This window comes from Sphingobium xenophagum (genome assembly GCF_031457465.1).
Taxonomy (GTDB): Bacteria; Pseudomonadota; Alphaproteobacteria; order Sphingomonadales; family Sphingomonadaceae; genus Sphingobium; species Sphingobium xenophagum_A.
The window spans coordinates 1-57,671 of the sequence record NZ_JAVDWV010000014.1 but is presented as its reverse complement, the minus strand read 5'-3'; the positions used below and the strand labels follow the sequence as shown (position 1 = coordinate 57,671).

Here is a 57,671-nt window from a genome sequence, read left to right as displayed (position 1 = left end):
TCGGCGCATCGGTGCTGGCCAATCTGGAGCGGCAGGGCTTTGCCGGGGCCATTCATCTGGTCAACCCAAAGCGGATAGAGATTGGCGGGCGGCCCTGCGTCGCGTCGGTCGATGACTTGCCCGAAGGCGTCGATGCTGCGATTCTGGCGATCCCGCGCGTCGGCGTGCTGGATGCGATGCGCGGCTTGGCCCGGCGCGGGGCGGGCGCGGCGGTGATCTTCTCGGCCGGTTTTGCCGAAGACGGCCCGCAGGGGCTTGCCGATCAGGAGGAAATCGCCCGCATCGCGCGTGAGGCGGGGATGGTGGTGGAAGGCCCCAATTGCCTCGGCCTCGTCAATTTCCGCGACAATGTCTCGCTGACCTTCATCGACATGCCGCCAGCGCGCGCGCAGGGCGACCGGCGCGTCGGCATCGTGTCGCAATCGGGCGCGATGGCCGCGGTGCTGGCGACGACGATGATCCATCGCGACGTACCGCTCAACTGCTATATCTCCACCGGCAATGAAGCGGCGAGCGGGATCGAGGATTATCTCGCCTATCTGGTCGACCAGCCCGACACCGCCGTCATCGGCATGATCGCCGAACATATTCGCGACCCGGCCCGTTTCCTCGCCGCCGCGCGCGCGGCGCGGACGGCGGGCAAGCAGGTCGTGCTGCTCCATCCGGGCCGCAGCGCGGCGGGTGCGGCGAGCGCCGCCACCCATACCGGCGCGATGGCGGGCGATCATGCCGTCATGGCGGTGCATGTCGAACGCGCCGGGGTGATCCTGGTCGACTCGCTCGAAGAATTGGGGGACGTGGTCGAAATATTGGCGCGCAACGCAGCGATCGGTACGGGCGGCACTGGCGTCATTGCGGAATCGGGCGCGTTCAAGGCGATGATGCTCGACCTGTCGGAAGCGGTCGAGCTGGACCTGCCCGCGCTGAGCGATGCCGACAGCCCGGCCTTGCGCGCGGCCCTGCCCGATTTCGTGCCGGTCACCAATCCGCTGGACGTCACCGCGCAAGGGCTGGTCGATCCGGGCCTCTATGGCCGCACCTTGTCCGCTTTGGTGAACGATGACCGCATCGGCACGATTTTGGTGACGCTGATCCAGACCGCGCCCGCGACATCGCACATCAAATTCGCCGCCGTGCTCGATGCCCTCGCCACCTTGCGTCCGACCAAGCCGATCATCATCGGCGGGGTCGATGAAGGCGGCGGCGTGCTGGATGCGGACATTGCGGCATTGCGCGACGCGGGCGCGACCTATCTCCCCACCGCCGAGCGCGCCGTCCGCGCGCTGGCGCGGATCAGCGGCGCGGCTGCGCGTGATTTCGCGGCTGGACCGCTCAACGCCGAACCGGTCGCCGATCTGGCACAGCTAGGCAGCACTATCCCCGAATATCGGTCCAAAGAGATTATGGGCGCGCGCGGTATCGCCTTCCCGGCTTTCGCGCTGGCGCAGACGCTGGAAGAGGCGGTGCTGGCAGCGGATCGCCTCGGCTATCCGGTTGTGCTGAAGGCGCAATCGCCCGAACTGCCGCACAAGAGCGATGCGGGCGGCGTGATCGTCGGCCTCAAGAACCGCGAGGAACTGGCCGATGGCTGGGCGCGGCTCGCCGCCAATCTGGCGGCCTCGCGCCCCGACCTGTCGCTCGACGGCGTGCTGGTCGAGGGGATGGCGGACAAGGGCGTCGAACTGATCGTCGGCGCGCGCAACGACCCGCATTGGGGCGCGACCATCCTGGTCGGCTTTGGCGGCGTCGCGGCCGAACTGCTCCACGATGTCTGCCTGCTCCCGCCCGACCTGCCGCGCGCGGCGATCATCACGCGCATTCGCAAACTGCGCATGGCCCCCTTGCTCGACGGCTTTCGTGGCGCGCCGGTCATGGACATCGAAGCGGTCGCCGATGTCGTGCAGCGGCTCGGCCAGATGGTCGCGGCGACCCCGCAAATCCGCGAGGTCGATCTCAACCCGGTGATTGTCTATCCGCAGGGCAAGGGGGCGTTGGCGCTCGACGCGCTCATCTCGCTCTGACACAGACGACGCACCGGCGATTTGACTTGGCAAATTGTTTCGCTAGCATACAATGGCGGAACAAGTGCCGGAGAGAAAGTCCCCCATGTCGAGCATAACCCTGCCTGCGGATGATCCGCGCAGCATCCTGGCAGACCGGCCGATGCGCCTGCCGCAGGTGGTGGCGATATTCATCTGCTTTCTGCTCAACGCGCTCGACGGGTTCGACGTGCTGGCGGTGACATTCGCAGCGCCGGGCATCGCCAAGGATTGGGGCGTCGGCCCAAGCGCGATCGGTATCATCGTATCGACCGGCCTGGTCGGTATGGTGATCGGGTCGCTGACCTTGGGACAATTGGCCGACCGCATCGGGCGGCGGCGGCAGATTTTGCTGTGCCTGGTCATCATGACATTCGGCATGCTTGCCTCCGCCTTCGCGACCGGGGTGGTGATGCTGAGCATATTGCGCATCCTGACGGGCCTTGGGCTGGGCGCGATGCTGGCGGCGATCAATGCCATGTCGGCCGAGTTCGCCAATCGCCGCCGTCGCGACCTGGCGGTCAGCATCATGGCGGCGGGCTATCCGGTCGGCGGCATCATCGGCGGCTGGGGCGCGGCGCAATTGCTGCGCACGGACGGCTGGGAAGCGATCTTCCTGTTCGGCGCGGGCGCGACGGCGCTGATGATACCGCTCGTCCTGATCTTCCTGCCCGAATCCATCGGCTGGCTGGCAACGCGCGGCGCACCCGATGCGCTGGCCAAGATCAACGTCATCCTGCGTCGCCTGGGCCAACCGCAAGCGGCGCAACTGGTCGCGCTGAACCTGCCCAAGGCGTCGATGCGCGCGCTGTTCCTCGATCGCTACCGTGTCATCACGATCGCGCTGATCATCGTCTACGGCTTGCACATGATGACCTTCTACTATGCGCTGGGCTGGGCACCCTCGCTGGTGGTCGATCTGGGGTTCGATCCTTCGCGCGCCAGCATAGTGTCGGTCTTCATGAATATGGGTGGAGCGATCGGCGGGCTGACGCTGGGGTTCCTGTCGCCCTGGCTCGGCCTGCGGCGGTTGTTGCTGCTGGCCATGGCGGGCGCGGGTATTGCGGTCGCCGTGTTCGGCGTGGTGCCCGGCGACTTCCTCTGGCTGCAGATTGCCGCCTTCGTGCTGGGCTTCCTTGCTAATGGGTCGGTCGTGGGCCTCTATGCGCTGATCGCCAATGTCTTCCCCACCACCTTGCGCGCGACGGGCACGGGCGCGGTCATCGGCTTCGGGCGCTTCGGCGCAGCGCTTGGCCCGTTCCTCGCGGGGCAATTGCTGGCCGCCGGGGCCGGGCGCGGGTTGACCTCGCTGCTGCTGGGGCTGGGATCGCTGGGGGCTGCCGCCGTGCTGCTGGCAGTGCAGATGCGCAACGCGGACGAGAATGGCTAGGGTAGGGCGCGCTTAGCCCCGGCGGACCGTCACTTCGGCCCCGGCCATGCCTCGCGTCAGGGCGAAGGGTTTGTCGACGCTCACCCGCGCTTCGACCACGCCGCTCATGGCGAGGCAGCAGGCGCCCAGTCTTTGCGCGAACATCTCGATCAACGGGATATGCACCAGCGCCAGATCTTCGGCGGCCTGCGCCACCTTGCGATAATCGACCGTCTCGCCGATCGCCTCGACCTGGCCCACGGCCAGCGTCAGTTCGACCGAAATGACCAGCGGTTGCCGCCGTCCGATCTCGTCGGGGTTGATGCCGATATCGGCCAGCAGCGGAAGGTCGCGCACGCGGACCTTGGTCGTGCAGATACTGTCGCTCATGTCCTCGCCCTTTCCGCCGCCAATACCGTATTGTGCAACAGGCAGGCGATGGTCATCGGACCCACGCCACCTGGCACGGGCGTCACCGCCCTGGCATGGTCCAGTTCCTGCGTCGCGCAATCGCCGACGATCTGCGATGATCCGTCCGCCTGCGCGATGCGATTGATGCCGACGTCGATCACGATCGCGCCGGGCTTCACCCAATAGCCGCGCACCAGATGCGGCGCGCCCGCGGCTGCAACGATGATGTCCGCCTTGCGCGCGATATCGGGCAAATGCAGCGTTTCGATATGGGTGACGGTGACCGTCGCCTCCCGCTCCAGCAGCAGCATGGCGACCGGCTTGCCGACGATATTGGATTTGCCGATGACCACCGCATTGAGCCCGCGATAATCATCGATCACGCTGTCGAGCAGGCGCATGATGCCGAGCGGCGTGCAGGGCACCAGCCCGCCCGTGCCAGTGGACAGCCGCCCGACATTGACCGGATGGAACCCGTCCACATCCTTGGCGGGATCGATTCGGTCCAATACCAGCGCTGCGTCGATATGGGGGGGCAGGGGCAGTTGGATCAAAATGCCATGAATGGCCGGATCGCTGTTTAGCAGGTCGATCAAAGTCAGCAGGGCGTCCTGTGGATGATCGACCGGCAACCGATGTTCGACCGACCGGATGCCGACCCGCGCGCATTCGCTGATCTTGCGGCGGACATAGACCTGGCTCGCCGGATCGTCGCCGACCAGCACCACCGCCAGCGCGGGCGGCTGGCCGCTATCCGCGACCATCGCCGCGACGCGCGCCGCCGTTTCGTCCGACAGGGCGCGCGCCATGGCGCGCCCGTCGATGATCTGCGCCATGGGCCTTTAGGCCTTGAAGACGACGGTGCGTGCGCCGTTGCGGAACACCCGGCCCTGCAGATGATGCTGCACGGCGGTCGCCAGCACGCGCCGTTCGATATCGCGGCCCTTGCGCACCAGATCATCGGGCGTGTCGGCATGGTTGATGGCCTCGACATCCTGATGGATGATCGGCCCTTCATCCAGGTCGGCGGTGACATAATGGGCGGTGGCGCCGATCATCTTGACGCCGCGCGCATGCGCCTGGTGATAGGGCTTGGCACCCTTGAAACCGGGCAGGAAGCTGTGATGGATGTTGATGCAGCGGCCCGACAGGAAGCCCGCCAGATCGTCGCTCAATATCTGCATATAGCGCGCCAGCACGATGAGGTCGGCGCCGGTTTCCTCGACGATCGCCTTGATCTGCGCTTCCTGCTGCGGCTTGGTATCCTTGGTGATCGGCAGATGGTGGAACGGCACGTCGCCGATCAGCGATATGGTCAGCGCCTCGCGCGGATGGTTGCACACGATGCCGACCACATCCATGTTCAATTCGCCGATGCGCCAGCGATAGAGCAGGTCGCCCAGGCAATGGTCGAACTTGCTGACCATTAACAGCACCTTCTGCCGCTCGTTGCGGCGGCGCAGGTTCCATTCCATGCCGCGCTCGTTCGCCAGTCCGGCAAAGGCCGCCCGCAGCGTTTCGACGGCACCGGGGGCGATTTCAAATTCCACCCGCATGAAGAAGCGATCGGTCAGCTTGTCGTTGAACTGCTGCGCGTCGGTGATGTTGCCGCCCTGCTGGGTCAACAGGGTGGCGACATCGGCGACCAGACCCGGCCGGTCGTCGCATTGCAGGGTCAGGGTGCAGATTTCACTCACATCGCTTCTCCGGTAATCATGCGCGCTCAGTGGCGGGCCGTATAATCATTGATCCATTCGACGGTCTTGGTCAGGCCGCCAAAGGGGTAGAAGTGCAGGCGCACCTTGCCATGCTGGTCGCCAAGGCCGCTGGCAAGCGCATCGACCAGCTTGTCGGGACCGGCGGTGCCGATCAGCTTGGTGATCGAAATGCCATATTTGGTCAGCACCGATGCCGATGCCCCCACGCCGCATCGGGCGGCAAAGCGCATCAGCGTCTTGATGCCCGCTGGCCCTGGAATGCCGATCCGCACCGGCGCGTCGATGCCGCGCTGGCGAAGGTCCGACAGCCAGCTTAGCACCGGGGCGGCATCGAAGCTGAACTGGGTGACGATCAACGGGGCCATGCCGCGCTGTTCGATTTCCGCGCATTTTTCGATCAGCACGGCGAAACATTGGTCGGGCGTCATATTGGGGTGCCCCTCCGGGTGGCCGCCAACGCCGATCGCCTTGATCCCGGCGCGCTCGAACGCGCCGGTGCGAATGAGGGCCATGCTGTCCGAATAGGGGCCGGCCGCTTCGGGCGGATCGCCCGCGATCACGAAGCAGCGCTGGACGCCCGCTTCGCGCACGACCGCAGCCAGATAGGTTTCGAAATCATCGCCCGATTCCAGCCGCCGCGCGGAAAAATGGGGCATGGGTTCGAACCCCAGCGATCGCACCAGCTTCGCCGCAGCAATGCGCGCTTCCAGCGACTCGCCGGGCAGGAAGGTGACGGCCACCGGCGTTTCGGCCGCCATGGTCGGCGCGGCCTCGCGCAGCGCGTCGATGTCCTTTGCGGTGATCTCCAGCGAATAGCCATCGGTCATGCCCTTGGGCGGCAGATCCCAGTTCGGATGGATCGACGGCAGGGTCATCATTCTCTCCCATGATGGTGTTCGGGCTGGGCCACGCGGCTTTCCTCGATGCATTTTCCTCTAGCGCAGTTGCCTACATTCGTATAGATGAAATTTTCATGAGTGCGAAATCAACCGATCAGGACGGTGCTGCTAGCCCCCTCATCATCCTTCCGGGGCTGATGTGCGATTCGCGCATGTTCGGCGCGACGCTCGGCGCTTTCCCGGACAGCCGCGCGATCGACGGCTATTATGGCGGTGCGGACCGGATCGAGACGATGGCCGACTATGCGTTGGCGCATATGCCCGCCCGCGCGGCGCTGCTGGGCCATTCCATGGGCGCGCGCATCGCGCTCGAAGTTGTGCGCAAGGCCCCTGAACGGGTCGAGCGGCTGGCGCTGGTCGATACCGGCGTCCACACGCCCAAGCCTGGCGAGCGCGAAGGTCGCTATGCGCTGCGCGACCTCGGCCGGACGCAGGGCATGGCCGCGCTGGTGGCGCAATGGCTGCCGCCGATGCTCGGCTTTGCGGGGCTGCGCAACGAAGCGCTGATGGATAGCCTCTATGCCATGACTGTTTCGGCAGGCTTGCCAGTCTATGAGGCGCAGATCGAAGCCTTGCTCAACCGCCCGTCGGTCGATGCGCTGCTGCCGACCATCGCCTGCCCGACCTTCGCCATGGTCGGGCGGCAGGATCAATGGTCGCCGGTCGCCCAGCATGAGGCGATCGTCACCGCCATTCCCGGCGCGCAACTGCGCGTCGTCGAAGGGGCGGGGCATATGCTGCCCGCCGAAGCGCCCGAAGCCTTCAACCAGATATTGCGGGAATGGCTGTCATGGCCGCCTGCATGAATGACGATTTCAGTATGTTTTCCGTGTCTAAGGAGAGAATGGAATGAGTGGTAAATCCCTGCAGCAATTGCTCGACGAAAAGGGCGATATCGTCGAATTCCTGCGTAACCAGCAGGTTGGTCCCAACGTCTATCCGGGCGTTCCGGGCGAATATAGCAACTGGCGCGACGAACAGCGTAGCTGGGCGGAAAGCTCGGTCCTGTTCAACCAGAGCTTCCACATGGTCGACCTGCTCGTCACCGGCCCCGGTGCGTTCGACATGCTGTCCTACCTCGCCCCCAACAGCTTCAAGGGCTTCGTGCCGAACCGCGCCAAGCAGTTCGCCCCCGTCACGCCCGAAGGCTATGTGATCGGCGACGTCATTCTCTTCTATCTGGAAGAAGAAAAGTTCGAGCTGGTCGGCCGCGCGCCGTCGATCGAATGGGTCGAATATTGGGCCTCGACCGGCAAGTGGGACGTCAAGGTCGAGCGCGACGAGCGCACCGCCGCCCGCCCGCTCGACCAACAAGGCTATCGCCGCAACTATCGCTTCCAGTTGCAGGGGCCAAACGCCATGCAGGTGCTGGAAAAGGCGATGGGCGAAACCCCGCCGGACCTCAAATTCTTCCACATGGCGCCGATCATGATCGCCGGCGTCGAAGTGCGCGCGCTGCGTCACGGCATGGCGGGCCAGCCTGGCTACGAGCTGTTTGGTCCCTGGAAGGATTATGACACCGTCCGCAACGCGCTCATCGAAGCGGGCAAGGATCATGGCCTCACCCTGTGCGGTGGCCGTACCTATTCGTCCAACACGCTGGAATCCGGCTGGATTCCCTCGCCGCTGCCCGCCACCTACACCGGCGAAGGCTCCAAGGCGTTCCGTGAATGGGCGAGCGAGAACAGCTATGAAGGCAAATGTTCGCTCGGCGGCAGCTTCGTCTCCGACAATATCGAGGATTATTACCTCAACCCCTGGGAGCTGGGCTATGGCATCATGGTCAAGTTCGACCATGACTTCATCGGCCGCGAAGCGCTGGAGAAGATCAAGGATCAGCCCCACCGCCGCAAGGTGACGCTGGCGCTCGACAATGAGGATATCGTTCGCGTCATGAGCTCGATGCTCCAGACCGGCGACAAGGCCAAGTTCCTCGAATTCCCCAGCGCCGTCTATTGCATGCATCCCTATGATGCGGTGCTCAAGGACGGCAAGACGGTCGGCCTGTCCACCTGGATCGGCTACACCATCAACGCCGGTCGCTTCCTGGCGCTGGCGATGGTCGATGCCGAATTTGCCGAACCCGGCACCGAAGTCACCCTGCTGTGGGGCGAACCCGATGGCGGCACGTCGAAGCCGACCGTCGAACGCCACGTCCAGACCGAAATCAAGGCGATCGTTTCCTCGGTCCCCTATTCGGAAGCCGCGCGCGACAATTATGCCGACGGCTGGCGCACCAAGAACGCTTGATCGCTTTTCCTGAGCGGGAAGCAACGGGGGATGCCGCAAGGCGTCCCCCGTTTTCGTTCGAGCGTTGCTGCGCATGTCCCTCTGCGCTAAACTGCACCCATATTATGATTAGTGTCCTACTGTCTGGAGGCCCGCCATGGCGACCGTTCGTAAGTCCATTACGCTAACCGTTCAGCAGGATGCCTGGCTTGCCGCACAGATTGAGGCGGGCAGCTACACCAATGATAGCGAGGCCATTCGCGACCTCATCCGCCGCGCGCAGGAACGCAGCGTCGAAGTCGAAACGATCTGCCAGGCCTTGATTGAGGGTGAACAAAGCGGCGCGGCCGAACCCTTTGATTTTTCCGCGTTCAAACGGCGTAAATCTGTCCAGCATGGCTGAATATCGCCTCAGTCCGCGCGCGCAGCGCGATCTGGAAGGCATATTTGATTATACGGTGGCCAAATGGGGCCTCCCTCAGGCCCTACACTATACCGATCTCATCGAAGCCGCCTGCGCCGAATTGGCCGCAGCACCGCAACACGGCCAAAATTGCGCCAACCTTCGCGCCGGTTACCGGCGATACAGCGTTGAACGGCATATCCTCTATTTTCGACCGACAAGCTACGGTATCGCCATCATCCGAATCCTGCACCACCGCATGGACGCAATCCGCCATTTATAGGGTTAACTGAACCGTCGTCGGAGGGCGACCATTTGCGGGCAACGCGCAGGTCTGCGATGATGCCTCGATGCGGTCATTGTTATCACTACTAATAAGTGCCCTTGCGTTTGCGTCTTGCGGCTCCAAGCCGGTCCAAATAGCTGCGGATCGCTGCTGGTCTGTGTCTGTGGGAGACCGGGTTGAAGGGACAGCGATCCTTTTTGCCAATTCGGATGATGGTTGCATCGAGTGTGGAGCATCAGTGTCGGGCGGCCGAAATTGCGGCGGCGTGGGATTTGCGACCGCCAATGGCGACGTAAAACAAATTTATAATCGCATAGTCGACTCTGTGCCCGCTGATGATCTTGGTTTCGTAAGCTCGATTGTATTCCTATCGGGAGATGTCATCACCAACAGAGCAACTGGAAAGCCGATGATACGCGCAACTCAGTTGCGCTTCAAAGAGGCCGGAGGCAGCTAATTCCACTTCCCTACCGAAAGCGGACTGCCTCCCATCCACCCATAACCGCCATATCGCCCCGTCATCCCCGCGCGGGCGGCTGCACTATTTCCCCCCCTTCCAATGTAGGATTTCCTCTGATCTATCCTCATGAATGGATCAGCTTCCCGTAACGCGCCCCATGCCCGCCCTGGCCATCCTGAGCCGATGCCGCGTCACTGGCGCGTCGCCGTCGCGTCATTGTGACCCAATAGTGACTTCAGCCTTACCTGGGCGGTACGTTGCCGGGACTATTGACGCACCATTGGGCCTTTTTGCCCGACGACATCGTGAACTTCGCGCTGTGACGCATGTGTCGCTAAACCGGCGGCGCTTCGGCGGCGGTGAAGAGCGCGACCGCCTGTTCCAGCCGGGCGACGGCGCGGGTTTCGAGGTCCGGGGTGAAGCGGGGCAGGGGGATGGCGACCGCGAATGCGCCGACCGCGACGCCATCGACCACCGCCGCCATGCCCAGGCCACAGATGCCCGGCGTATATTCCTCGCGCGTGCGCCCCACGCCCGACGCGCGGATCGCCGCCAGCTCGGTCCGCAACGCCTGTTCGTCGGTCACGCTTTGCGGCGTGAACGGCTCCAGTGGCACCTGCGCGAAATAGGCGTCGATCTCGTCGTCGCCCAGGCTCGCCAGCAACGCCTTGCCCGCCGCCAAGCTGTGCATCGGAATGCGCGTGCCCACGCTGATCGAATAGCGCAGCGACTGTTCCGCCGTTTCGGTCACGATCGCCACCAATTGCCACCCATCGCGCACGAAGAAGGAGGCGGTTTCGTTGGTCTGCGTCCGCAGCGACCGGACCAGCGGCCGTACCTTGTCCGCCAGCGACAGCGCGACGCGCGGCGACCCCAGCCGCGCCAGTGCCGGGCCGGGCAGATAGCGCCGCCCCTCCCGCGCCAGATAGTGCCGCTCCACCAATGTCGCGAGCAGATAGGACAGGCTGCTCACCGGAATGGCGAGGCCCGCCGCAATCTCCTGCGCCACCACGCCCGCCGGGCGCGCCACGACATATTCGATGATGTCGATGGTCCGCATCGCCGATTTGACAGTGGATGGCGTGGTGGCATTCATGATGGGCGCCCTCCGTTAAAAGGTCAGGCTACCGCGCCGTTCGGCAAAGCGCCATCCCGCTGCGGTCAGCACGAAGCGGTCGTGGAAAGATCCGACCTTGGGCGCGCCTTCGCTCGTGAACAGCAGCATCGCGCTTTCCCCAACGGCTTGCGTCGGGCTGATCACGTCGATCACGACGTTGGAACAGACATGCCGGGTCGTCCGTGCTGGTCGGGCGAGGAAGGCGGCGAGGATCGCCGCACGTCCCTGCGTCCAGTCCTCCGGCGCGGTCGGCCGTGCCATCCGTCCATCGTCGGCATAGAGGTCAGCCACGCCCTGCCAATCGGCCGCGTCGTTGAGATTGGCGTAGCGAGCAATCAGCCTGGCGCAATCCGCCTCGATCGCGCGGCGCTCCTCCTCGCTCACAGCCGCGCGTCCGCAAGGTCCGCACCGGCGCGGAGCGAACGCAGTTTCTTCCACGTCACCGCCGGGTCGATCTTGCCATATCCGGCAAAGGTGCCGAACCCGCAATCAGTGCTGGCGATCACTCGATCCTTGCCGACGATCCCGGCAAAGCGTTCGATTCGCTGGGCAATCAGTTCGGGATGTTCGACATAGTTGGAGCAGGTATCGATCAGGCCGGGGGCCAGGATCTTGTGATCGGGGATGGTGGCATCGCGCCACACCGCCCATTCATGCTCGTGGCATGGATTGGCGGCTTCGAACAGGACGGTGGCCGGGCGCGCGGGCAGGATGATGTCGATCACCTTTTCCAGCGGAATGTCATGATCATGCGGGCCTTCATAATTGCCCCAGCAGATATGCATCCGCATCCGTTCGGGCGGAATATTGGCGGTGGCGGCGTTGAGCGCATCGACATTGGCGGACGCGATCTTGAGGAATTCCTCGTCGCTGGCGTCCTGATAGCCAGTGTGGCGCGACATCGCCAGATCGGGGCAATCCAATTGCAGGTCGAACCCGGCCGCCACGATCGTCTCATATTCCTCGCGCATCGCATCGACCAGATCGGCCAGATAGGCTTCGTGGCTGGGATAATGGCGATTGACCTGGAAGGCGGTGATGAGGCCGGGCGAGGCCGCGTTCATGAAGGCGCGCACGCCCTCGCCATGGGGCGCGAGGGCCGTCTTGAACCGACGAATATCGTCATGCAGCGGTTCCAGCGTGACCAGTCGCACCGGGCCGATGCAGGAGGCGCGGGTAAATTCCTGGCTGCCCATGATCCCAGCCAGCTTCTGCCGCAATTCGGGCAGCGGGGCGAGGTCGGCGGCGGGCCTGCGGTCGATATGGCCGCCAAAGCCGGTCAGCCGCTCGATCATATAGGTGGAATAGCCGACCTTACCCAATTCACCGTCGCTGACGATGGTGACACCGGCGTCGATCTGGGCGGTTACCGCGTCTGTAACGGCGGCCTGGACTTGCGTGTCGAAGGCTTGCGCATCATAAGGTTCGCCCTTGTCGCGGGCCAGCAACAGTGGGGTCAGGGCGTCGCCGCGCGGCAGGCTGCCGACATGGGTCGTGGCTATGGGCATGAAAATCCTCCTCCGGTTGAAGGACATTCTGCCACAAATTCATGGATGTGGATATATCGCAAACATGAAAATACGTGCCGGGGCGAACCCCGGTGCGTTTCAGGACGATCGGGCTGCTCAGCCCTCGGTCGGTGCCTTCGCCTTGGTCAGGTCATAAGCACCCAGACCCGGCTTGTAGCTCTTTTCGTCGATGAACTGGCGGATGCCTTCCTTGCGGCCTTCGCTCTTGTCATGGAAATTGGCCGCTTCCTGCATACGGACCAGATAATCCTCCGCCTCGTCATAGGTCATGGTGCTGACGCGGCGTACCGCATCCTTGGCGAATTTGAGCGCGACGGGGTTCTTGGCCAGCAGCTTGTTGGCAACCTCGCGGGTGCGCGCCTTGAGCTGGTCGAGCGGCACGCTTTCATTGACCAGCCGCATCGCCGACGCCTGCTTGCCGTCGATCAGGTCGCCGGTCAGCGTCAGCCACATGGCGTCGCGCATCGGCAGCAGGTCGACCACCACCTTGGTCACGCCGCCGCCGGGCAGGATGCCCCAGTTGATTTCGGACAGGCCAAACTGCGCTTCATCAGCGCAGATGGCGAGGTCGCAGGCAAAGAGCGGGCCGAAGCCGCCGCCAAAGCACCAGCCATTGACCATGGCGATGGTGGGCTTTTGATACCAGCGCAGACGACGGAACCAGCCATAGCTTTCGCGCTGCGACTTGCGCACGCCGCGCAACCCTTGCGCTTCGGTTTCGCGGAAATATTCCTTCAGGTCCATGCCCGCCGACCAGGCCGTGCCTTCGCCGCTCAGCACCAGCACGCCGACATCGTCACGAAATTCCAGCTCGTCCAAAACCTCCATCATGCGGCGGTTCAGCGTCGGGCTCATCGCATTGCGCTTGGCGGGGCGATTGAAATTCACCCAGGCGATGCCGTCCTCGACCGCAAAGGAAACGACGTCTTCTTGGTTTTCCATGATCCTGCTCCCGATAGAATGTATGCTTGGGATACAGTAAGCCGGGGGAGGGTTGCAAGTGAATAATGCATCGCCCCTTTGCGCCCGCACCAAGGCGGATGATCTATGGCGATCGAATATGCTAGGTCGCGCTGCATGAGCAGGACAGACGCACAGGCCAAGGGCGAAGAGACCGACGGCGCGGGGACGCGGCGGGGCCAGATATTGGCGATCGCCGCGCAACTCTTTGCGCGCAAGGGCTATCGCGGCACGTCGATGCGCGACATTGGCGAGGCCGCGGGCGTGCTGGGCGGCTCGCTCTACCATCATATCAAGTCGAAGGATGCGCTGTTCGTCGAGCTGCATCACGCCGCGCTCGACGGCGCGGAAGCGCATATTGCAAAGGCGGTGGCCCAAGAATGTGATCCTTGGGCGCGGCTGGAAGCGGCCTGTGCCGCGCTGCTGGAAGTTCAGCTCGATCCCGATTCGCTCACCATGCCGATGATGAATGATTTTCGCGAAGTGCCAGAATCCGTGCGCGCCGCTCTGGTCGAGCGGCGCGATCGGTTCGAACGCATGTTCCGTGACCTCGTCGCCGCGCTGCCCCTACCGGCCGAGATCGACCCGTCACTCTACCGCAACCTGCTACTGTCGCAGCTCAACAGCGTTGCGGACTGGTATCGGCCGGGGCGGCTGACGCCGCGTGACATTGCCGCGCAAATCGCGCGTGTCTTCCGCCACGACTGAACCAGGCCAGGATTATTGCGGCGCGTTCGCCTGACGCGCTAGCATGCCGTGCATCCCGATCCACCGTACGAAGGCTTCGAACCAGCCCGTGCTGGTGGTATCCTTCTGATACATGCCAAAGCCATGGCCGCCGCGTTCGTAGAGATGGAATTCGGCCGGGCGCTTGGCGGTGCGCCAATCGTCGATCAGGGCGATGCCGCCATTGGCGAAGAAGGGATCATCGGCGGCCAGGGCCACGAACAGCGGCGGGGCATCAGCGGGGACAGTCATGGAGGATAGTGGCCCATAGATATTGCCGATAAAGGCGGGCTTGGCATCCTGACCCGCAAGCGCCGTCGCCATGGTCAGCATGGCTCCGGCGGAAAAGCCGACCATACCGATCCGATCGGCATCGACGCCCCATTCGGCCTTTCGTTGACGGATCAGGGAGAAGGCGGCGCGGGCATCGGCGATCTGGGGCGAGAGGTCGCCGAAATTGGGGTCGGGGGCAGGGCGGGGTGGTCGAGCGCCAGGAGAAAACATCTCCTGCATCGACTTTTCAAAGGCGGGCATATCCGCTGGTGTCTGGCGCAGGCGATATTTCAGGACGAAAGCGGCAACGCCGCGATCGGCCAGCGCCTTGGCAACATCCCACCCTTCATTATTCATCGACAGGGTTCGAAATCCGCCGCCCGGTGCCACGACGATGGCCGCGCCGGTCGCCTTGGCGGGATCGGGCAGGAAGGGTGTGAGGGTTGCGACCGTGACGTTGCGGGCGAACAGGCTGCCATATTGGCTGTGCCAGGATTCCTTGGCGGTGGCACCGGGGAGGGCAGGCGTTCCAAGTTCAATGGCAGTCGGCTGGGCGGGGATGGCGATCGGCATCATCTTGTCGTCCTGGGCCTGGACCGCGATCGGCGCTGTGATGAGCCAGGTGGCTGCTCCGATCATTGTGGCGAAACCAAATATGCGTTTCATCTGCATCTCTCCTTTGCCTTTTATCTATTTAACTGTCCCAAATGGCCGCCTGTCATTTTGGCAGGTCGACCATGTCGCGGACGGTGTAGCCGACGGTCTGGACCGAGCTGCCAGTGCCGGGCTGGCCGCCGCCGATGCTCAACTGATAGTCGCCGGGGATGAGCGCGCGCACGCCATCCCGCGTGACGAAGCTCAAGTCGCGGGGCGACAGGGTGAAGGCGACCTCCTTCCCTTCGCCCGGCTTGAGCGAAACGCGGGCAAAACCACGCAGGGCTGTGCGGGGCGCGCCATCGAAGCCGGGGGGCGTCACGTAAAGCTGGACGACATCATCGCCCGCCCTTGCGCCGCTATTGGTGACAACCGTCCGCACGGTCAGTCCGTCCTTGGCAATGGCGTCGGTCGCGCCCAATGTGGGCGCTGCATAGCTGAATTGTGTATAGCTGAGGCCATAACCGAACGGATAGACCGGCGTGCCCTTGAAATAGCGATAGGTGCGCCCGTCCATGCCATAGTCGGTAAAGGGCGGGAGATCATCGACGCTCTTGTAGAAAGTGACGGGCAGGCGTCCGGCAGGATTGGTCTTCCCCGACAGGACATTGGCAACCGCCAGCCCGCCGGATTGGCCGGGATACCAGGCCTCGACGATGGCCGAGGCATGATCCTTGGCCCAGGATAGATCGACCGCGCTGCCGTTCATGACGACCACGACGAGCGGCTTACCGAGCGCCTTGGCCTTTTCCAGAAAGGCGCGCTGATCGCGGGGCAGGTCGAGGGACGTCTTGTCGCCGCCGATAAAGCCCTCGATCTTGACCGGCATCTCCTCGCCTTCGATATCGGCGGTCAAGCCGACGACGGCGACGATGACGTCAGCGTCCTTGGCTCCGGCCGTCAGATCGCGATCGACATTGTCGGATATGCGCTTCCAGAAAATGGTGGGGCTGGGGGCGATGCTGCTCTCGCCCTGCAATCGGATGGCGTATCGCTGACCCTTGGTCATGCGGACGTCCGTGAGATCGAGCGGTTCTGCCCAGCGCGAATAGTCTTCGGCAGTGACTACGGGCTTGCCGTCGAGTGAGATGGTTCCTTTGACGCCGGTTAGCGCGACACGGTACAGCCCTGTCTCCGGCGCAACGAGATGCCCGGTCCAGATGACCTTATAGCGTTTCGATACCTGCTGAAATTCGCCTGCGCGTGAGACAAGACTGCTTTCCACGCGGGACAGCACGGGCCTTGCTTCGAAACCATCATCGCCGCTGGCGTTGAAATATTCGGCCTTCAAGCCCGGCTTGCCGTCCGGGGTCAGCAACGCTGTGCCGGGAACGGGATCGCCATCGGTAATGGAGGGACCAAAGGGGATGAGGGTGACGGCGGAGCCGGGCATTGCCTGTCTGATGCCGTCGGCCACCGAGATGGGCGGGGCGCTTCGTGGCGAGGAATAATTGCCGCGCAGGACACGGGTAGCGTCGGCCAAGGGGCCAGTCAGGGCAATTTTTGTCCCGGCCTTTAACGGGAGGATACCGTCATTTTTGAGCAGGACCATGCTTTTTTCGGCGGAGGTCAGGGCAAGCGCCTGATGTTCGGCCGTCCCAATCCGCTTGACCGGCATGGCGTTGGGCTTGCGGGTCGAAAGGCCAGGAAGGTCGCCATTACGATAACGCGCCGAAAACAGGCGAACGAGTGCGGTGTCGATGTCGCTCATGCCGATATAGCCGCGTGCAAGCGAGTCCTTGTAGCGATCGCCCAGGCCCGTCTGGCCGCTAAGCGTCGCATTATTACACTCGCTATCGACGCCTTGGCGCAGCGCGACCGCGACGCCGGTGGCAGCGTCTGGCGCAAATTTATGGTGGTCGTAGATATCGACGACGGCGTCGCAATCGGATACGACATAGCCGGTAAAGCCCCATGCATCGCGCAGATAGTCCTGCAACAACATGGGGCTGCCGCAGGCGGGTTGGCCATCGACCCGGTTATAGGCGCACATGATCGACCCGGCCTTGCCCTCGACAATGGCGGCGCGGAAGGCGGGCAGGTAGCTGTCTTCGAGATCCCGCTTGGTGGCAAAGATATTATCGGTGTGCCGGCTTGGTTCGGGCCCGCTATGGACCGCGAAATGCTTGGGTGTGGCGACGATGTCGGGCAGATCGGGATTGTCGCCCTGCATCCCCTGAATGAAGGCAACGCCGATCCGGGCGGTCAGGAAGGGGTCTTCGCCGTAGGTTTCCTGGCCGCGGCCCCAACGCGGATCGCGGAAGAGATTGATGTTGGGCGACCAGGTGTTGAGGCCCGTGCCGATCTTGCCGAGATGCCCGGTCTGGCGACCGAGGGTATGGAGTGCCTGCACCTCCGTACTGATGGCACCCGCAACCGTCTTGATCAGCGGCGCATCGAAGGTGGCGGCAAGGCCGATGGGTTCTGGAAAATTGGTGGTCGGAACCGCGCCGATCGCGCCATGCAGCGATTCCGTCCACCAATTATAGGCTGGGATTTTCAGTCTGGGGATGGCGGGTGCCGTGTTAAGCAACTGCTCCACCTTTTCGTCCAGCGTCAACTGATCAACGATCGCCCGTGCCTTGACCTCTGCCTCTTTCAAGCTGTCATTGGCCATCGCGGCGCTGTGGGTACAAAGGCTGGACAGCATCATCATGCTGGCTGTGCGCAGTAGGAAAGACGACTTCATCCCGATATCTCCCTGAATGCGTCGTTGCGACGTCGTATTCATTGCTGGGGACTATCCCCGGACGGCCCTGGCCAAGCATCGTGTCGGCCCATGAGCGAGGCCGGGAAAGCCATCGCTTTCCCGGCCAGTAGAGTTCAGTGCGCAGCGCTCTTCGGGGCGGCACCGCCTATGATCGGATTGATCGTGCGGATGCTGCCATCTTCATTATGATGGAGTTCGGTAACCTTGACGTTACGCAGACGGGTCTGCCCCGACAATTGAGTGTCAGCATAGAAAAGCCACCAGCGCCCATCCCATTCGGCGATGGAGTGATGCGTGGTCCAGCCTTCGACCGGCTCCAAAATGCGACCCTTGTAGGTGAAGGGGCCATAGGGCGAATCGCCGACGGCATAGACGAGATAGTGCGTGTCGCCGGTCGAATAGCTGAAATAATATTTGCCCTTATATTTGTGCATCCATGATGCTTCGAAGAAGCGGCGGTCATGGTCGCCGCCCAGCAGGGGCTTGCCCTGTTCATCGACGATCTGCAAAGGCCGGGGCGTTTCGGCAAATTCAAGCATATCGTCGGTCATCTTCGCCACGCGCGGCAATAGCGCGGGCTTGTCATCCTGCTCCAGGTCGGTCTTGGAACCATTGGGGTCATATTTGCCATTTGCATAGCGTTGCAACTGGCCACCCCAGATGCCCCCGAAATACATATAGCTGGTACCATCATCATCCGTGAAAACGGCAGGGTCGATCGAATAGCTGCCCTTGATCGGCTGCGGCTGTGCCTTGAACGGGCCCATCGGGTCTTTCGACGTGGCGACACCGATGCGGAACACGCCTTCCTTGTCCTTGGCGGGGAAATAGAGATAATAAGTGCCATTCTTGCGCGCGGCGTCGGGTGCCCACATCTGGCGATCCGCCCACGGCACATCCTTGACGTCCAGCGCCACTGGCCCGACCGTTACCTGCCCGCCAATCTTGTCCATCGACAGCACGCGATAGTCGCGCATTTCGAAATGGCTGCCCAGATCATCCTCGGCGGTTGGTCCGTCAATATCGTGGCTGGGGTAAACATAGATTTTGCCGTCCCAGACATGGGCGGACGGGTCGGCGGTATAGATGTCCTTGACCAGCGGCTGGGACAGATATTTCGAAGCGTCTGCGGCATTGGCGGCTGGCGCTTGCGCATTGTCCGCGCTTTGCTGGCACCCGGCGGTCAACAGGGCCATCGCCAAGGGCAGGGTTCCGAGCAATATCCGTCGCGTCCGGGGCATCAGTCTCTCCTTCATGTTTCGATCATGAATAGCGCTATCATAAGCGCATGGCAATCAGCCTATTGGATATTGTGCCCATCTATAATCGCTGCGATATAAGGCGTGAAAATTGCAGCCCGAATGATGGTAGCGCAATCAAGGGAGAGAGACATGAAGCGTTTACGAGCCTCCTGTGTCGGGATTGCACTGCTGCTGAGCAGCACGGCGGCCATCGCGCAGACGCCGAGCGAACCCGCCTTGCAGTTGAACGAAAAGGGCTATTTCGAAGGCCCGGCGGTCAATGTGCTGGCCTTTTCCAACTGGTATGACGGCCTGTTTGCGGACGCGAAGATCAGCGGCATCGAAATCATCCAGCAGGGTGTGCGCAGTGCGACCAATGGCGACGTGCGCTTGTCGGCGACGCCCGGACAATGGGATGCGATCGGCGCGCTGGTGGATCGCAAGGTGGATGCCAAGACCGGTGTCATTGAAACCACGCTGCGTTATGCCGCCCATGACTGGCAATATGTCATTCGCGCTGAGCGGCGCGGGGGCGCGGTCGAACTGAGCATCATTCTCGACAAGCCCGTGCCGCAGGCCTTGGCGGGCAAGGCCGGGTTCAACCTGGAATTGCTGCCGTCGGCCTATTTCCACCATGCCTATATGGCGGACGAGCGTACCGGCACCTTCCCGATCTATCCTGCAAGCGCCATGGAGCGGACGGCGGAGCGCAATGCGGCCAGCGGGCGGAGCGAGGGGCCGGGGGCCGAGCCATTGCCGATGGCCAGTGGCCGCCGCTTCGTCCTGGCACCGGAAGACCCCGCGCGCCGGATCAGCGTGAGCAGCGATCAGCCGATCGCGCTCTATGATGGGCGCAATCAGGCGCAAAATGGCTGGTTCGTGTTGCGATCGATCCTGCCCGCAAACAAGACCGGTATGGTGTTGCAGTGGACGGTGAAGCCGCAGGCCGACCCCGATTGGCTGCGCACGCCCGTCATCGCGCATTCGCAGCTCGGCTATGCGCCCGATGGTCCCAAGATCGCCACGGTGGAACTGGACCGCAACGACAAGCGGCGGCCTCCGATCAAATTGCTGCGCCTGGATGCCAACGGTGCGGCGGTGCCGGTGGCGACCGGCCCGATAAAGCCCTGGGGCGAATATCTGCGCTATCATTATCTGCAACTGGATTTCAGCGCCGTTAAGCAACCGGGCCTCTATATGCTCGAATATGGCGATGTCCGCACCGCGCCGTTTCGGATCGCGCAGGATGTCTATGCCGATGCCTGGCACCCGACCAACGATGTCTATTTCCCGGTCGCGATGGACCATATGTCGGTCAACGAAGCCTATCGCAGCTGGCATGGCGATTCCCATCGCGACGATGCGCGTCAGGCACCGCTGAACCATGAGCATATCGACCTGTACCGGCAGGGACCAACGACCGATACGCGCTTCAAGCCGGGCGAGCATATTCCGGGCCTCAATGTCGGCGGCTGGTATGATGCCGGCGATTTCGATATCCGCACCCAGTCCCAATATCAGGTGGTGCGCTCGCTTGCCGATGCGACGGAGCGCTATCGGCTGGATCGCGATACGGTAAGCGTCGATCAGGCGCGGCGGCATGTCGAAATCCATGTGCCCGACGGAAAGCCCGACATGGTGCAGCAGGTGGCGCATGGCACCCTGCAATTGCTGGCGCAGTTCGATGCTGTCGGACATGCCATTCATGGCATCGTGGAGCCGGATGTCGCCCAATATACGCATTTGGGCGATGCGGTGAACAAGACCGATGGGCTGCCCTATGATCCGGTGTTGAAACCGGGCGAGGTTCGCAATGGACGGAGCGGAACGCCGGACGATCGCTGGGCCTTCACCAGCAAGTCATCGGCGCTCAACTATGGATCGATCGCCGGGTTGGCGGCGGCCGTGCGCGTGTTACGCGGGCAGGATGATGCGCTGGCGCAACGCGCGCTGGAAACCGCCGAGCGTGTCTGGCAGCAGGAACAGGGGCAGGCGCCTGATCTGTTCAGCCATGGCAACACCACGGGCGGGCCATTGGATAGCGAAATGTTCGCGGCGGCGGTGGAATTGCTGCGCACCACGCGCAAGCCAGTCTATGCCGCGAAGGTACAGGCGCTTTGGCCGACGATCGAAAAGAGTTTCGATTTTAATGCGCAAACCGCCGTGGCGGCCATTCCTTTCATGCCCGCCTCCTACCGCACTGCGATGGTCCCGGCAGTGCAGCGCTGGCAGGCGAAAAGTTTGGAGATAGCGCGCGCCAACCCTTTTGCCGTTCCAATCACGACTGGCGGTTGGGCTGGGTCCGGGACGGTTTTAAGCTATGCGTTGACGGCCGAAGCGCTGCATCGGGCCTTTCCCGACATCGTCGGTCGCGATGCCGTGTTCCATGGCATGGCGTTCCTGACCGGCCACCATCCTGCGTCCGATATTTCCTTCGTGTCGGGTGTCGGCACGGTGTCGAAGGAAGTCGCCTATGGCAATAACCGGGCGGACTTTTCCTTCATCGCAGGCGGCGTCGTGCCCGGCATATTGGTGATCAAGCCCGATTTCCCCGAAAATCACGAGGATTGGCCCTATTTCTGGGGCCAGAATGAATATGTTATTCCCGAAGGCGCGGCGTGGATCGAACTGGCCAATGCGGCCAATCATCTGAGCAAGGGGACGAAGTAAGCGATAACGGATTGCCGCCGGTCAGACCGGCGGCAATCCGTGCGCGACGATCTTGTTGATCAGATCCCGGTGGCGGGGCAGCCCGGCGCATAATTTGTCGGTCAGTGCGGCATTTTCGCGGCGGGCGCGGTCAGCCAGGCGATGATCCCGGCTGAGCGAGGCGGGATCGACTTCGGTCCGATAGCCCATGCCGTAGAGCACATATTGATAGCTGGCGGCCGGGAAGACTTCCTCCGCCCGGTCAAACTCATCGTGGAACCAGGGGGACTGGTAGCGCCAGAGCAGCAGCAATTCCTTCAAGCGATCCGGGATGGTTTCGTCGCGCACATTGTCGCGCCAGAAATCGCTGTCGGTGCGCTGGGTCAGCACATAATGGAGCTTGAGAAAGTCGATGATGCGGCCCCAGCGATAGTGGGTCGTCGCGTTGAAGCGCGAGGCAATAATGTCCATTACCTCGCGGCAGGCGGGCATTTGTTCGGCGATGATCTTGGCCGACAATTCGATCAGCACGATCGCTGAGGCTTCGAGCGGTTCGAGGAATCCAGCGGCGAGGCCCACGGCCACGCAATTGCCTTTCCAGAAGGTTTCGCGATGGCCGGACCGGATCTTGATCTTGCGCGCGTTCAGCCCATCGGCCGCCGGGCCGATATAGGCGCGCAGTTCGCGCTCGGCCTCTTCGTCCGAAATATGGCTGCTGGAAAAGACATGGCCGACGCCGCGGCGCGTCTGAATGCCGATGTCCCAGATCCAGCCTGAGGTCTGCGCTGTGGAGATGGTGTGGGATGCCATCGGGCTGTCCGGCCTCTCATAGGGCACTTGCATGGCCAGCGCGGTGTCGCAGAACAGGACGTCGTTGCAGTCCTTGAACGGCACATTCATTGCGCCTTCGATCAGCAGCGCCTTAAAGCCGGTGCAATCGACGAACAGGTCGCCCTCAATCTCGCCTGCTTGCGCGGTCTGGATCGCGCGAATGTCGCCATTGTCGTGCATCAGCACCTGTTCGACATCCGCCAAAACGTGCCGCACGCCCAGCGTTTCGCAGCAATGCCGTTGGATGAAGGGCGCGAATTTGCCCGCGTCCAGATGATAGGCATAATTGGCGAGAGCATCATATTCGGCGGTGGCAATGGTCTTGGGGGCAAGGCCTTCGTCACAGATGCGACCCTGCGCACTGACGCTGTCGCAGAAACTTTCGCCTTGATTGCTGGCCAGCCAATGCGGGGCGAGATTCACCTGCCCGAAATTCTGGGGTAGCATCAGGGGGTGATAATAGCCGTCATCGACCGCGCCGGTGGTCCAGCGGTCGAAGCGTGCGCCCTGTTTAAAAGCAGCGTCGCATTCGCGGAAGAAATCGGATTCCGATACACCCATGCGCGATAGCGTGGTACGGAGCGTGGGCCATGTGCCCTCTCCCACGCCGATGATCGGCGTGTTGGGGGATTCGACCAGAATGACACTGAAACCCTGGCCAATGCGGGTGCGATGGCGGGCCGCGATGATGCCAGCGGTCAGCCAGCCGGCCGTCCCGCCGCCGACGATTACGATGTTGCGGACAGGATGAACCATAAGAGAGAAATCACCGTGAAAAAGGAGGGGATGTCAATCGACATCCCCTCCAGGGCGAGAACCGTTAGAAGCGGTAGCGAACTCCCGCCGTGAACCGCCGACCATAACCGTAAACGTCCAGCAACTGGTTGCTGTAACGACCATGGGTGCTGTACGTTTCGTTAGTGATGTTGAGTGCTTCGCCGAACACGCTGAACTGATCGTTCAGCCGGATATTGGTACTAAGGTCGATCTGAAGTGCCGAGTTCACGAACGTCGGTTCAGCACCAAAGGCCGAATTGTTCTGCGCCTGACCGAACTGGAGCAGATATTTGTCGCGCCAGTTGACTGCCGTCCGGAATTCAAAGCCATTCTTGTCATAGAAGGCCACGAGGTTTGCGGAATTGGCAAGCCCGGTGACGGCGAACCCGCTTTGCGACAGGTCGGTACGATCATAAGGCTTGTTCGTTTCGACAAAAGTGGCGTTGGCGTTGAAACCGAAACCGCTGTCGCCGAACACATGCTGCCAGGCAAACTCTACGCCCTTGACCGTCGCTTCGGGACCATTGACGCGCGCCGACACAGTAAAGATCGCCGGTTGGCCAGTGGTCGGGTCAATGACATTGTTGATGGTCTGGCGCTGCGTGCCCGCAACGATGAAGTTCGACACATCTTTGAGGAACAGATTTACCGCAGCATAGGAGTTACGTTGGTAATACCATTCCAACCCCAGGTCGAAATTGTCGGCCAGATAGGGCTTGAGGAACGGATTATTGCCCGTTGCTGTCAATGCACCGACACGCTGGCCTGCGCCAACATTCAGCACGGGGCCAAGATAGTCTAGCCTCGGCCGAGTCAGCGTCCGCGAGGCGTCAAAGCGCAAATGCAGATTGTCCGTCAGTTCCAGCTTCATGTCCAGCGCGGGCAGGAAGTAGGAATAGCTGCTGCTGGCAGTGACGGCTTGCGAATCGGAGAAGTTGACCGTCAGCAGTGTCGGATCGGCTGCGCTACCGACGATAGAAGTTGGCACGCGGCCGATCCCTGTTGAAATAACCTTCGTTATTTCCTCACGCGCACCGGCGTTGAACCGGAACGGCATACCGGCAATTTCAGTGTTGAAGTTTACGCTGACCCAAGCGGACCAGCTCTTTTCAAGGATATTCTGGACGCTGCCGGGATCCAGCGCGAGATCAATGGTGCCGTTGAAATTCTCACAGCAGCCCTGATTATAACCTGGCGTATTTGGTCCCTGCCACAGGCCTTCCAGATATTTGGAATAGCTGCGTGCATCATAGTTCAGCAGGACGGGGGGCAGATTGCCGGAGAAGCCGGGGATCCAGCCCTTGGTGTTGATTGTGCCCTGGATCAGGCTCGCGGGAATCGGAACACCACTGGTTCGGCCGGATGGCGCGCCATAGCCTGCATAGGCCTGCCAATAATTATTGGCGAAGGTGTTGCGATTCTCCAGCGAGAATTCATCCTCCATGTAGCGCGCGCCAAGCTTGATGGTCAGGTCATCCTGCTTCCAGGTCGCACCGAGGCGGAATTGCTTGATTTCGTCGCTGTTCTTCTGGGCCATCCGCACGGTGACATGGGAGCCCAGAATGGCCTGATCGGTCCACAGAGCCTGATTGCCTGCGGGTCCATAAGTGGTCAATTCCGGGAAGGTCTTGTTGCTGTTGCCGGTGACACGAACACCCAGCGTCGTGCCGAGAAGACCGCCATAACCAATATCGGCGCCTTCGCTGCTGACATGGCCGTCAGGATTCAAGCGGCTCTTCGAATAGCTGACGTCAGCGTCAATTTGCAGATTTTCGGTCGCATCCCATTTGAGGTTCGCACCGATCTGGTTGGTTTCCAGGATATTTTTGTCGGTCCCGGCGGTAAAGTCGGTGGGCGAACCTGCCTGGAGGAAATTGATGGCAGTGCCGTTTCCATCCAGTTCGACATTCCGCATGTCACCCTGATTGAACCAGATGCCAAAACCATCAATGCTGGTAACGACCTTCTGACGCGAATAATTGTCGTCGATCGTCAAAAGAACATTGTCGGACGGCTGCCACTGAAAGGCGATGCGGCCGTCGATACGTTCATCCTTGGTGTAGCGCTGATCGGCACCATATTGCTGTTGATACCAGCCAGGAATATCGCCGGGCACTGCAAGTTGGGCGTCGGTACAGGCAGCGGTCAACTGACATTCGCGGAACAGACCACCCTGCCAGCCCGAAACATAGACGCGGTTTGCCTGCGTGTCGCGGCGGGTATAAACCGCGTTGACCAATATCCCCATCGTGTCGTCTGCAAAGGTCGTGCTGAACAGGCCACCAACGGTCGGCGTCAGCTTCCCGGCTTCATCCTGAACCGAACCAGCGGCCGTAAAGGCCATGCGGGTGCCCATTTTGTCGAACGGCTTGGGATAGGAAATGTCGAGCGTCGCACCGATCGAACTGCTGGAAAGCGACACTTCGGGCGTTTTATACACGGCCAACTGGCCAACGAAATCCGCGCCGACCGTCGTGAAGTCGACGGAGCGACCACCGGACGCTGTTGACAGGCGGCGGCCGTCGATCAGGGTCTCGTTGAAATCGCCACCAAAGCCGCGAACCGAGATGCCCTGCGGTTCGCCGCGCGCGCCGGACCGCTGGATCGAGACGCCAGGCAGGCGCTGTAACGAAGCTGCGACGTTGGAGTCAGGGAATTTGCCGATATCTTCCGACGAGATAACATCGACGACGCCGGACGCATTGCGCTTGATATCCAGATTGCGTTGCAGCGATCCCCGAATGCCGGTGACGATGATGTCCGCTTCACTGGTGGTGTTTGTGACCGAGGCCTGATCGGCCTCTTGCGCCATAGCCGGAAAGGCCATTGCCAGGGCCAGGCCGCTGGCTGTCGCTGCCAGGCTCTTGCGGTTGCGCTTCGCCAAACGAGCGCGATCGAGTTCTGTCTTCATGTTCCTCCCCTTACTTCCACTTAACTCTCGCCCGACCGGCGCGACACTATTGTCGCGTACGATCACAGTTTAAGGCTTTGGGAGGAGGTGCCGTTGCACGAACGGATTTGATCCTCGCCTGAGCCTTTTCTTTTCTATGCACAAATGGTAGCGCTATCGAAACGGGCAATCAAGCGAAATGTATGTGTAAATATCGCCCCGTGAGATTAGGCTGTCCGAGACGAAAAATGCGTCCGGACAAAGCCGTGGCGGTATGAAAACGGACCGCAGAAGGAGAGGGTATGGAATCGCTTCAGTTGCTCAACAATGTGACCCATGCGGGGGTGCGCGTGCGGATGGCGGACAAGGGCCCCGGCCCGTTCGTGCGAATCGTTTCGAGCGAAGTACCGACTGCTGCCGCCGCCTGCCCGATCCTGTTGTCTAAACATGCCGAAACGGGGCGTTTTTACCTGGGGGTGTTGACCGGGTTCAAGCCGGAGGAGCATCTGCTCGATTCGCCTGACGGCCGCCCTGCTTTTCGGCCGTTGGAGGCCGACCGGGAGGGCTTCTTTACCGCCCAAGAGAATATTGCCTTTGATCCCGATCATCCCCGTTTCGCGTCAGGCGAGGGCGATCCCCTGTTCGATGCGGAAGGCCAGCCAACCCCGCAATTGCGCGCTGTCCAGAATGCGCTGAGCCGGTTGGTCACGGGATCGGACGCCACCGAAGACCTGATTGCTGCCTTGCTTTCCGCCCGGCTGATCGAACCGATCGACATCGCGCTGAGCTTTGATGACGGGGAGAAATTACGGCTGGATGGCCTGTACACTGTCAGTCTTGATGGTCTGGACGATCTTGATGATGCAGCGGCGCTCACCCTGTTTCGTGCGGGTCACCTGCGCCTGGCCTACGCCATCGCTGGTTCCCTGCATCATATAAGCCTTATGGCGCGACGCCGGAATGACCGGCTGGGGCGTTTTGGCTGATCCATGACGAGTCTTGCCGCTCCGATCATCGAACGAACCGCCACTGACATCAACGGGCCAGAAGCCTTGCGGCGCATCGCGGAAGAGTGCCTTCCGGTGGTGATTCGCGGTCTTTGCAGAGGCTGGCCGGCGGTGCGCGCAAGTGCCGAGGGCAATGACGCCGCCATAGCCTATATGGCGAGCTTCGACACGCCGTTGATGGCCGAATATTTTGCTGCCGCGCCGCATTTGTGTGGGCGCTATCATTATGGAGACGGACCGGGCGGATTCAACTTTTCCCGCGAAACCATCAGTGTTCGGGATGCCCTGGCGCGCATTGCCGCCAATGCACGCGATCATGGCGAGACCGGCTATCTTGGCTCGCTTCCCGCCGACCGCCATTTCCCCGGTTTTGCAGAAGCGAATATCTGTGCGCATCTGCCGCATGATGTGCGGCCGCGCATCTGGCTGGGCAATGCGTCGACGGTCGCCTGTCATTATGACAGCTATGACAATCTGGCGTGCGTAGCCGCCGGTCGACGCCGCTTCACGCTATACCCGCCCGATGCGATCGGCGACCTCTATGTTGGTCCTATCGACCATACTTTGTCGGGCCAGCCGATATCCATGGCGGCGGGCGCGGCGCTGGATGATCCGCGCTATCCGCGCTTTGCCGCAGCGCGGGCCAAAGCCGTGACTGTCGAACTGGCACCGGGCGATGCGCTCTACCTGCCGAAACTATGGTGGCATCAGGTCGAAGCGCTCGATCCCTTCAATATGCTGGTGAACTATTGGTGGGATGGTTTCAGCGCAGGGCCGGACGCCCCCCATACCACTATGCTGCTGGCCATGATCGCCATAGCGGAACGGCCTGCCGCCGAACGCGCGGCCTGGCGCGCCTATTTCGACCATTATGTGTTTCGTCCGGCCGGGCACCCCCTGGCCCATATGCCCGACGCGCAACATGGCGTGCTGGGGCCGCTCAGTCAGGGCAATTACGGACGGATACGTGCGTTGGTGATGCGCCTGCTGCGCGGACAATGACGATTATCTCATAAACGATGGAGCGGTTGGCATGCGGTTCAAAATAAAGATGGCGCTAGCATTGGTGATGGCGGGTGCATCATTTCCTGCGCTGGCGCAGGTGCCGACGGGAGCGCCGCCCGTTGTCGCGGGCGCAAAGCCAGTCAAGATCGAGCGGATAAAGGTGCATGCCCCTTCGATCGCGGGGAATCTGGAAGGTGAAGCGGCGGACCGCGATGTGCTCGTTATCCTGCCGCCCAGCTATGGCCGGGAGCCGTCGCGTCGTTATCCCGTCGTTTATGCACTGCATGGCTATTCGATAGGGGCTGAGGAATGGGCAAAGGAAATCCACGTGCCGGACACCGTGGAGGGGGCCTTTGCCAATGGTGCGCGGGAGATGATCCTGGTTCTACCCGATTCCAAGACGGTGCATAATGGATCAATGTATTCCAGTTCGGTCACGACGGGCGATTTCGAAACCTTCGTATCGCGCGACCTGGTTGGCTATATTGATCGCCATTATCGGACGATCGCGCAACGCGAAAGCCGGGGGCTGGCAGGGCATAGCATGGGCGGCTACGGCACCAGCCGCATTGGCATGAAACATGCCGATATGTTCGGTGCGCTCTATATGATGAGTCCATGTTGTCTGTCGCCGCGCGATCCGGCGCAGATTGACCCTGCGATATTCAAACAGCTTGAGGCGATACAATCGCCTACCGACTCGGCCGGATTATCCTTTCCGTTGCGCGCGCAATTGGCGACCGCAGCCGCCTGGTCACCCAATCCCAGAAAACCGCCCCTCTATCTCGACATGCCGATGAAGGATGGCGTGGTGCAGCCTGACGTGGTCGCGAAGTGGGCGGCAAATGCACCGCTGGCCTTCGTCGATCAATATATCAGCAATCTGCGGCGCTATCGCGCAATCGCCATTGATGTCGGCGACAAGGACGGGCTGAAAGCCGACGCGCAGACGCTGCATGATGTGCTTGATAGTTATGGCATCACCAACAGCTTTGAAATCTATGAGGGCGATCATACGAACAAAGTGGCTTGGCGCTTCCAGGACAAGCTGATCCCCTTTTTCAGCACCAACCTCGATTTTGAGGTCCGCCCCTGACGATAGCGCGTGATGCAAAGTCGGAGCGACAAAAACGGCCGCTATAGTTAGCGCTAACATTAAACTCCCGGTCGATGCTGAGGGGGCATCATTCGGAGCGAAAATGACAGCGTTCCGCAAAGGATGAGAGGAACAGATATGAAGCGTTCAATCCCAGTTGCGGCCTATTCGACTAGCCTACTGGCGTTAATGGCATCACCGGCCCTTGCGATACCCGCGCTGGATCCCTTGTTTGGCGATCACGCGGTGATCCAGCGCGAACGGCCGATCATTGTGCGCGGTAAAGCAGACCCAGCCGAGATGATCACGATAACATTGAACGGCAAGGCGAAGGTCGTAGCAGCGGACCGCCAAGGACGGTTCGAAGCTGGTTTCGCGGCCATCAGCAAGGCGGGTCCAGTCACGTTATCGGCACAAAGCGACAAGGGACGAGTGACGGCGCGCGACGTCGTCGTCGGAGACGTCTTTTTATGTTCGGGACAATCGAACATGGAACTGGAAGTGCGCAACGCGCAGGACGCTGTAGGACAGAGTCGCAGTTCATCCGATGACCAGCTTCGCCTGATGACGGTGCCGCGAGAAGCGACGGATGAACCCCGCCGCGATTTCTCCAAAGCGGTATCCTGGAAAACGGCCGGTCCAGACAATGTGCCGGACTTCTCCGCCGCCTGCTATTATATGGCGCGCGAACTGCGTAAGACAGCGGCCGTCCCTATCGGTGCCATATCCGCCAGTTGGGGCGGGTCGCAGATCAGCCCCTGGATGGGCGAGGCGGCACAGGTTGCGATCGGTCGCGCGGATCGTTCCGCCATGGTCAAGCGGCACGCCAGCGATCCGATCGGTGCTGAACAGGCTGCGAGCGCAGAGTGGGAAGAGTGGTGGCGCACCGCGACGGGAGACGCAGCGGGCAAAGAACCTTGGCAACCCGGCAGTGCCCTTGGCTGGACAGATGTGCCGAAACTCGGCCCATGGGAAGAATGGGGCGTCAGCGCGCTTGCTGATTTCAATGGCATGGTCTGGTTCCGGCGAGAAATCATATTGACCGCTAGCCAGGCCAGCCAGGCGGCAACCCTATCGCTCGGCACGATGGATGATGTCGGCCGAGTGTGGATCAACGGCCGTCCGGTGGGGATGAGCGCCAAGGCGTGGCAACCCACCAGCCTGGCTGTCCCGCCGGGCCTGTTGAAGGCCGGTCGCAACATTCTGACCATCAACGTCATGGATAATTATGCCAATGGAGGGTTGCTGGGACCGGCGAGCGACATGGCGTTGCGGCTTGAGCAGGGAGGCGATGTGCCCCTTGGGGACAAATGGCGCTATGCCGTGGCGTCTAAGTCGCCGCCCGGCGCGCCGCGGGTTCCCTGGGCCAATGTCACGGGTGCGGGCACGCTGTACAACGGCATGATCGCTCCTTTGGGTGCGATTGGACTGAAGGGCGTTGCCTGGTATCAGGGGGAGTCCGATGTCGATATGCCGGGTTATGCGGAGCGGCTTGCGGCAATGATGGCGGAATGGCGCGAGCAGTTCCGCGCCAGCGATCTCCCGTTCGTCGTCGTCCAACTGGCCGCCTATGGCAAGCCTACGACCATGCCGTCCGAAAGCGGCTGGGCGCAGATGCGGGACACGCAATATCGTGCAGTCGCGGCCGATGCGCATGCGGCGCTCGCTACGGCGGTTGATATCGGCGATCCGTTCGACATCCATCCGGGCGAAAAGCAGGAATTGGGCCGACGCCTCGCACGATCGATGCGGGCGGTCGCTTATGGCGAACGGCATTCCGCCAGCGGTCCGCAGGCTGTGAGGGCTGTCGCTACGTCGGATGGCGGGGCCATCATCGAATTTTCGGGCCTGACCGGCAAGTTGCAGACGCGCAGCGCCGCCGGGGCGATCGGTTTCGAATTGTGCGGGGCGGGCGCGCAAAGCTGTCGTTATGCCAGCGGCCGGGTGGAGGGATCACGCATCCGGCTGCCAGGTGATGGTCAGCCAGCCGTCAGGGTGCGGCATGGATGGGCGGACACGCCGGTCATCAATCTCTATGATGAGGCACCGTTGCCGGTCAGTTCGTTCGAATTGCCGATCGAGGCGGAACGCTGAGTGCAGGACGGACGGAGCCTATCCGTCCGTCCTGCATAGGATCAGCGCAGCAGGGCCGCATCGCCCCAACTGACAGGCAGCATTTCACCGACAGCCCCATCCTCTGCCTGCGCCATCATTTCGATCAACGCCACGCCCTTTACATCGACGGAAATCGGCTTTGGCGGTTCGCCCCGTCGAGCCGCAGGCGTGCGCGCTAATAATTTGCCATCGCCATAGACGGCAAACCGCACCCCATGGCTTGCCGTCGCTGCACTGTCATCGACGCCGACCATGGCGGTCAGACGACCATAGCCATCGTTACGTATCTCCAGCCGTGAATTGGCAAGGACACCAATGCCGGACGCATAAGTCTTGCCCGCAATGGTGAGCGGCTGGTTATAGGGTGTGGCATCGGCTTGCGCGCCGCCCCAGCCTGCGTAGATGGGGCGTTCACCAGCCCCTCTTGTGCCGCGCCAGCCCGGAATAGAGCGGAAGATGGTCGGGTCGGGGGCGGGGGTGGTAACCCCGTCAACGGCGGGATTGATGTTGCCGGGCTGCTCCGACAGATAAAGACCGTTCGCCAGCGTCCGATCGCCCTTTGCGATGAAAACGAGGGTCTGTCGCGGCGCAACCGTCATCGCCTGCTCCCCGGTAAAGCGACTCTGCGCTCCGGTCCACAAATCGGTCAGCGCGATGGCGCTGTCTTCCCGGAATTTGAGATGGTCTGCGGTCAGCACCGCATCGACAGATGCCAGGCCCCGGTTGAACAGCGCGACAGCCTTGTCGCCATTGGCCAGGGTCTTGACCAATATCTGAAGCGAATCGCTGTCAAAGGCGACGATCGCCTGATGGCCCGCCGGGTCCTGATTGATGGCGATCAGGTCGGCATTACCGAAAATGTCCATCAGGGGCTGCGATGTCTTGCGCAGATCCGCGCCGATCAGCAGCGGCGCGTTCATCATCGCCCATAGGGCGAAATGCGACCGTGCCTCGGTTAGGTGCTGCGCATCGAAATCGCCCTGACCGATGAACAGCATGTCCGGATCGTTCCACGACCCCGGATGGGCATAGAGCGCCCGGCGCACGGCGCTGTCATAGTTTGTCAGCATCCGCGCCCAATGGGGGGTGATATCGTCGCTGGTACGCGAGATATTGCCATAATCCTTGCCCCAGGCGCGCACATTGGCGCTGCCCCAGACGCACAGCGAGAGAAGATAGTCATTGTCCGGGTTGTGACGCGCGAGCGACTGGTTGATCTGGCGGAACAGATCCTGCACCGCCGGAACATCCGATCGCGTCACCGAGGTCTGATCGATCAGTGGCGCAAGCATGCGATACTTACCGGATTTTACCGGCGCGCTACCCTCGCCAAAGGCCCGGATGCCGCATCCGTCCACTTTGATGAGATCGAAACCCCAATCAGCAAAGAACAGGCGAATATCCTTATCAATATGGCCATAAAGTCCGACTTCGCGTTCGGCTATAGAGCCTTCAGGCAATTGGGCTTCGCCGGTCGAATAAGCCTGGGAGCAACTGTTGCGGCCGAGGTCCGAATAGATGCCGGCCTTAAGCCCCATGGCATGGAGTTTATCGGTCAAGGGGCGGAAAGAAGGGTCACCTTTGCCAGAGCGCAGCGACGAAGGAAATTTTTCCGAACGGATCAGCAATTTGCCATCACGCGGGCGGCGTTTGAGCCACCAACCGTCGTCGATATTGATATAGCGATAACCCTTCTGGGCAAGCCCGCTATCGACGATCCGCTGTGCCGATCCCAGCAGCTTCTCTTCATCAATCTCGGTGAAGAAAGCGTTCCAACTGTTCCACCCCATGGGCGGTAGCGCGGCGCTGCCTCCCTGATAGGCGCTCCAGCGCCCCTGTGGCGCGAGCGGGTCGGGCGTCTGGGCGGACAGGCTGGTGCTGGCCGCAAGGGCAGTGAGGCCGAGCAGCAAGCCCCGGACGTGAACCTTCGTCATCAGGCAAAATCTCCATCTTCAAGCATGAGCGGGCGTCCGGCCTTGAGCGATACCGTCGCGCGCCGACTACCGAGCCTTATGGTCCTTTGGCCGTCCATGTCGGGGTGCAGCGTGACGCGCGTTAGCCGCCCATCGCGCCAGGCGAGATCGACGCCGCACCTTCCGCGCGCGCGCAGGCCGGTGACACGTCCTTGTGGCCATGCGCTTGGCAAAGCGGGCAGCAGGTCGATGACGTCGCCACGGCTGTAGAGCAGCATCTCGACGATCCCGGCCGTGCCGCCGAAATTGCCGTCGATCTGAAAGGGCGGGTGGGCGTCGAACATATTAGGATAGCTGTGGTCGGGGCCGAGCAGGTATCCCAATATGCGATGGGCATGATCGCCCTCGCGCAACCGCGCCCATAGGGTGATACGCCATGCCGTTGCCCAGCCGGTCGCCCGATCGCCCCGAATTTCCAGGGTCCGGCGGGCCGCGGCGGCCAGGTCCGGCGTGTCTTCAACGCTGATCTGGTGCGAGGGATAAAGCCCATAGAGATGAGAGACATGGCGATGATCCTGTTCGGGCGCATCGGCGTCCCAATCCTCCCGCCACTCCTGCAACTGTCCCTGTCGGCCAACCTGATAAGGCGCAAGGCGCGATCGGGCGGCCTCCAGTTCAGTCACGAAGCCGGCATCTACGTTCAGAATTTGCGCGGCTGCGATCGTCTGACCGAACAGGTCGCGCAGGATTGCCATGTCCATGGTCGGCCCAGCGCACAGGGTGCCGCCATGGCCATGCGGATTTTCAGGGCTCATGGACGGGTTGGTGACGAGGTAGCCGGTCTTTGGCTCTGGCTGCAACGTATCGAGGAAGAAGCGAGCGGCTCCGGCCATCAGCGGATAGATGGAGGTCAGGAAGGCGCGATCCCGACCATAATCATAATGATCCCACAAATGGGTGCAGAGCCATGCGCCGCCCGTCGGCCATAGCCCGAACTGCGCGCCGTCGATCGGCGCGCTGGCGCGCCACAGGTCGGTATTATGATGCGCGACCCAGCCGCGGGCGCCATACATGGTCGCTGCCGTGCGCGCGCCGGTGACGGCGAGGTCGCGGACCATATCGACCAGTGGTGTGACGCACTCACCCAGATGCGTGGTCTCGGCAGGCCAATAATTCATCTCGGTATTGACGTTGATCGTATATTTCGACCCCCAGGGCGGGCTGAGGCTGTCGTTCCACAGACCTTGCAGATTGGCAGGCTGGCCGCCCGGCCGTGACGAAGAGATCAGCAGGTAGCGACCATATTGGAGATAGAGCGCTGCAAGCGCCGGGTCGTCCTGGGTCGGCGACGCGGCAATGCGCTTGTCGGTCGGCAGGTCTGCGGCAGCCGATCGGCCAAGGTCGATCGACACGCGATGAAAGAGCCGCCGATGCGCGTCGGTTGCGTCCGCCGCGACCCGCGCAAAGGAACGGCCACGCACGCGATCCAGCGTGGCCTGGGTCGCGGCTACGGGATCGCCGCTGACATCATCGAACCGGCGATGGCTGGTCGCCATGGCGATCATCAGCGTGACCGCATCGGCACCGCGCACCAGCAATCTGCCGCCTGCACCTGGCTCGATCCGTCCGCCCTCTACCGAAGCGGACAGGCGGGCGGCGAACTGCAAGCCGCCCTTTATGCCTGCGGCATCGCCATTGCGGCCGGTCATCAACAGGCTTGCCGATCCATCGGCCTCAACCGCGACGATCTTGTGCGGGGACGCCAGGCCGATATCGACGTTGAGCTGTCCTTCGCCCGATGCCGTCAGACGCATTGCGATGACCTGATCGCCTGCCGACGCGATCACTTGGCGCTGATGATTAATGCCACCGGCGGTAAATCTGGTGGTTGCCATGGCGCTGTCCAGATCCAGGCTGCGCCGATAGTTGGACGTCTGCCCCAGGCCGGGGAAATCCAGCATGAGATCGCAAAAGGCCTGATAGGGCATTTGCGTGGATGGTGTGGCGAGGACGGCGTCGTTCGCCAGGGCTTCGGCCTCGGCAATCTTGCCTTCGAAGATCAGCGCGCGAACTTTGGATAGCGCGGCACGCGCCGCAGGGTTGACCGGGTCATAGGGCTGGCCCGCCCATAGGGTGGACTCGTTGAGTTGCAATCGTTCCTGGCGGATGCCACCAAAGACCATCGCCCCCATTCGCCCGTTGCCGACAGGCAGCGCCTCCGTCCACACCGATGCGGGCTGTTCATACCAGAGCATAAGAGGTGAGGGCGGGCGAAAGGCTGCCCCACGCGCGTGCACGGATGACAGGGCGGCGGTGCCCGCTGCTATCGCCGCAACGCTCTCGCGACGGCTGAATTTCATGGCCTTGCTTCCTCCACCGCTTCGGGCAAGGGCGACAGGGTGAAGCTGTCGATATCGATATAGCCGCCGTCCGGCCGCGCATTATAGCAGGAAAGGGCGAATTGCTGCCCCTGGAACGTGCCGGTGCGCCAATCGAATTTCAGCGGGAAATGATCGCCTACGCCAGTCCATTTTCGTCCGTCGCGGCTGTAGGCGACGCGGCCTTCGTCACGGACGAAGTCCATGTCGGTGCGCAGCCAGAGCGTCTGGCCCGACACGGGCACGGATGCGACACGGGTTTCGGTGCGGGGGCCATCCTCCGTGGAATCGGTCACCATCATGGTCAGGGCGCGGCGACCCTTGTCGCTTCCGACAATCGACAACTGCGCGCTGATCTTGCCGAATGTGCCAACACCGCACACATCGCCTGTGCGCAATCCGCGCATGTCCACTTTGACGATAGCGCGGCTGCCCGGCCCCTGCCCCTTTTGCGTCAGCGTATTGCGTGCCGTCCACAGCCGGTCGGCTTGGGTTGCGTGAAGCCGCAGGAAGCCGGGCCGTTCGCGCAAAGACCAGCGGCGGTCATCGGGATTATGGTTCCATTGCCATTGCAGGCCCAATGTCGATGCGGAAAAATCATCCGATGCGGGCGGTTCGGCAAAGGGGTGGCCCATGATCGGCTTGGGCGCGCGGTCGGGTACGCGGCCCGGTGCGTCGGGCGTGCCCCATATCGGCCAGTCGTCCTGCCAATATACCGGGCTGATATTGGTCATCCGGCCGATCGATCCGGCATCGACCATGACAAAGCCGGCCCATTGGCCATTGGCCAGATCAACCAATGCGCCCTGATGGCCGCCGCTGGTGTCGTCGATCTGCGGACGGGTCTCCCACGGTCCCTGCAAGCTGCGCGCCCGCGAGACGCTCAGCGCCAGTTTGGAAGGGAGCGCGTTGAACAGATAATACCAGCCCGCGCGCTTGATGATCTTCGATCCTTCAGCGCCCTTGTTATAATGGACGACCTTGGACGCGGTAATCTTGGTGACGTCCTCGTTCATCGTCAGCAATGTCACTGTGCCGTCTGTCCCGATCGACGTCATCAGATAGGCTTGGCCATCATCCTCGAAGAACAGCGCCGGGTCGAAAGCGTGGCGATCCAGTTCGGTATAGGTCCAGGGGCCGGTCGGGCTGTTCGCGCGATAAATGCGCGTGTTGAGCCCGATCGGACTGACGGCCACATAGAAAGTGCCTTTGTGATAGCGCATACTGGCGGCGAAGAAGCCCCGACGATAATCGCCGCCATCGCTCAGATCATAGCGCGGATTGCCCTCCAGCCGATCCATGAGATGGTCGGCAATCTGCCAGTTCACCAGATCCTTCGAATGAAGGATGGTCATGCCCGGCGCATTGGCGAAGGTCGTGGTGATGAAGTAGAAATCCTCGCCGACGCGAATGATGTCGGGATCGGGATAGTCGGCGAAGAGGACCGGGTTGCGATAAGTGCCATCGCCCTGATCCGCGCGCCAGACTTGCGCGGGCAGGGTGGTGGCGGCCAGCGACAGCCCTAGCAGGGCGATGGATGACTTGATGGTCATGAGACGCCCTTTTCAGGATGCAGGGGTGTGGCGATAGGGACCGACGACCGTTCCGACGAACCCCCCTGCTTTGCGCGTGCTCAGCAGTGTCGCGTCCAGATCGGATTTGAGCGTCGCCCGCTTTCCGTCCACTTCATAGTCGAACGCCATCTTGCCACCATCGGCGCGGATGGTGAGCGTTACCGGGCCGGTGGCGGTCAGCGGTGCGGAGGCGACCAGCGTATCGGTATCGGCATTGTCCCGCGACGCCAGCGTGACCATCTTTTTACCCCCAACCTGGGTAATGCCGAACACTATATGGCTGCGGTCGCTCTGGATTGCGGCTAGCCCGGCGGTGTCGCCATCCTTTTCCGGGGTGAAGCGAATGGTCGTGGACATGGTGGCGATGGCATGTTGCTGCCGCCGTCCGACGAAGGCCGGAACGCCATTCAGATCACCCAGCGGCGTGCCGCTTTCCAGTTCCAGCGCGCCGTTGGTCACGCGATAGAAGGGCTGGCGGGGTGTGCGGATGCCGATCCACTGCATCGCCAGACGATCGCCGTCGAAATCATCGGTGTAGGTGAAGTTGCCGCTCATCGGCAGCGCAGGGCCAGGCTGGGCGGGCAGGTCAGGCACCTTGCCCACATGGGGTATCTTTTCGCCACGGGGCAAAATGATCGGCCAGCCATCCTTCCATGTTACGGGCAGCAGGAAGGTTTCACGCCCGATATTGTAGAAGTCGCCCTCATAGGGGCGTACCGCCAGGAAGGTCGCCCACCAGTCCCCCTTTTGCGTCTGGATCAACTTGGCGTGCCCGGCGGACCCAATCGGATCGGGCCGGTTGGGGTCCATATCCCGCTGGGTGAGAATGGGATTGTCCGCATAGGGAAGATAGGGGCCGCGCAGTTTCTTCGATCGCAGCACGACCTGGGAATGATTGACGCTGGTACCGCCTTCGGCGGCGGTCAGATAATAATAGCCATCCTTGCGGAAAATATGCGGGCCCTCGATCCATACCGGCTTTTTGCTGATGTCGACGCCGCCGTTGATCAACTGGGTGCTGGGGCCGACCATTTTGCCGGCGCGCCAGTCATATTCCTGAATCCAGATGGCGCGATGCCCGTCATAGCGGGGCTGTTCATCGGGCGCGCGGTTGTTGACGATATAGGCCTTGTCTCCCTCCCAATAAATGGACGGGTCGATCCCTTCAAAGGGCAGCCAGATGGGGTCGGACCAGGGACCGGCGGGATCAGTGGCGGTGATGACGAAGTTGTTGCGGCAAGCGACGCAGGTATTGACGATGTAGAAGACGCCATCATGCCAGCTGATGTCGGGTGCGAAGACGGCTTCCGATGTGCGGCGACCGGTAAAATCGAGCTGGCTGGGCCGGTCGATCGCATTGCCGATCTGGACCCAGTTCACCAGATCCTTCGACTTGAAAATCGGCAGGCCGGGGAAATGGGCGAAGGAGGAATTGACGAGATAATAGTCGTCGCCGACGCGGGTAATAGTGGGATCGGGATAATAACCCGACAATATGGGATTGATATATTCGCCTGGTCCGGCCTTCACCTGCTCAATGGACCTGCCCTCATAGGTGAAGCGGTCGAAGCGCGCCGGTTCGGCCTGGGCCACCGCACCAGATAGCATCAATGCGACGAAGGGCAGCAGCCGTCCCCTCATTCCTTGGCCCATGTGCATCAGTCCCTCTCCTCCAATTATCGGTCGCGATCTGAACGGGAGGACGTGTTTGAATCGTCTCACCCTGCCGGTCCGATAGGTGATAGCGCTAACATATATCCTTGTCGACCCGGTTGCGAAAGATCATGTGAACGAGACATCCCCGCGTCGGAGATGACCGGGATTGGGCGATGCTATGCAATAAAATTGCCCGCCCCTTGGAAAAGGGGCGGGCCAGTGGGGGGAAGCCGTCATGGTAAAAGGGTGGCATCGTGACTCACGTCATCATGGCGCGGCTGGCGGGCAGGCCATGGGCGCCCCGCTACCCTCGATCTGCACATTGCGCAGGCTGACCATCGTTGCTGCGTCGGCCCCCATACGGAAGGGCGTGCCAACCGCTTTGAAATCCAAGCCCTTGTCTTTGAAACATTGGAGCGGGATCTGGATGCTGCTTTCCCGGCCCAGTGGTGCCGCCGCTACCAGCGCGCTGACATCCAGCCGCGCATTGCCCATTGCGATCGAAACCGGGCCAGTGCCGCGGGCATCCACCCGCCAATCAACGCGCAAGGCAAAGCCGCCATTGAGTTGCCGCAGCATATCGACCGGGGGGCCGTCGATCGCGACATCACCTTTGCTGCTCCACTTGAACTGACGTCCATCCTCCTGCGCGGCGATATCGACCGCGCGCATCGACACGTTGCTGTCGAGGCCCAGTCGCCATGGATCAAGCACGCGACCCGTGCGCAGAAAAAGGCTGTCGCTGACCGCAGGACCCTGTTCCACACGGGGGTCTTCATTCACTGGACCTTGGCTGTGGGGGTGCGCATAGTCGAGGCCATATCCGACCGGGAAGAGCGGGGCTGTGACAGGAGAGCGGGCGTCCGCTGGCCAGGCGAAGGGCAGGCGACCCGTGAAGTCGCGGACGGCTTTGCCATCCTTGCCCGCCACCAGTACGTCGGCGACACCCTGCCCCTGCGATCCGGGCAGCCAGCCTGCGACGAACGCATCAGCGAGATTGAAGGCCGGGCCGACGAACAGCGGGCGGCCCGACAGGAAAAGCGCAACGGTCGGGATATCTTGCGCCTTCAACTTGGCAAGCAGTTCGCGTTCACCATCCTGACCTTGAAAGATGAGGTTCGACACGTCGCCTTGAAATTCGGCATAGGGCTGTTCGCCGAAAACGACGATGGCAACATCAGGCTTGTCGGTAAAATCCCCGGCCGGTGCCAACTGCCCGCTGCCTCCCGCCTGCTTGACTGCATCAATGATGGCACGGCCGATGGTGCTGCCTTTGGGGAAATCGGCGGCGCTCGTGTCGGTGCCCTGCCAGGTTATGGTCCAGCCGCCCGCCTGCATCGCCATATTGTCGGCACCCGGTCCCGTGACCAGGACTTTCGCACCGGGACGGATCGGAAGCAGCGACCCTTCATTCTTGAGCAGGACAAGCGATTTGGCAACGGCTTCGCGGGCGATCGCCAGATGCGCATCGGCTCCGACCAAAGCCGGATCGCCGCGCGCGATGCGGGTCGGCCCCATCAGGCCTAGCTTATATTTGACGCGCAAATTGCGCCGCAAGGCATCATCCATTCGCGCCATCGGAATCGTGCCGTTGCGCACATCGCGCAGCGTGGCGTCGAACAAACCCTTCCAACTATCGGGCGCCATGAACAGGTCCAGTCCTGCATTGATCGACGCCGCGCAATCCGTGACGGTGCAGCCGGGTACTTGCCCGTGACCATTCCAATCGCCGACGATCAGCCCTTCAAACCCCATCCGCTTTTTCAGAACATCGGTCAGCAGGGTCGGATTGCCATGGTTTTTGGCACCGTTCCAACTCGAAAAACTGGCCATAACGGTGAGAGCCCCTGCGTCGATGGCGGCAGGATAGCCTTGCGCATGGATGCGGATCAGCTCTGCTTCGGGCAATCGGGCGTCGCCCTGATCCTTGCCATTTTCCGTGCCACCATCCGCCAGGAAATGCTTTGCGGTTGCCGCCACCCGCAATGGACCAAGCGGCTTTCCAATCGACAGATCACCTTGCAGGCCCTCGACCATCGCCTTGGAATAGGCTTTCACCAACGCCGGATCGGCGGCATAGCCCTCATAGCTGCGGCCCCAGCGGAGATCCTGCGGCACTGCCAATGTGGGGGCGAAGGTCCATTCGATACCCGAACCGGCGATTTCGGCGGCGGTGGCCATGCCGATGCGCTGGATCAGTTCTGGATCACGCGCCGCGCCAAGGCCAATATTGTGCGGGAAAATTGTCGCGCCCGGCAGGTTCGAATGGCCATGGACAGCGTCAACGCCGAACAGGATCGGGATGCCAGCGCCCGCCTTTTCAGACGCGGTCCGATAATCGCGCACCAGCTTGATCCAGGTCGCGGCATCGGCGCGTTCGTCGCCGAACGGCCCGGAATTACCGCCTGCCAGGATGGACCCCAAGGGATAGCGGGCAAGATCGGCGGGCGTGATGGCACTGATGTCCGCCTGAATCGTCTGGCCAACCTTCTGCTCCACCGTCATGCGTGCGATAAGGCGGTTGATCGCGGCTTCGGTTTGGCGATCGGTGATCGCCGCAGGGCTGCGTGCGGCAGGCCATACTGCGGGATTGGCTTTCGCCGCCGGTGGCACCACGGTCGGGTCGAGCGCTGCACGCTGTTGTCCCCACGCCTGCATATTGCCGCCAATGGCCAGCGCCATGATCATGATTCCCGCTGCTGAGCGCATCGGCATCCTTCCTCGTCAGTTTTCTGTGAACGTTCTCAATCCCTGTTTGTCATGGGTTGCGAGCGGGATCAAGCCTTTTGCGGCAATTGGTCGTCAGCACCGATCTGCGTGACGCAACAGGACGGCCGCAATAATGGACAGGAAGGCCAATACCAGGAAAAGCCCGGAGAAACCGAGATTCGGCACCAGCACCAGGGTCAGCGACGGCATGATAAGCGATGGTACGGTATTGGTGAGGTTGAACAGCCCCAGATTGCGGCCGCGCCGTCCGTCATAGGGTAACACTCGCAACGTTTGCGCGCTGTGCAGCGCAAGAAAGACATTGCTCGAAAGGCCGAACACCAAAAAGCCGGTAACCGCTGCGGCTGGTCCCCGCGCCATGGCCATGGCGGCAAGGCCAAGGGCGGCAAGAATGGCAGCAATGCAGAGTGGAAAGATCGGCCGATCATGACGGTCAGCCCAACGGCCCGCGATCAAGGCGCAAGGTGCTGCCAGAAACAGAACCAGGGTCAGGATGCGCGCGGTGAGGCTATCGTCGAACCGCCCGTCGATCGTCTGGAACCAGAAATAGAGATAGGCGAACAGGGCGGCTTCGGCGATCTGGACCAGCAGGCGCGCGCACCACATGCGGGTAACCATGGCGCGGAGCCAAGGCAGGGGAGCTACGGCATCGTCACGCGGACGTTGCGTTGCTACCTTGCCGGATTGGCCCAGCAGCACAAGCGGCAGGATGCACGACATTGCCAGCAAAGCGACCATCGCAAAGCGCAGCGGTGGATCGGCAAGACCGGGCATCGTAACCACTGATCCCGCCAATGCGCCTGATGCTGGCGCAAAGGCAAGCAACCCGCCAAGCCGCCCTTTCTGCCTATCAGGCACGCAGTCCCCGGCCCAGGCCGCCAATGGACCCAGCATCATGTTGAGCGCCATCTGCCAGAGCAGGATCAGCAGGACCAGCGGCCCAAATCGGTCGACATGAGGAAACAGGCCCAGCAACACGCTTGACGATAACAAGCCGACCAAGACCCAAAGACGGCGAGAGCCGCTGACATCACTCAGCCAACCAAAGAGGATGTTGGCGAGGCTGGCGGCGATGGCCCCGACAAAAGTGAGGATGGCCAGCCACTGGACATTGTCGGTCCCCGCCAGAAGATCAACGCGCACGGGCAGCAAGATGGTCAAAAAGGGGGTGTAGGCGATGGCGGCACCTGCCCACGCGAGCGCATAGAGAAACAGGAAGCGACGATCGCTACCCGCCGCCGCTTGTTTAGGCGACATCGGGCGGGGGCGCGGTAGAAGCCCGCTCGACCAGACCCATCGGTATGATGACGGGCGCGGGCGGATCGAGCGTCACACTGGGCGCTGTGATGAGCAGGCGCACCGCCATGGCCGTTGTCTCGGCAATGGGTTGGTCTACAGCGGTCAGCGGCGGGGTGGTGAAGCGGACAAGCGGCGTGTTATCGAAACTGACCAGCGACAGATCGGCAGGAATAATAAGGTCCGCGTCGCGCGCCGCCTCGATCGTGGCGAGTGCCATCTGATCGTTGCTGGCGATGATAGCGGTTGGCCGTTCGGCGCGCATAAGCAAGGCCTTCGCAGCCCGCAAGCCGGAAGCATAGCTGAAATCGCCCGTTTCGATCAGTCCATCGGTCTTCAGATCGGCTGCCGCCATTTCCGCCTGCCAGCCATCCACGCGCCAGCCCGACAGTCGATATTCGGCGGGGCCGGCTATGAACCCGATGCGCCTATGCCCCATATCCAGCAGATGCCGCGTGGCGCGTCGCGCGGCGCCTTCATCGTCCATCGACACGCGGATACCCGCCGGCAGCGCGCCATCCTCATGCCCCTGCGCCCCGATACGGGCATAGGGTACATGGTGACGCTTCAGCGTCGCCAATATGCGGGGATTATCGGAGTGGGGTGGCGTCAGGATCGCGCCATCGGGTTGGAGCGCCGCCAAAGCAGCGCCCAATTCACGTTCCAGATGATCGGCATGGGTATCGACCAGTTCGAAGATCATGCGATAGCCATGTTCGGCACATTCCAGCATGCCGCCCAACAGCATCTGGTCGACCCAGTCCGTGCCCTGGCGCGCGCGCCAATCCGCGATCGTGCGTTCGCGATCGTTGAGCGCCAGAATAAGATAGGAGCGCGATCCACTCATCCGCTGGGCCGCAATGGACGGCACATAGCCCAGCCGATCAATCGACGCCTGCACGCGATCGCGCATTTCCGGGCGGACATTGGGCTCGCTGTTGATGACGCGGCTCACCGTCTGCAGGGATACGCCCGCATCTGCCGCAACATGTTTGATCGTGACTGCCAGCCGCCGTCGCGCCATTTACTGCCCATTCTCCGTCGGGGGAACGGCGTCTTTCTGCCAGACACGCACCCAATCGATCTGCATCGTCTTGGGCAAGCCAGTCGGATCGACGCCCTTGCTGTTGCGTCCTTCGGGCAAGTGGCCGCCGATGGCAAGATTGAGAATGAGATGGAAGGGGCGGTCGAACGGCGCGCCTGGCTTGTCCGACCCCAGACTGTGCCATTCATGCGCCGCGCGCCGTGCAAACTCCACGCCGTCCACCCGCCAAACGATGCCAGTGACGTCCCACTCGATTTCATAGACATGGAAGCCATCAAGCGGGGCCGGCATAGGCGTTTCGTCGCCGATATAGCGGTTGCGTGGCGGGAGACCGCCAAAGTGGATCGTCCCCAGGACACGATCCTCGACCTGCCCTCGGCAGGTATCACAGGGCGTGCCTAGATTGACGGCTTCCATGATGTCGATCTCGCCGGACTGCGCCCAGCCGCCATAATCCCACCCTTCGGGCAGCATCCATATGGCGGGCCATGTTCCCTGGCCCTGCGGCAGTTTCGCGCGGACCTGTGCCTTGCCATAAAGCCAGGCCGCCTTGCCATCGGTCGAAAGGCGCGCCGATGTGAAGGGTTTGGTGCGGGTTGCGCGCACCTTCTCAGGTGTATTGCGCTGATCCGGCGGGAAAGCCGGGCCTTCATGTCTCTCCTGCCGAGCGATGATGTCCAATAGGCCATTGGCGACCCGATGGTTGGCCGCAGAGGGGGTATAGCATTGCTGTTCTTCATTGCCCCCGCCCCAGCAATTATCAGCCAAGTTCCATTTGCGTGGGTCCAGCGCCGGACCATCAAATTCATCCGCCCAAACCTTGCGCCAGCCCGGCTGTTCCGGTGCGGCGACCGCTACTTCGGCACCGGCGCACAGCAGCGTCGCGATGAGGAGGCGCGCGATCATGCCGCCACCGGCTCCTGCGCGCTGCAATAGCGCGCAATATAGGCGGCATGATCCGGCAGGTTCGCCACGGTACGGGACACCTGATGCTTGAGTGACGTCATGAGATGGTTCAGTTCGTCGGACCTCAGCTTCCCGGCTATGGGGTGATGGCTTTGCGGGGTGATGCCCTGACCCATCATGACCTGCACCCAGCTATTTTCCGCGAACAATTCCTCATTCTTGCGGAAGACGCGGCCGGTCTGCCGGAATAATTCCATGCGGTGGGTGAGGCTGTCGGGCACCGCCATCGCCGCGCAATGACGCCAGAAGGGCGTATCGCGCCGGTCCGTGGCTTTATAGTGCAGGATGAGGAAATCACGGATCTGCTCCATGTCCGTCATCTGTTGATCGTTGAATTCGGCGATGTCGAGCGGGCTTACGGTGCCCGCGGGCAGCATCCGCAAGATGCGCAGCACGGCCCGTTGGATCAGGTGGATGGACGTGGATTCCAGCGGTTCCATGAACCCGCCAGACAGACCCACCGCCACGCAGTTGCGATGCCATTGCCGCCGCCGTGCCCCGGTGCGGAACCGGATCGGGTTGGGTTGCACCAGCCTGTCGCCTTCGACCGAGGCCAGCAGTTTTTCGAGCGCAGCGTCCGGGTCCATGAAGCTGCTGCAATAGACGATGCCATTGCCCTGCCGGTGCTGGAGCGGGATGCGCCATTGCCAGCCCGCCTCATGCGCAATGGCGCGGGTATAGGGGACGGGCGGCCGCACGCTGCTGGTCTGGATCGCCACCGCGCCATCGCAAGGCAACCAGTGGGTCCAGTCATCATAGCCGACATGCAGCGCCCCTTCGATCAGCAAGGCGCGAAAGCCAGTACAGTCGATGAACAGATCCCCTTCGATCTGGCGATCGCCGTCCAACAGGAGCGCGGCGATGTCGCCATTGTCGCCGTCCAGTTCGACCTTGGCGATGCGCCCCTCGATCCGCTGGGTGCCGTCTGCTTCCGCCATCCTCCGCAGGAAGCGGGCGTAAAGCCCCGAATCGAGCTGATAGGCATAGTTCATCCGGTCGTCGGGCAAATGTGCGAATCGACTGGCCTCCGCCGCCTTCAACTCCAGGCAATAGTCGCCATAGGGCGCGTCATATCCATGGGTTTGGGCATGCAGCCAGAAATGCTGGAACCCCGCCGACCAATGATCCTTGCCGGTCCCGCCGAAACTGTGGAAATAGCTTTCGCCCGGCACGCGCCAATTTTCGAAATTGATCCCCAGCTTGAACGTGGCCTGGGTCGCGCGCATGAAGTCGGCTTCGTTGATGCCCAATATGCAATTATAGGCGACCAGTGGCGGGATGGTGCTTTCGCCCACGCCGATCGTCCCGATCTGCTCGCTTTCGACCAAGGTGACTTGCGCAACTGGTCCCAGCGTGCGGGCGAGTGCGGCGGCCGTCATCCAACCGGCGGTGCCGCCCCCGGCGACGACGATGCGAAGGGGCAAGGATGTCGTGTTCATAGCGACAGGCTCCTCAACAGAAAATGATGCAGGCGTTGGGCGGTTTGCGCGTCGAGCGGGGCCAGTACGCCGCGGCCCTTTTCCGGCAAGTGGGCGCGGGCTGCCTCGCCGCCGGAAAAGACATAATGGTCGAACATCGCCTGCCAGATCGCGCGCTCCTCTTCGGGCAGGTCGCGGATGGTCATGATCGCATGGTGCAGCGCGTTATGGGGCTGGCCCAGATAACGTGGCGTGTCGCGCCACCAATAATTCACCAATATATTGAAATCGGACAGCCCTTCGACATGATGATACCAGAGCGAGGGTATGAACAGTGCATCTCCCGGCTCAAGCTCGGCAACCTGCGCGGTCGCGAGCGCATCGCGGAAACGGGGATAGGTCGTAAAATCTGGGGCCGCGAAATCGACCATCGAGATTGGGCGCCCCGCCGGGGTGATGTCGATCGGGCCAAGATAAAGATTGGCGAACTGGTCGGGCGGGAACAGGGTGAACCGTCGACGCCCGGCGGCGCAGCAAGCAAAATTGTCCGGAAAATCATTATGGGCGGCGATGCGGGACGCATTGCCGATCCACAAAGATGCCAACGGGATGCGCGAACCCAGCGGCATGGGGTTCGCGTCGGCCAGCCCGTAAAAAAATTCATGCATATCGACCGAGCCGAGGTAGACGGTAGGGACTTGCGCCGCATCCTGCCCTCGGGCCGTATCAAATCCTGCAAAAATTTCCGGCAGCTTGGCTTTGCCCATACGGAAATTAACCGCCATGTCGGCATCGTAAAATAGCCGCCCCCCGGCATCCGGCTGTGCGGAGGAAAAGACGAATTCGCGGTCGCGGGCGTGCGCCAGCAGATAGGCCCGTGCAGCCCGGTCCGATTCCAGTCCTGCCTGCACCAGCGGCCAATCGCGGACCAGCCCGCGAATGACGAATGGGGTCGCCTCCTGCCGCAGCAACGCATCAAGCATCGCAGCGTCAGGCGCATCAAGCACCCGAACCGGCGGCAGCTTGGCCAGCCCGGTCTCAGTCACCGGCTACTCTACGGTTCTTGCGCGCGACCAGTTCCGTGAATTGCGCGATCGACGCCACCGCCATGAACAGCGCCATCAGATGCCCGGCGCGGTGCAGATCATCGAGCGCGGCGGCATCGAGCGCGCGCAGCCGTTCCTCATCAATGATGTGAAAGCCTACCAGGCTGTTATGCGTTCCGTCGACTAGTGGCACGTCCAGTGTGAACGGTTCGAGCAGGGCATGGCGCTCCAGCGCGGCGAAAAAGTCTGTGCTCGCCACAAAGGCTGCATCGAGATCGCCAAGCCGTTGCGCGATAGTGTCCAGCCACGCCGTCGGCTGTCCCGTCTCGTCGAACAGGCGCACGCCCTCCTCGCCCGCATGGACAAGGCGCGGACTGGCCATATCGACATGCACCTGCGGCGGCCTGCTTCCATCGGGCGAGCGGCCGATCAGGAAGGGTTGTACTGCTTGTGCCAGTGGCTTGTAGCTCGCATCCCAATGATCGTCTTCCAGAAAGAGATTTTCGCCATTGGCAAAGCCGAACAGCGCGACGGCCGACCATGTTCCGCTTTCAAGGTCGCGCCGGAACAATATGGGGAAATGGGCCTGGGCCTGTCGAAATTCAGCCGGCATCAAAAGGCAGGCCATCACCGCATCGCCCAGCGCCGCCCCGCTGTCCGTGCGAACGCGCAGGTCACGATGGGTAAGGGAATCGAGAATCTGGTGCTGGGTCATGACGCGCAAATGGCTCCATTGGCGATGATGCCGGTGTCCCGTATTGCCACCGATGTTTCTCCTGGCCGATGCAGGACAAGACCGCACCCTGTCAGGTACGGTCTTGTCCCATCGTGCCGGAAATCTATCAAGTCATTCCGTCAGAAGTTGACGCGAAGGCCTGCGCCATAACGGGCATATCCTGGCGAGGCGAAGAACACGTTATTTTCGCTACGCAAATGGCCGCGGCGGCTGGTGCCGGTCAGATCAATGGCTTCCACAAAGGCAGTATACCCTTTTTTGAACTCCCAGCTCGCGCTGGCATCAACCTGGCCATAGGCTTCGATGTAGAAGGGATTGGGCCCGGTTCCAGCGAGGAACTTATCACGCCAGTTATAAGCGATACGCGCCTGAATGCCGTTCTTGTCATAGAATAGGACGGCGTTGGCACTGTCGGACAAGCCGGTCAGCGCGAATTGCGGGACGCTGGACGGCTGGCTATTATCATATACGGCGTCGCCGCGAACGATCGTATAGTTCAGGATCGTGCCAAAGCCCGTATCCCAGAAACTATGCTGGATCGCGAATTCGAAGCCATAAAGATGGGCACTCTGATCCGAGTTGATCGGTGTCGATACCTGGAAATTGACCGCGCTATCTTCGGGCAGGCCCAGAATTTTGCCCGTATAGTTGCCTGTGGTGGGGTCAAAGCTATCGACAATGACCGACGCGGGATAATTGGCGAAGATATAGTTGCGCAGGTCCGTTGTGCTGGCATTGCCCCCCAATGCCGCGACCGCCGCCCGATAGCGCGGCCCGTCGGCCGGGTTGGTCAGGCCGAATGCGTCGGTATCAATCCGGGTGCTGGCAATGAAGTTACGTACCCGCTTGTCGAAAAAGCCGACCGACACATAACTGGATGGTGCATAATACCATTCGGCTGACAGGTCGATATTCTTCGACTTGTACGGAAGCAGGCCGGGATTGCCCTGGCTGCCGGTTCCGCCTCCGATACGGAATAGCTGATCGACCGTACGACCGCCCTGCATCGACGCATAGTCGGGTCGGGTAATGGTATGGCTGTAGGCGGCGCGCAGCTTTACATTTTCGATCGGTTCGAAATCGATGTCGAAGGCGGGCAGCCAGTTTTCATAGTCCCCTCGGAAGGTCGTAAAGTCACTACCAGTCCCATAAGTCAGGTTGAACTCATTGGCGGAGACCCATTGCGTGCCAGTGGGGATCGGCACCAGCGCAGAAGAGCGAATCTTGGTCTTTTCGTAGCGTACGCCCGCGCGGAAATGGGCTGGACGATTGGCAAGGTCGAAGGCAAGGTTGGCCTGCACATAAGGCGCGACGGTCCGCTCACGAATGCGGCGATCCACTGTGAAGGTGGACAGGCAATTGCCATCACCGCCGCAAATGCCATTCAAATCGTCAAGAAAGCCGACCATCTTCTCGAAATTGAACGTATAGAATTGCTGGAGCATGGCCGGATCGCCCGCGCCCGACAGACCCTTGAACTTGTCCGGCAAGCTTTGCAGCGTGAACAGGTCGTCCGACAATTGATCCTTGGTCGTGGACCCGCCCCACGTGTCGTTCTGAATGAAGCCATAGGCGGACCGCACCTTGTTTTCGATATAGGTGACGCCGAAATCGAGGCTGTCGAGAATGCTGGAGTCGAAATCATAACGGCCGCGTAGCTGGCCTTCGTTGATACGATCCTTGAAATAGGCGTTACGGAAAGCGTTGCCGGTCGCCTGAATATTGCCCGCGTCCAAAGCATTGATGCCCGGATGCATTTCGACCGAAATCACTGGCAGGTCTTTGGTATAATTCACGGTCTGGCTGCGCACGCCAAATACCGCCGTGCCGACCGACGTGCTCGTGCCATAGGGGTTGTTCGCGCCCGATTCCGCTGTCGAATGATGCGCGTCCAGCTCCAGCCGCAATCCGCCCGGCCCATCCCACGCGATATTACCGCCCAGGGATTTGTTGGTCGATCGGTTCTCGGTCAGCGCACCTGAATAAGAAAGGTCTTTGCCCTCGTTCGCTTGGAACTGTTCGGAATAGAATTTCGGCCCCGCCACCGGACCATCGGTCCAGGCGCTCGACACATCGTTGAAGTTGAACCAGACGCCGACATTGGAATTGCGCACCTGAACGGTATTGCGCGAATAGGTATAGTCGAACGTCGCGGTCAGATTGTCCGCGGGGCGCACCTGCAACACGATCTGGCCGTTCAGACGCTCACGTTCGATATCATTAAGGTCGTAGCTTGCATTTTGCTGGACCTGGTAGACGTCGTTAGGCCCAGGACGATTGTCGATATTGGCAAAGCGCGGATCACCCGCCTGCGGCAGCGAACCCCAGTTATTTTCCGATCCCAGATAACCATCGCGCCAACCGACATTGGCCTGATTCACGCTGGCTTTGCGCTTCTGCCACGATCCAGTGACGGCAATACCGAACAGGCCATCGGCGAAGGTATCGGAAATGATGCCCGATATTTCCGGGGTCACCGGATTGCCCTCATTGCGCGAACTGTCATAGACGCCCTTGACCGCGAAGCTGCCCCTCAGACCTGGCCGGTCCAGGGGACGGGGCGTCTTGATATTGATGGTCGATCCGATGCCGCCGGTCGGCAGGGTAGCGCGGCCGGATTTGTAGACTTCCACGCCTGCGACGCCTTCCGACGCCAGATTGGCAAAGTCGAAGGATCGGCTGGCCGGCGCGCTGGCACCATCGCCCAAGCTCGATGTGGGCATCTGGCGACCATTCAGCAGCACCAGATTGAACTCCGGCCCAAAGCCACGAACCGTAACGGTCGATCCTTCGCCGTTCGAACGGTCGATCGACACGCCGGTAATGCGCTGGAGCGATTCTGCGAGGTTGGTGTCGGGGAATTTGCCGATATCCTCCGCCGAAATCGCATCCACCACACCCTGGGCGTTGCGTTTGATGTCGCGGGCGGCATTCAAACTGGCCCGGATGCCCGTGACCACGATTTCCGCTGGCGCTTCGTCGACAGCACTGTCCTGCGCCATGGCCGACTGCATGCCCATGCTCAGGGCCATCGCGGACGCGCCAGACACATAAACGGATAGAGTCCGAGTTTTGGAAATTGTCATTTTATCCTCCCCGCGCCGCGAATCGGCGTCTGACACCCTTGTTGTGAACGTTCACCTAATTGATAACGTTCACTTGGTCAATCCGTTTGCGATTATTGCCGATGGATTGCGCAACCGTAGAACATAGGGCGCAACCCGTAGCGTCATGGCCTTGGGGGTGGATTGCGCGATCCAAAACAGAGTGATTGCAGTCCTGTAGAACGCGAACAGGCGCATCGCCGGGGGAGCAGGAATGGGCGTCAACCGGCCGAATATCCTCACCGCAGCAGATAGGCGGTAGAATTTGTATGAGTATTGCTTTATTGAATTTGGGCGTCGAAAATAGGGCGCGCGGAAACGAGGGGATGCAATCTATGAAATTCAATCTCTTGGTAGCATTGGCTTTTGTTGCCATTCCCGCGCCGCTTCTCGCTCAGTCAGCGCCGATCAGGCTGACGGTGGAGGCTCAAGGGGAGGGCCCCAAAATTGATCGCAATATTTTCGGCCAGTTCGCGGAAAATCTGGGCACCGGCATCTATGGCGGGGTCTGGGTGGGTGAGGAGTCACCCATCCCCAATGTTCGCGGCATTCGCAGCGATGTGGTGGAAGCGCTCAAGGCGCTGAAAGTGCCCAGCGTCCGCTGGCCAGGCGGGTGCTTCGCCGATGAATATCATTGGCGCGACGGCGTTGGCCCGCGCGACAAGCGCGCCGTGACGGTGAACGGCAGTTGGGGTAACGCGCTGGAAAAAAATGATTTCGGGACGGACGAGTTTTTCGACTTCCTCCAGCAGATCGGCTCGGAAGCCTATATTTCCGTCAACATGGGTTCTGGCAGTGTCAAGGAGGCGGCTGACTGGATGGCCTATATGACGGCTGATGCGGGCACGACTGCGGGAGCCGAGCGTGCCGCCAACGGTCATCGCGAACCCTATCGCGTCAAATTTCTCGGCATCGGCAATGAAAGCTGGAGTTGCGGCGGCGCATATCGCGCCGACTATTATGTCGATGAGATGAAACGCTATGCGCGGTTCGCCCGCAATCTCAATATTCAGCAGCAGGGGACGGACAATCCGGCGGGCGGATCGGTCGCAGGGGCTGATCCGATGCAGCGGATTGCCGTTGGTCCGGGCGGACTGGATACGGCCTATACCGAATCCGTCATGCGGGCTTGGAAGGAGCATGACTGGAGTTGGAGCATCGAGGGACTCTCGATGCACCACTATACATGGATAAGCTGGCCGCCCTCCTTTTCGAGTGTGGATTTTGGTGAGCGCGAATATGCCATGCTCATCCAGGATACGCTGAAGATGGAGGATATGATCCGTGTCCACGCGGCGGTGATGGACAAATATGACCCGGACAAGAAAGTCCCGCTGGTTATCGACGAATGGGGTGTTTGGCTTGCCAAGCTGCCGGGCAGTCGCGACGGATTTCTCCATCAGCAAAACTCGATCCGCGACGCCATTATCGCCGCCATCAATCTTAATATGTTCACGCGCCACGCGGACCGAGTGCGCATGACGGCCATCGCCCAGATGGTGAATGTGTTGCAGGCCATGATCCTGACGGATGGGCCAAGGATGGTGCTGACCCCCACCTATCATCTGTTCAAAATGTATGTCCCGTTCCAGGACGCGACGCGACTCCCGATCAGCTTTGATGCCGGAACCTACCGCTTTGGCGACGTGAGCGTTCCGCGCATCGACGCGATCGCGGCGCGTGACACGGATGGCAAGTTGTGGATCGCGCTGACCAATGTCGATCCGACAAAGCCAGCGCAGATTGACGCGGAAGTTGCAGGCATGCGTGCCCGCCTCGCGTCGGGCACCGTTCTGACGGCCGATCGGGTGGATGCCGTCAACAGTTACGAGAAGCCGGACATGGTCGTGCCGCGACCAATATCGGCGAAGGTCAGCAATGGCCGCATCCAGATGACGCTGCCGCCCAAATCGGTGACGGTGCTGTCCGTCCAACCATAACAGTTTTGGGTTGCGAGGCTTTTCAAGCGCAGGATCATTTTGGAGCAGCCGCCATGGCATTTCAGAAGCAAGACTGGCGGAGACCAGTTGTCGCTCGACTTCGATTATTGGCACTTCACGCGCTGATGCAATCCCGCGCGGACCGACAGGAGAGAGGGTATATGAGGGCATTTCTGATAGCGACTGGCGCGGCCATCATGATGACCGCGCAAGCCCACGGCCAATCCGCTGACACGCCGACCGGGTTGGACGAGCTGGGCCGGACCCGTGCGGTCGTGTCGGGGCAGGATGGCCGTTTCGCCTTTCAACCGCTGCGGAACGGCGTGCAGTTTCGCCTGAACGGCGTTGTGAAATCCGTCATCTTCTATTCTCCCCAGATCGTACGGGTAAACGCCCATCTGGGCGAGTCTTATTGGACGCAGCGCAGTCTCGTGGTGATCCGTGAACCCGCCATTGTGCCTTTCACCATGGAGGATAGTACGCAAACGCTCGAATTGACGGGTAGCAAGGTGCGCGTGGTGATCGACAAGGCGAGCGGCGCGCTCACTTATTATGATCGCACCGGACGACTGCTGACGCGCGAAGAACCGGACACCCCCCAGTCGATCGACAAGCGCGTCATTTCCAATGCACCGACTTATGAGGTGGAGAACCGCTTCACGCTCAAGCCCCAGGAGGGGATTTACGGGCTCGGTTTTACCAGCGATGACGAGGTCAATCGCCGCAACAAGGAGTTGCTGCTGGTTCAGACCAATGTTGGCATCATTATTCCTGTGATGGTCTCCACGGAGCGTTATGGCATCCTTTGGGATAGCTATTCGCAGATGCGCTTCAAGGATGACGTGCAGGGCGCGCGGCTGTGGGCGGAAAGCGCGCCGGGCGGGGTCGACTATTATTTTATGGCCGGCGACACGATGGATGGCGTCATCGGTGCCTATCGCTGGTTGACGGGCGACGCGCCTATGTACCCAAAGCAGGCTTTTGGCCTCTTCATGAGCAAGGAGCGATATCCCACGCAGGACCGTATCGTGGAGGTAGCAAAGACCTTTCGCAGGGAGGGTTTCCCCCTCGATTATATCGTGCAGGACTGGCAATATTGGGGCAGCGATAAGGATGGCAAATGGTCCGGCATGATTTGGGATCCGGTGCGCTTCCCCGATCCGGAGGGGATGAGCCGCACGATCCATGATCTGAATATGAAACTGATGGTGTCGATCTGGCCATCGGTCGGCAACGATACTCCGCTGGCCCACGAGCTCGACCAATATGGCTTGCGCTTCAAACCGCTCCACTGGATTTCCAAGCAGGCGCGCGTCTATGACGCCTTTAGCCCCAAGGGGAGTGACATCTACTTCAAGCACATAAAGTCAGGCCTGCTCGACAAAGGTGTCGACGCCTTGTGGATGGACGGGACGGAGGTGGAGGTCAGTTCGGCCATGTGGAACCCGGTCGACAATGTCCGCGATACGAAGGCGCTGGGCAGCAATGCGATGGGGGACTTCACCCGCTACCTCAATCCCTATTCGCTGCTGACGACCGAGGGGACCTATAAGGGGCAGCGCGCCGTCAGCGACAAGCGCGTCTTCACGCTGACTCGGTCCGCTTGGGCGGGCGCGCAACGCACGGGCGCGGCGTCCTGGTCTGGCGATATCTACGCAAGTTGGAAGACCTACGCCCAGCAAATTGCAGGCGGCGTCAACGTGACTGTTACTGGCAATCCCTATTGGACGCAGGATACGGGCGGCTTCTTCGTCAGTGATTTTCCCGGCGGCGAAAACAATCCCGCGTGGCGCGAACTTTTCGCCCGATGGTTTCAATATGCCGCCTTCAACCCGATCATGCGTATACATGGGACAAACGTCGAGCGCGAACCCTATATCTTCAAGACGCTGGACCCGCAGCTCTACAAAACGCTGCTCGATACTGTGCATCTGCGTTACCGGCTGCTCCCTTATATCTACAGTCTCAGTGCCCAGGTGACGTCGGACGGCTATACGCTCATGCGACCGCTGGCGATGGACTTTCCTGACGATCCGGCAGTGCGCGACATCAGCGACAGCTTCATGTTTGGCTCTTCTCTGCTAGTGCATCCCGTCACGCGCGCCATGTATCATATCCTCCCCTCATCACCGACGACCGTGGCGGCCAGCGATCTGCGCACGGCCGATGGCAAGCCGGGGCTCGATGTGCAGTATTTTCAGGGCGAAAATTTCGAAACGCCGCGTGGCAGAGCGGTGGATCAGAAAATTGATCATACATGGCCAGATCCGCCCTTGGCCGAACTGCCGCCTGGCCTAACCTCGCTCAGTCATTTTTCAGCCCGATGGCAGGGCGACATCATCGCGCCGGAGGATGGCGAATATGAAATCGGCCTGCGGGGCAATGACGGCATGCGGATGTTCCTGGGTGGCAAGGCGGTCATTGACGAATGGAACCGCAGCGCGACGCGGACACGTACCGTCCGTTATAATCTGAAAAAGGGCGAAAAGTTGCCCGTACGCCTGGAATTTTTCCATCCCGAAGGAGGGCGGGTGTTCCAATTTGTATGGCGAACGCCGTCCGAGCTCAAAAGGGACGCTGCTGCACGTCATGCACCGCCCGACTTCAGCATGGCGACCTATCTGCCGGAAGGGTCCGACTGGTTCGATTTCTGGACGAATGAAAAACTGCCGGGCGGCAAAACGACAAAGCGTGATGCGCCCTTGGACGTCCTGCCGCTCTATGTTCGCGCTGGATCGATCATCCCGATGGGGCCGGTCCTGCAATATGCAACGGAGCGTCCCGATGCGCCCTATGACATCCGCGTCTATGCCGGTGCGAACGGTCACTTCACGCTCTATGAGGACGACAACGAAACCTACGCCTACGAAAAGGGCGCGGCCGCGCGCTATGATCTGGTTTGGAACGATGCAAAAGCGACGTTGCAAATAAGCGAGCGGCAAGGATCTTTCCCTACCCTGGTTAAGCAGCGACCGCTCAAGATCACCATCATCGGGCGGAAAGACACCAGGACGCAGGCTCTCATATCGTCCGAACGCACCGTCCTATATGATGGACGGCGTCAGGTGGTGCGGTTCACTCAGCGATAGGCGGCGGACCGATCTGAACTGCCGCGCGATGCTTGCAATACAAGAAGACAAGGCACGGCGGGCGAAGGTTGAAGCCACTTTAACTGCCCGGCCTGCCTTCCCCACAACAGATCCACTCCACGCTCCTGATTGGGTCGTGCAATAATATATGACGATCCCTAACAATAAGCGACGCAGCTTTTGGGGAGCATGCTGCGCCTAGACGTGAAGCGGTTTTGTTTCGTTGGTCAGAACGCCGATAGGCAAGGCGTATCCGGGTGCGTTCAACGATACGCGGCCTCAGGCGCTGGCCGACTATGCCATTGCCCGTGCCTTCCAGTGTGCCGGGCTCGAAGGCGCGGAGGTGGAGGATGTGGTGCTCGGCTGCGCCATGCAGCAGGGGGCAACTCACTCAAATATTGCCCGGCAAGGTGCGCGACGGGCCGGATTGCCGATTTCCGTCGCGGGAATGAGCATTGACCGCCAATGCGCATCGGGCCTGATGGCGGTCGCCACCGTGGCCAAGCAGATCATCGACCAGGGCATGAACATGCTCGAAACCACGGGAATAGTTGGGCGGCACGATAATATCAGCCGCTAGGCCCAGAACGAACTGGGCGTGCAGTCGCTGCCGCAGAGGCAGGACGGTTCGCACAGGAAATCGTCTCTATGACTACGATCATGCTGGTCACTGACAAGGCGAGAGGCGCAGTCACAGCGCGCCACGATGTGCGTGGGCGGCGGCTGCGAACTGGCCCTGTCTCACGATATGACTGTTGCGTCGGAGCAATCATCATTTGCCCTGCCTGAGGTGAAACGCGGCTTCGTTGCTACGGGCGTCCGAACTCGGATTGGTCAATGATGTGATCGAGACCAGCGGCGCTGTCGAGGGCGCCCTGGCGCTGGCCGAGCGGATTTGCGTGAACGCGCCGATTGGAACGCGACGCCGACCGGCACGATCTGCGCATGGCGCATCCGCTGCTGACGACCTGACGCAAAAGGGCGCAGCCGGTTGCCCCGACTGCGCCCTTTCGTGCGACCCCGAAGGGATTTCGATTAGACGAGCTGTTGTTCCAGTTCGCCCAGCACGCGGTAGCAATCAAATACCTTGGCGACGCTCGAATTGGGCTCGCGGCCTTCGCGGATCGCGCCGATAAATTCGCGGTCCTGCAATTCGATGCCGTTCATTGACACGTCCACTTTCGACACGTCGATCGGCTCTTCCTTGCCCGTGAACAGATCGTCATAGCGCGCGATATAGGTGCCGGTATCACCGATATAGCGGAAGAAGGTGCCGAGCGGCCCATCATTGTTGAACGACAGCGACAGGGTGCAGATCGCCCCGCTTTCGCTCTTCAACTGGATCGACATGTCCATGGCGATCCCCAGTTCGGGATGGATCGGTCC

Annotated in this window: 42 protein-coding genes and 1 pseudogene (1 of these 43 running past the window's edge); 17 read left to right on the top strand and 26 right to left on the bottom strand. The window is 61.4% G+C overall.

Features of this window, described 5'->3' with window-relative positions:
- Positions 1-2,021, top strand: the 3' portion of a protein-coding gene (locus J2W40_RS15080; RefSeq protein ID WP_310226408.1) for an acetate--CoA ligase family protein. Its footprint begins 73 nt before the window's first position; 2,021 of the gene's 2,094 nt are visible here — the last part of the coding sequence; its start codon lies beyond the left edge, outside the window; it ends in the stop codon at positions 2,019-2,021.
- Between the two features lie 85 nt (positions 2,022-2,106).
- The gene (locus J2W40_RS15075) at positions 2,107-3,429 is read left to right on the top strand and encodes an MFS transporter (RefSeq protein WP_043149332.1); all 1,323 of its coding nucleotides are present in this window, start codon (positions 2,107-2,109) and stop codon (positions 3,427-3,429) included.
- Between the two features lie 12 nt (positions 3,430-3,441).
- On the opposite strand, the gene J2W40_RS15070 is transcribed toward J2W40_RS15075, so the two are convergent.
- From J2W40_RS15070 to J2W40_RS15055, 4 genes are read right to left on the bottom strand one after another with little or no spacing between them, the layout of a single operon-like run.
- Positions 3,442-3,798, bottom strand: coding sequence for a dihydroneopterin aldolase (locus J2W40_RS15070; protein ID WP_310226252.1), 357 nt, complete (start codon positions 3,796-3,798; stop codon positions 3,442-3,444).
- Entirely contained in the window at positions 3,795-4,655 is an 861-nt protein-coding gene (gene folD, locus J2W40_RS15065; RefSeq protein ID WP_310226250.1) for a bifunctional methylenetetrahydrofolate dehydrogenase/methenyltetrahydrofolate cyclohydrolase FolD, read from the bottom strand. Before folD ends, J2W40_RS15070 begins: the two co-directional genes overlap by 4 nt.
- 6 nt (positions 4,656-4,661) lie before the next feature.
- A complete protein-coding gene (gene purU / locus J2W40_RS15060) occupies positions 4,662-5,516 on the bottom strand; it encodes a formyltetrahydrofolate deformylase (RefSeq protein ID WP_310226248.1) in 855 nt (284 codons plus the stop codon).
- A gap of 26 nt (positions 5,517-5,542) precedes the next feature.
- Complete coding sequence (locus J2W40_RS15055) at positions 5,543-6,412, bottom strand: methylenetetrahydrofolate reductase (protein ID WP_310226406.1); 870 nt, start codon at positions 6,410-6,412, stop codon at positions 5,543-5,545.
- Between the two features lie 98 nt (positions 6,413-6,510).
- On the opposite strand from J2W40_RS15055, the gene J2W40_RS15050 reads away from it, so the two are divergent.
- The 4 genes from J2W40_RS15050 to J2W40_RS15035 all read left to right on the top strand — a co-directional run bounded on the left by J2W40_RS15050 (position 6,511) and on the right by J2W40_RS15035 (position 9,351).
- Entirely contained in the window at positions 6,511-7,242 is a 732-nt protein-coding gene (locus J2W40_RS15050) for an alpha/beta fold hydrolase (protein WP_310226246.1), read from the top strand.
- Between the two features lie 43 nt (positions 7,243-7,285).
- Entirely contained in the window at positions 7,286-8,686 is a 1,401-nt protein-coding gene (gene desA, locus J2W40_RS15045; RefSeq protein ID WP_310226244.1) for a syringate O-demethylase, read from the top strand.
- A gap of 136 nt (positions 8,687-8,822) precedes the next feature.
- Positions 8,823-9,068: a type II toxin-antitoxin system ParD family antitoxin gene (locus J2W40_RS15040; RefSeq protein ID WP_310226242.1), complete on the top strand. Its 246-nt coding sequence runs from the start codon at positions 8,823-8,825 to the stop codon at positions 9,066-9,068.
- Complete coding sequence (locus tag J2W40_RS15035) at positions 9,061-9,351, top strand: type II toxin-antitoxin system RelE/ParE family toxin (protein WP_310226239.1); 291 nt, start codon at positions 9,061-9,063, stop codon at positions 9,349-9,351. Before J2W40_RS15040 ends, J2W40_RS15035 begins: the two co-directional genes overlap by 8 nt.
- 797 nt (positions 9,352-10,148) lie before the next feature.
- Here J2W40_RS15035 and J2W40_RS15030 read toward each other — a convergent pair.
- The 4 genes from J2W40_RS15030 to J2W40_RS15015 form a co-directional block, all read right to left on the bottom strand.
- Positions 10,149-10,910, bottom strand: coding sequence for an IclR family transcriptional regulator (locus J2W40_RS15030; RefSeq protein ID WP_310226237.1), 762 nt, complete (start codon positions 10,908-10,910; stop codon positions 10,149-10,151).
- 15 nt (positions 10,911-10,925) lie between these two features.
- Positions 10,926-11,315 (bottom strand): nuclear transport factor 2 family protein, encoded by a 390-nt coding sequence (locus tag J2W40_RS15025; protein WP_310226235.1) that lies wholly within the window; start codon positions 11,313-11,315, stop codon positions 10,926-10,928.
- Positions 11,312-12,439 (bottom strand): cobalamin-independent methionine synthase II family protein, encoded by a 1,128-nt coding sequence (locus J2W40_RS15020; protein WP_310226232.1) that lies wholly within the window; start codon positions 12,437-12,439, stop codon positions 11,312-11,314. The genes J2W40_RS15025 and J2W40_RS15020 overlap by 4 nt, the downstream gene beginning before the upstream one ends.
- Before the next feature lie 117 nt (positions 12,440-12,556).
- Positions 12,557-13,402: a p-hydroxycinnamoyl CoA hydratase/lyase gene (locus tag J2W40_RS15015; RefSeq protein WP_310226230.1), complete on the bottom strand. Its 846-nt coding sequence runs from the start codon at positions 13,400-13,402 to the stop codon at positions 12,557-12,559.
- Between the two features lie 135 nt (positions 13,403-13,537).
- On the opposite strand from J2W40_RS15015, the gene J2W40_RS15010 reads away from it, so the two are divergent.
- Positions 13,538-14,128: a TetR/AcrR family transcriptional regulator gene (locus J2W40_RS15010; protein WP_310226228.1), complete on the top strand. Its 591-nt coding sequence runs from the start codon at positions 13,538-13,540 to the stop codon at positions 14,126-14,128.
- A gap of 12 nt (positions 14,129-14,140) precedes the next feature.
- On the opposite strand, the gene J2W40_RS15005 is transcribed toward J2W40_RS15010, so the two are convergent.
- The 3 genes from J2W40_RS15005 to J2W40_RS14995 form a co-directional block, all read right to left on the bottom strand.
- Positions 14,141-15,085: an alpha/beta hydrolase gene (locus tag J2W40_RS15005; RefSeq protein ID WP_409050387.1), complete on the bottom strand. Its 945-nt coding sequence runs from the start codon at positions 15,083-15,085 to the stop codon at positions 14,141-14,143.
- 52 nt (positions 15,086-15,137) lie between these two features.
- Entirely contained in the window at positions 15,138-17,762 is a 2,625-nt protein-coding gene (locus J2W40_RS15000; protein ID WP_310226226.1) for a glycoside hydrolase family 3 C-terminal domain-containing protein, read from the bottom strand.
- 134 nt (positions 17,763-17,896) lie between these two features.
- Positions 17,897-19,024 (bottom strand): glycoside hydrolase family 43 protein, encoded by a 1,128-nt coding sequence (locus J2W40_RS14995; protein ID WP_310226225.1) that lies wholly within the window; start codon positions 19,022-19,024, stop codon positions 17,897-17,899.
- Between the two features lie 150 nt (positions 19,025-19,174).
- Between J2W40_RS14995 and J2W40_RS14990 the strand changes: the two genes are divergently transcribed.
- Positions 19,175-21,694 carry a glycoside hydrolase family 9 protein gene (locus tag J2W40_RS14990; RefSeq protein WP_310226223.1) on the top strand — a complete coding sequence of 840 codons (2,520 nt, stop codon included), beginning with the start codon at positions 19,175-19,177 and terminating at the stop codon, positions 21,692-21,694.
- 21 nt (positions 21,695-21,715) lie between these two features.
- Here J2W40_RS14990 and J2W40_RS14985 read toward each other — a convergent pair whose 3' ends face one another.
- Positions 21,716-23,260: a tryptophan halogenase family protein gene (locus J2W40_RS14985; protein WP_310226221.1), complete on the bottom strand. Its 1,545-nt coding sequence runs from the start codon at positions 23,258-23,260 to the stop codon at positions 21,716-21,718.
- Positions 23,261-23,324: 64 nt separating this feature from the next.
- Positions 23,325-26,192, bottom strand: a complete 2,868-nt coding sequence (locus tag J2W40_RS14980; protein WP_310226219.1) for a TonB-dependent receptor — start codon at positions 26,190-26,192, stop codon at positions 23,325-23,327.
- A gap of 281 nt (positions 26,193-26,473) precedes the next feature.
- Here J2W40_RS14980 and J2W40_RS14975 point away from each other — a divergent pair, with 281 nt between their 5' ends.
- The 4 genes from J2W40_RS14975 (at position 26,474) to J2W40_RS14960 (ending at position 31,373) form a co-directional block, all read left to right on the top strand.
- A complete protein-coding gene (locus J2W40_RS14975) occupies positions 26,474-27,157 on the top strand; it encodes a SapC family protein (protein WP_310226217.1) in 684 nt (227 codons plus the stop codon).
- A 3-nt stretch (positions 27,158-27,160) separates the two neighbouring features.
- Positions 27,161-28,180 (top strand): cupin-like domain-containing protein, encoded by a 1,020-nt coding sequence (locus J2W40_RS14970; RefSeq protein ID WP_310226215.1) that lies wholly within the window; start codon positions 27,161-27,163, stop codon positions 28,178-28,180.
- Positions 28,181-28,211: 31 nt separating this feature from the next.
- Entirely contained in the window at positions 28,212-29,279 is a 1,068-nt protein-coding gene (locus tag J2W40_RS14965; RefSeq protein ID WP_310226212.1) for an alpha/beta hydrolase, read from the top strand.
- A 138-nt stretch (positions 29,280-29,417) separates the two neighbouring features.
- Positions 29,418-31,373: a sialate O-acetylesterase gene (locus J2W40_RS14960; protein ID WP_310226210.1), complete on the top strand. Its 1,956-nt coding sequence runs from the start codon at positions 29,418-29,420 to the stop codon at positions 31,371-31,373.
- A 41-nt stretch (positions 31,374-31,414) separates the two neighbouring features.
- Here J2W40_RS14960 and J2W40_RS14955 read toward each other — a convergent pair whose 3' ends face one another.
- From J2W40_RS14955 to J2W40_RS14935, 5 genes are all read right to left on the bottom strand, one after another.
- On the bottom strand, positions 31,415-33,328 hold the full coding sequence (locus tag J2W40_RS14955) for an NPCBM/NEW2 domain-containing protein (protein WP_310226208.1): 1,914 nt from the start codon (positions 33,326-33,328) through the stop codon (positions 31,415-31,417).
- Positions 33,328-35,667: a glycoside hydrolase family 95 protein gene (locus tag J2W40_RS14950; RefSeq protein WP_310226206.1), complete on the bottom strand. Its 2,340-nt coding sequence runs from the start codon at positions 35,665-35,667 to the stop codon at positions 33,328-33,330. The genes J2W40_RS14955 and J2W40_RS14950 overlap by 1 nt, the downstream gene beginning before the upstream one ends.
- Complete coding sequence (locus J2W40_RS14945) at positions 35,664-37,238, bottom strand: glycoside hydrolase family 43 protein (RefSeq protein WP_310226205.1); 1,575 nt, start codon at positions 37,236-37,238, stop codon at positions 35,664-35,666. Before J2W40_RS14945 ends, J2W40_RS14950 begins: the two co-directional genes overlap by 4 nt.
- Before the next feature lie 12 nt (positions 37,239-37,250).
- Complete coding sequence (locus J2W40_RS14940; protein ID WP_310226203.1) at positions 37,251-38,900, bottom strand: glycoside hydrolase family 43 protein; 1,650 nt, start codon at positions 38,898-38,900, stop codon at positions 37,251-37,253.
- Positions 38,901-39,182: 282 nt separating this feature from the next.
- Entirely contained in the window at positions 39,183-41,597 is a 2,415-nt protein-coding gene (locus tag J2W40_RS14935; RefSeq protein ID WP_310226201.1) for a glycoside hydrolase family 3 protein, read from the bottom strand.
- On the opposite strand from J2W40_RS14935, the gene J2W40_RS14930 reads away from it, so the two are divergent.
- Positions 41,596-41,736: a hypothetical protein gene (locus J2W40_RS14930; protein WP_310226199.1), complete on the top strand. Its 141-nt coding sequence runs from the start codon at positions 41,596-41,598 to the stop codon at positions 41,734-41,736. The two genes, J2W40_RS14935 and J2W40_RS14930, sit on opposite strands and share 2 nt — an antisense overlap.
- On the opposite strand, the gene J2W40_RS14925 is transcribed toward J2W40_RS14930, so the two are convergent.
- The 7 genes from J2W40_RS14925 to J2W40_RS14895 all read right to left on the bottom strand — a co-directional run bounded on the left by J2W40_RS14925 (position 41,718) and on the right by J2W40_RS14895 (position 51,238).
- Positions 41,718-42,902 carry an MFS transporter gene (locus J2W40_RS14925; protein WP_310226197.1) on the bottom strand — a complete coding sequence of 395 codons (1,185 nt, stop codon included), beginning with the start codon at positions 42,900-42,902 and terminating at the stop codon, positions 41,718-41,720. The genes J2W40_RS14930 and J2W40_RS14925 overlap by 19 nt on opposite strands.
- Complete coding sequence (locus J2W40_RS14920; RefSeq protein ID WP_310226196.1) at positions 42,892-43,965, bottom strand: LacI family DNA-binding transcriptional regulator; 1,074 nt, start codon at positions 43,963-43,965, stop codon at positions 42,892-42,894. The genes J2W40_RS14925 and J2W40_RS14920 overlap by 11 nt, the downstream gene beginning before the upstream one ends.
- Positions 43,966-44,892, bottom strand: coding sequence for a glycoside hydrolase family 16 protein (locus J2W40_RS14915; RefSeq protein ID WP_310226194.1), 927 nt, complete (start codon positions 44,890-44,892; stop codon positions 43,966-43,968). It abuts the gene before it with no gap.
- A complete protein-coding gene (locus J2W40_RS14910; protein ID WP_310226192.1) occupies positions 44,889-46,391 on the bottom strand; it encodes a tryptophan halogenase family protein in 1,503 nt (500 codons plus the stop codon). The genes J2W40_RS14915 and J2W40_RS14910 overlap by 4 nt, the downstream gene beginning before the upstream one ends.
- Positions 46,388-47,353 (bottom strand): cupin-like domain-containing protein, encoded by a 966-nt coding sequence (locus J2W40_RS14905; RefSeq protein WP_310226401.1) that lies wholly within the window; start codon positions 47,351-47,353, stop codon positions 46,388-46,390. Before J2W40_RS14905 ends, J2W40_RS14910 begins: the two co-directional genes overlap by 4 nt.
- Positions 47,354-47,408: 55 nt before the next feature.
- A complete protein-coding gene (locus tag J2W40_RS14900; protein ID WP_310226191.1) occupies positions 47,409-48,131 on the bottom strand; it encodes a SapC family protein in 723 nt (240 codons plus the stop codon).
- A 140-nt stretch (positions 48,132-48,271) separates the two neighbouring features.
- Positions 48,272-51,238 carry a TonB-dependent receptor gene (locus J2W40_RS14895; RefSeq protein ID WP_310226188.1) on the bottom strand — a complete coding sequence of 989 codons (2,967 nt, stop codon included), beginning with the start codon at positions 51,236-51,238 and terminating at the stop codon, positions 48,272-48,274.
- A gap of 353 nt (positions 51,239-51,591) precedes the next feature.
- Here J2W40_RS14895 and J2W40_RS14890 point away from each other — a divergent pair, with 353 nt between their 5' ends.
- The 4 genes from J2W40_RS14890 to J2W40_RS20600 all read left to right on the top strand — a co-directional run bounded on the left by J2W40_RS14890 (position 51,592) and on the right by J2W40_RS20600 (position 57,126).
- Positions 51,592-53,196, top strand: a complete 1,605-nt coding sequence (locus tag J2W40_RS14890; protein ID WP_310226186.1) for an alpha-N-arabinofuranosidase — start codon at positions 51,592-51,594, stop codon at positions 53,194-53,196.
- 161 nt (positions 53,197-53,357) lie between these two features.
- The gene (locus J2W40_RS14885; RefSeq protein WP_310226184.1) at positions 53,358-56,285 is read left to right on the top strand and encodes a TIM-barrel domain-containing protein; all 2,928 of its coding nucleotides are present in this window, start codon (positions 53,358-53,360) and stop codon (positions 56,283-56,285) included.
- Positions 56,286-56,508: 223 nt separating this feature from the next.
- A complete protein-coding gene (locus tag J2W40_RS14880) occupies positions 56,509-56,865 on the top strand; it encodes a thiolase family protein (protein ID WP_310226182.1) in 357 nt (118 codons plus the stop codon).
- 126 nt (positions 56,866-56,991) lie between these two features.
- Positions 56,992-57,126 (top strand): enoyl-CoA hydratase-related protein, encoded by a 135-nt coding sequence (locus J2W40_RS20600; protein WP_409050386.1) that lies wholly within the window; start codon positions 56,992-56,994, stop codon positions 57,124-57,126.
- 194 nt (positions 57,127-57,320) lie between these two features.
- Here J2W40_RS20600 and J2W40_RS14875 read toward each other — a convergent pair.
- Positions 57,321-57,671, bottom strand: a pseudogene (locus tag J2W40_RS14875) (oxidoreductase); the annotation flags it as partial.

Bases quoted from the DNA above. Each gene is read 5' to 3' on its own strand.
- J2W40_RS15075 (WP_043149332.1), top strand. From the start codon at position 2,107: ATGTCGAGCATAACCCTGCCTGCGGATGATCCGCGCAGCATCCTGGCA.
- J2W40_RS15070 (WP_310226252.1), bottom strand. From the start codon at position 3,798: ATGAGCGACAGTATCTGCACGACCAAGGTCCGCGTGCGCGACCTTCCG.
- folD (WP_310226250.1), bottom strand. From the start codon at position 4,655: ATGGCGCAGATCATCGACGGGCGCGCCATGGCGCGCGCCCTGTCGGAC.
- J2W40_RS15055 (WP_310226406.1), bottom strand. From the start codon at position 6,412: ATGACCCTGCCGTCGATCCATCCGAACTGGGATCTGCCGCCCAAGGGC.
- J2W40_RS15050 (WP_310226246.1), top strand. From the start codon at position 6,511: ATGAGTGCGAAATCAACCGATCAGGACGGTGCTGCTAGCCCCCTCATC.
- desA (WP_310226244.1), top strand. From the start codon at position 7,286: ATGAGTGGTAAATCCCTGCAGCAATTGCTCGACGAAAAGGGCGATATC.
- J2W40_RS15040 (WP_310226242.1), top strand. From the start codon at position 8,823: ATGGCGACCGTTCGTAAGTCCATTACGCTAACCGTTCAGCAGGATGCC.
- J2W40_RS15035 (WP_310226239.1), top strand. From the start codon at position 9,061: ATGGCTGAATATCGCCTCAGTCCGCGCGCGCAGCGCGATCTGGAAGGC.
- J2W40_RS15030 (WP_310226237.1), bottom strand. From the start codon at position 10,910: ATGAATGCCACCACGCCATCCACTGTCAAATCGGCGATGCGGACCATC.
- J2W40_RS15020 (WP_310226232.1), bottom strand. From the start codon at position 12,439: ATGCCCATAGCCACGACCCATGTCGGCAGCCTGCCGCGCGGCGACGCC.
- J2W40_RS15015 (WP_310226230.1), bottom strand. From the start codon at position 13,402: ATGGAAAACCAAGAAGACGTCGTTTCCTTTGCGGTCGAGGACGGCATC.
- J2W40_RS15010 (WP_310226228.1), top strand. From the start codon at position 13,538: ATGAGCAGGACAGACGCACAGGCCAAGGGCGAAGAGACCGACGGCGCG.
- J2W40_RS15005 (WP_409050387.1), bottom strand. From the start codon at position 15,085: ATGAAACGCATATTTGGTTTCGCCACAATGATCGGAGCAGCCACCTGG.
- J2W40_RS15000 (WP_310226226.1), bottom strand. From the start codon at position 17,762: ATGAAGTCGTCTTTCCTACTGCGCACAGCCAGCATGATGATGCTGTCC.
- J2W40_RS14995 (WP_310226225.1), bottom strand. From the start codon at position 19,024: ATGCCCCGGACGCGACGGATATTGCTCGGAACCCTGCCCTTGGCGATG.
- J2W40_RS14990 (WP_310226223.1), top strand. From the start codon at position 19,175: ATGAAGCGTTTACGAGCCTCCTGTGTCGGGATTGCACTGCTGCTGAGC.
- J2W40_RS14985 (WP_310226221.1), bottom strand. From the start codon at position 23,260: ATGGTTCATCCTGTCCGCAACATCGTAATCGTCGGCGGCGGGACGGCC.
- J2W40_RS14980 (WP_310226219.1), bottom strand. From the start codon at position 26,192: ATGAAGACAGAACTCGATCGCGCTCGTTTGGCGAAGCGCAACCGCAAG.
- J2W40_RS14975 (WP_310226217.1), top strand. From the start codon at position 26,474: ATGGAATCGCTTCAGTTGCTCAACAATGTGACCCATGCGGGGGTGCGC.
- J2W40_RS14970 (WP_310226215.1), top strand. From the start codon at position 27,161: ATGACGAGTCTTGCCGCTCCGATCATCGAACGAACCGCCACTGACATC.
- J2W40_RS14965 (WP_310226212.1), top strand. From the start codon at position 28,212: ATGCGGTTCAAAATAAAGATGGCGCTAGCATTGGTGATGGCGGGTGCA.
- J2W40_RS14960 (WP_310226210.1), top strand. From the start codon at position 29,418: ATGAAGCGTTCAATCCCAGTTGCGGCCTATTCGACTAGCCTACTGGCG.
- J2W40_RS14955 (WP_310226208.1), bottom strand. From the start codon at position 33,328: ATGACGAAGGTTCACGTCCGGGGCTTGCTGCTCGGCCTCACTGCCCTT.
- J2W40_RS14950 (WP_310226206.1), bottom strand. From the start codon at position 35,667: ATGAAATTCAGCCGTCGCGAGAGCGTTGCGGCGATAGCAGCGGGCACC.
- J2W40_RS14945 (WP_310226205.1), bottom strand. From the start codon at position 37,238: ATGACCATCAAGTCATCCATCGCCCTGCTAGGGCTGTCGCTGGCCGCC.
- J2W40_RS14940 (WP_310226203.1), bottom strand. From the start codon at position 38,900: ATGAGGGGACGGCTGCTGCCCTTCGTCGCATTGATGCTATCTGGTGCG.
- J2W40_RS14930 (WP_310226199.1), top strand. From the start codon at position 41,596: ATGATCATGATTCCCGCTGCTGAGCGCATCGGCATCCTTCCTCGTCAG.
- J2W40_RS14935 (WP_310226201.1), bottom strand. From the start codon at position 41,597: ATGGCGCTGGCCATTGGCGGCAATATGCAGGCGTGGGGACAACAGCGT.
- J2W40_RS14925 (WP_310226197.1), bottom strand. From the start codon at position 42,902: ATGTCGCCTAAACAAGCGGCGGCGGGTAGCGATCGTCGCTTCCTGTTT.
- J2W40_RS14920 (WP_310226196.1), bottom strand. From the start codon at position 43,965: ATGGCGCGACGGCGGCTGGCAGTCACGATCAAACATGTTGCGGCAGAT.
- J2W40_RS14915 (WP_310226194.1), bottom strand. From the start codon at position 44,892: ATGATCGCGCGCCTCCTCATCGCGACGCTGCTGTGCGCCGGTGCCGAA.
- J2W40_RS14910 (WP_310226192.1), bottom strand. From the start codon at position 46,391: ATGAACACGACATCCTTGCCCCTTCGCATCGTCGTCGCCGGGGGCGGC.
- J2W40_RS14905 (WP_310226401.1), bottom strand. From the start codon at position 47,353: ATGCTTGATGCGTTGCTGCGGCAGGAGGCGACCCCATTCGTCATTCGC.
- J2W40_RS14900 (WP_310226191.1), bottom strand. From the start codon at position 48,131: ATGACCCAGCACCAGATTCTCGATTCCCTTACCCATCGTGACCTGCGC.
- J2W40_RS14895 (WP_310226188.1), bottom strand. From the start codon at position 51,238: ATGACAATTTCCAAAACTCGGACTCTATCCGTTTATGTGTCTGGCGCG.
- J2W40_RS14890 (WP_310226186.1), top strand. From the start codon at position 51,592: ATGAAATTCAATCTCTTGGTAGCATTGGCTTTTGTTGCCATTCCCGCG.
- J2W40_RS14885 (WP_310226184.1), top strand. From the start codon at position 53,358: ATGAGGGCATTTCTGATAGCGACTGGCGCGGCCATCATGATGACCGCG.
- J2W40_RS20600 (WP_409050386.1), top strand. From the start codon at position 56,992: ATGTGCGTGGGCGGCGGCTGCGAACTGGCCCTGTCTCACGATATGACT.